The sequence below is a fragment of the Deltaproteobacteria bacterium genome (assembly GCA_020848905.1).
Lineage (GTDB): Bacteria > Myxococcota_A > Polyangia.
The window spans coordinates 1-56,821 of sequence record JADLHG010000032.1; the positions used below are offsets into that span (position 1 = coordinate 1).

Below are 56,821 nucleotides of genomic sequence, written 5' to 3' on the forward strand. Positions count from 1 at the left end.
CCACCCCGCGCTCCACCTCCGTCACCAGCTTCTGCCAGAACGCCTGCGACCGTCGTGTGCTCGTCATCCCGCGAGTCTGGTCTGCCGCCTTGTCCTCGTCGAGAGGTCCGAATCCGGACGGTTACGTCCTTGGGCGCCTCGCTCGGCTTCGTCTCGTTCATGGGGTCACATCGATCGCCCGCGCCCCCTCCGCGGCGCTCGGCGCGACGTCCGTTAGGAAGGCGCGGACGTCGCCGTTCGGCTCGTCGACCTCCACGCGCGCGACCACGGCGCGCACCAGGCGGCCTCGGTTCTCGTTGCTGAGTCGGTCCCAGATCTGATCGAAGTCGGCGAGGCACCGCTCCACCCACTGGGTCTCGAGCTCGGTGTCCTCGAGCAGTGCGAGCCGGCGCTGCACGTCGACGAGCCGGGACTCGAGCCGGCCGAGCTTGTCCCCGGTATCCTGGAGCTTGGCGTCGAGCAGGCGGCGCGCGGTCCCGGTGACGTTGCTCGCCGTCTCGACCAGGCGCTTGCCCTCGGTCGAGACGGCCGCGATCTTGAGCGGCAGCTCCGCCCGCTCGTCCTCGAGAGGCTTGCGCTCGCTCTCCAGCCTGGCCTTAGCGGCATCGGCCACCGCGTTGAGAAGCTTTCCGTCGGCGAGCGCCTCGCGGACGCGCTGGACCACGAAGCCCTCGATGGCGGCCGCGGGGAGCGGGGCCGAGGCGCACGCCTCCTTGCCCTTCTTGTCGCGCGTCGAGCAGCGGTAGTAGCGGTAGATCTTCTCGCCCCGGCGGTTCGAGGCCGGGGTGAAGGCCTTGCCGCACCGGGCGCAGCGCAGGAGGCCGGTCAGGATGTACTCGGGGTTGCGGCCGTGGTGGACGGTCCGCATGCCACCCTTCTCGGCGAGCAGGAACTGCACGCGCTCGTAGACGTCCCGCCCGATGATGGCCTGGTGCTCGCCCTCGAAGACCTCGCGGCCGACGGACATCAGCCCCGCCGCGATCGGGCTCGCCAGCACGATCAGCACGGCGTTCTTGTCCCACTCGCGCGCGCCGTGGCTGTTGCCGTTCTTGGCGACGTGGTGCTTGGTCGTCCGGTGCTCGGCGTTCAGGGCCTTGGCCACGGCCACCGCCGATCGCCTGTCGAGGTAGAGCTCGTAAATCCGCCGGACCAGCGCGGCCTCGACCTCGTTCACGACCAGCTTGCGGTCGACGACGTCGTAGCCGAGCGGCGCGATGCCGCCAGTCCACTTCCCCTTTCGGCGCGAGGCGGCGATCTTGTCCCGCGTCCGTTCGGCGATCATCTCTCGCTCGAACTCGGCGAAACTCATCAGCATATTCAAGGTGAGGCGGCCCATCGCGTCGGCGGTCGAGAAGTTCTGGGTGACGCTGACGAAGGCCGCGCCGGACCGGCTGAAGCGGTCCATCACCTTGGCGAAATCCAGGAGGGAGCGCGAGAGGCGATCGACCTTGTAGACCACCACCACGTCGATCTTCCCCGCCTCCACGTCCTGCATCAGGCGCGCGAAGGCTGGTCGCTCGAGGTTCGCGCCAGTGAAGCCGCCGTCGTCGTAGTGCTGGGGCAGGAGCTGCCAGCCGATGCAGGCCTGGTTGCGGACGTACTGCTCGCAGGCCTCGCGCTGCGCGTCGAGCGAGTTGAACTCCTGATCGAGACCCGCCGACGTGGACTTGCGCGTGTAGATCGCGCAGCGTTTGACCTCGGGCGCCGGCGCGCTCGCCCTGCTTCCATTCCGCCGAGCGCTCATCCGACGTCTCCGGCCAGCTCAGGCTCGGTCGCTCGCGGGCGGCGCTTGAGACCGAAGAACAGATACCCGTTCCAGGGGGTGCCGGCGATCACCCGCGCCAGGTGGGAGAGCGTCTGATAGCGCTCGCCCTGGTACTCGAAGCCGTCGGCGAGGACCGTCACGCGGTGCTCGACGCCTTTGTGGACCCGGACCAGCACCGAGCCGGCAGGCGGCAGACGGGGATCGCGGGTGACGTCCTGCCCCGGCGCCGCCACGATGGCGACCGCGGGCCCCGGCCCCGGCTGCGTCGAGCGCCACCGCACCGGCGCCAGCGGCGCCAGCTCCTCGATCTTCGCGAGCGCGCGCGGCGGCAGGCCGCCCTCGGCGAGCTCCTGGATGCGCCAGCCGACCTTCTTTCGCAGGTAGCTCTTGTTCCGGGTGCGGGTCGGCACGCCGAAGACCTCGCGGTACTTCTCCACGAGCTCGCCCACGGACAGCTTGTCGAGCGCGGCCAGCTGCTCGGCGACCGTGGCCGCCGCGGCCCGGTCCTTCCTGATCTGTTCCCTCTTGCCCATGCCGGCGTCTCCTTCGCGACGAGGGTCGTCGCCAAGGGACATGACGGCGTTGGTTCTCCGGGATGGCAAGGCAAGAACCTCTTTCCATTTAACAGGTTGAGGCATCGCGAGCTTCTCGGTCGCGGGCTCGCGCCTCGAGCAGGAGGTCGACCACCGCGATGGCCAGGACGTCCACGACCACCTGCCGCCGGGCTTCCCGCGCCAGCGGCTTGGTGCCATCGCCGGGCTTCGTCATCGGCTTCTTGGTTGCTGGCTCGTCTCCGGACACCGCGCCTCTCCTCTGAAGAAGAAACGCGGATCGAAACGGCGATTTGGGACAGGTGGCGGAGGTGGTCGGCTACTTTCTTGAATATCGAGCCGCCACCCGGGCCGTCTCGGCGCCGATCTCCTCGCGCAGGCTCTCGGGCTCGAGCACCTCGGCCTTGTCGCCGAAGCCGAGCACCCAGCTCAAGAGCTCGACCGTGCCGGCGACCTCCATGTTGAGCTCGACGCCGCCCTCGACCTTCTTGAGCTCCTGCGTCGGGTGCCACTGACGCCGGCGCACGTAGCGCGCGACTTTCTCGTCGAAGAAGATGCGCACGCGGGTGCGCGGCCCACCGATGAGGCCGAACGCGCCCTCGGAGAGCTGGGAGGGCTGGTAGTCGGCCGGGTACTCGAACTTCTCGCCCTTCAGCCACTCGACCTCCTTGAAGCCGTCGAGCGAGAAGGTCCGCAGGCCCTGATGGTGATGGCTGTGCCCGGCGAGGTAGAGCCCCTTCTTGTAGATGAGGAGCGTGTAGGGATCGAGGAGGAATGGCTTCTGGTACTTGGCGACGCTGCCGTGGGTGACCCGCAGGCGCTCCTCGCGCAGGAGCGCGGTGATCATGTCGTTCACGTGCTCGATGCGATCCTGGTAGAGGTGCGGCGCCTCGTTGACGTCGTGGATCTTGCGGTCGAGGTTTCGCGCTGCGACGAAGTCCTTGCGCTTGAGCAGGGCCTCGAGTCGCGCGAAGACGTCGTCGAGGTCTTCCTTGAAACCGGTGCCCGCGAGGAAGTCGAAGACGCGCCGCGAGAGGTAGAGCGAGATCATCTGGCTCGTGCTGAGCGTGATCGTCTGGTGGCGGGCGCTCGGCATCAGCCGCCAGACCGTCTTCCGGTCCTCGCGATCTTGGTAGAGCGGCTCCTCGCTCGCTTGCAGGGCGCGCACGTAGCGGATCGCCGTGCGGACGCTCACGCGAAGCCGCTCGGCGATCTCGTAGACGGTGACCCCGCCGGTGGAGTTGATCAGGTCCTTGAGCTCGTTGAGGCGGCGGGCGGGCGCGTAGCGTTCGGGGCTTTTCTTCTTCCTCTTCTTCACGGTGGCCTCGTCGAGCCGTGCCTGGTCTGACAGAACTTGTCAGAGTAGAGCACGCGTTAACCTGCCGCGTCCAATCGCTTTTCTCGTCTCGCTGCCTCCTCCGCTGTCCTGATCGCCGGATCAGTCCTCGATCCCGCAGGTTGCGAGCTCTGACCGCTTTTGTCAGAGGTACCCCGTAACCTACTCAAAGAGATCAAGAAAAGGAGATCAGCGATGGAGACCAGGACCGAGAAGAACGAGAAGAGCCAGGCCGTGACGGCAGCGGTGGCCGCGATCGAGAAGCAGTACGGCAAGGGCGCGATCATGCGCCTCGGGGAGAAGGGCGCCGCCCCCGAGGTGGAGGTCATCTCCACCGGGTCGCTGGGGCTGGACCTGGCGCTCGGGGTCGGCGGGCTACCTCGCGGCCGGGTGGTCGAGATATACGGTCCGGAGTCGACGGGCAAGACCACCCTCGCCCTGCACGCGGTGGCCGAGGCCCAGCGGGCCGGCGGGGTCTGCGCCTTCATCGACGCCGAGCACGCGCTCGACGTGGGCTACGCCAGGAAGCTCGGCGTGCGGGTGGACGACCTTCTGCTCTCGCAGCCGGACTGCGGCGAGCAGGCGCTCGAGATCACCGACATGCTGGTGAAGACGAACGCGGTCGACGTCGTGGTGGTCGACTCGGTGGCGGCCCTCGTCCCGAAGGCCGAGCTCGAGGGCGACATGGGGGACTCGCACGTGGGGCTGCAGGCCCGGCTCATGAGCCAGGCCCTGCGCAAGCTCACCGGGTCGTGTGCGCGGAGCAAGACGCTGGTCATCTTCATCAACCAGCTCCGCATGAAGATCGGTGTCATGTTCGGCAGCCCGGAGACGACGACGGGGGGCAACGCGCTCAAGTTCTACGCCTCGGTGCGGCTCGACATCCGCCGCGTCGGCGTCCTCAAGGAGGGCGAGAGCGTCGTCGGCAGCCGCGCGAAGGTGAAGGTGGCCAAGAACAAGATGGCCTCGCCCTTCCGGGAGGCGGAGTTCGACCTGCGCTACGGCGAGGGCATTTCGCTGGCCGGCGAGGTCATCGACCTCGGGGTGGAGGCCGGCCTGATCGAAAAGAGCGGCAGCTGGTACTCCCACAACGCGACCCGCATCGGCCAGGGCCGGGAGGCCGCGCGGCAGTACTTGTTGGAGCACGTCGACGCGCTCCAGGAGGTGCGGCGCCAGCTCCTCGAGAAGCACGGCATCGGGAAGCCGACCGCGTTCGAGGCCGAGAGCGCCGACAAGAAACCGGTGGCGCCGGTGGCTGCCACGCCGGTGGCCGCGACGACGGCCCCGACGGCGACCCCGGCGGCGGCCAAGCCATCACCGCCGACGGCGGCCAAGCCCGTGGCCCACGCTCCCGCGGGCGCGGAGAAGCCGGCGCCGAGGAAGCCCACGGCCGCGGCAGCCTGAGGGCTCGGCCCTGACGAGCGCCGCGTGAGGTCTTGTGCATCCTAAGGGGGGGCGATAGCTTCTCGTCGCGCTCAGGGGGAGCCCACCCAACAGGTCAGAATGCCGGCGCTTCTTCGAGGGACGGACGATGCCTGAACGGTGGGTTTCCGTGGGCGACGTCGCGAGCCACCCTGGCGTGGCGAAAGACAAGGAGGTCGCTGCATGACCCGAGGGCCGCGAGACTCGGTGCCCATCCCGAGCGACTTCCTCCTCTACGCCGCCCCCGATGGCGCGGTGAAGGTGCGCGTCCTCTTCAAGGATGACACCGCGTGGCTGACGCAGAAGGCGCTTGCCGAGCTGTTCGGCGTCGGCGTGCCGGCCATCAACAAGCACCTGAAGAGCATCTTCGAGTCCGAGGAGCTCAGCAGGGCTGCAACTGTTTCCAAAATGGAAATAGTTGGTCGGGAGGGCGAGCGGGAGGTCACGCGGGGGGTCGAGTTCTACAACCTCGACGCGATCATCGCCGTCGGGTACCGCGTGAACAGCTGCCAGGCCACGCAGTTTCGCATCTGGGCGACCAAGACCCTGCGCGAGTTCATCATCAAGGGCTTCGTACTCGACGACGCGAAGGTGCCACTCACGCAGGAGTTCTTCGCGGGCGTGCAGAACAAGCTCCACTGGGCCATCACCGGCCAGAGGGCGGCCGAGCTGATCTACACGTCAGCGGATGCGACCAAGCTCTTCATGGGCCTGTCGACGTGGAAACGCCGCACCCGCGCATCAGAGGGGAGCCCACCATGAAATTCCTCCACGCCGCCGACCTGCACCTCGATAGCCCCTTGCGGGGGCTGGCCCGGCACGAGGGAGCACCGGTCGACGCGCTCCGCGGCGCGACGCGCGAGGCGTTCAATAATCTGGTGGAGCTGGCCATCGAGGAGAGGGTGGCCTTCGTGCTGCTCGCGGGCGACCTCTACGACGGCACCTGGCAGGACTTCAGCACGGCGATCTTCCTGGCGAGAAAGCTCGGCGAGCTGGACCGGGCGGGCATCCGGGTCTTCGGCGTGCTCGGCAACCACGACGCCGAGAGCAAGCTCACCAAGGCGCTGGAGAAGCCGAAGAACCTGACGCTGTTTCCAGCGAACAAACCCCGAACAGAGGTCCTTGCGGAGATCGAGGTCGCCATCCACGGCCAGAGCTTCGGCCAGCAGCACGTCGAGGAGAACCTGGCTGCCGGCTTCCCCGCGGCGAGGCCGGGGATGTTCAACATCGGCCTTTTGCACACGAGCCTGGACGGTCGCGAGGGCCATGCCGACTACGCTCCGTGCAAGCTCGACGACCTGCGGGCCAGGGACTACCAGTACTGGGCTCTCGGCCACGTGCACGCGCGCGAGGAGGCTTCGACGGACCCGTGGGTGGTCTTTCCCGGCTGCCTGCAGGGTCGGCACGCCCGCGAGACCGGCCCCAAGGGGTGCTGCCTGGTCACCGTCGAGGACGGCCGGGTCGAGAGCGTCGAGCACCGGGTGCTGGACGTGGTCCGCTGGGCGAGCTGCGAGGTGGACCTCGGCAAGGTCACCAGCCTGCAGAGCGTGCTGGACAGCGCCAGCAAGGCCCTGCGCGAGGCCGTCGACGACGCCGAGGACCGCATCGTCGCCACGCGGATGCGCTTCGTCGGTGCGAGCCCAGTCCACGCGGAGCTCCGGGGCAAGACCCAATGGCTGCGGCAGAAGCTCCTCGAGCTGGCCGCCGAGCTCGGGGGAGAGGACCTGTGGATCGAGAAGGTGGAGCTGGCCACCACCGGCAAGCTGGACCGGGGAGCGGTGCTCGCGGGAGACGGAGCCCTGGGCGGCCTGGCCAGAAGCATCCTGGAGGTCCGTGAGGAGCCGAGCGCCGTACGAGGGCTCGAGGCAGCCCTGGCAACCTTCCGGGAGAAGCTCCCTCCGGAGGTGTTCGTCGGAGCGGATGGGCTGAGACTCGAGGACCCGGAGGTCGTGGCCCGGCTCATCGAAGAGGCCAAGGAGTTGCTCCTCGGCAGGCTCCTCCAGACCGGGGGTGCGTCGTGAAGATCAAGCGACTCGACCTGCTCGCCTTCGGTCCGTTCACCAAGGAGACCCTCGATCTGAGCGACGGCAAGCCCGGGCTGCACGTGGTGCAGGGCCCCAACGAGGCGGGCAAGAGCTCGACGCTGCGGGCGCTCAAGGCCTGGCTGTTCGGCATCGAGGCGCGCTGCACGGACAACTTTGTCCACGACCACAAGCAGCTTCGCGTGGGCGGCGTCCTCGAGACCTCGGGCGGCGAGGAGCTGGCCTGCGTGCGACGCAAGGGCAACAAGGACACGCTGCTCGACGCCGGAACGGAGGCGCCCATCGGCGACGACACCCTGAGCAAGCTGCTGCCAGGGCTCGACGAGAAGCTCTTCTCCCAGCTTCACGGCCTCGACCACGCCGGGCTCGTCCAGGGTGGCCAGGCCATCCTCGAGCAGAGCGGTGACCTCGGAAAGTCCCTCTTCGGTGCGGCGCTCGGGACCATGGGGAAGACCAACCTCCTCGGCGAGCTGGCTGCGGAGGCGGACGGCCTGTTCAAGTCCAGGGGGCAGAACCAGCTCATCAACGCCGCCGCCGCGAAGCTCAAGGAAGCCCGGCGCGAGGAGAAGCAGGCGTTGGTCTCGGTGAGAGAATGGAAGGACCTCCAGAAGGAGCTGAAGGAGGCAGAGGAGGCCGTCGCCCGGATCGATGCGGCGATCGCCGAGGCGAGACGTGGCAAGAGCAAGCTCGAGCGCTTCAGACGGGTCGCTGGGCCCCTGGCCGAGCGCCGCGAGCTGCTCGAACGCCAGGCCGGCCTGGAAGACGACGTGCTGCTCTCCGAGGACTTCGGTGCGCGTCGGCAAGCCGCCCTCGACAAGCTGTCCCTGGCCGGGGAGCGGCTGCAGAAGGCGAGCGCCAAGCTCGACCGGGTGCAAAAGGAGGCTGGCGGGATCGACGTCCCGCAGGGTCTGCTCGAGAATCGGGAGGCCATCGAGGAGCTGCAGCTTCAGCTGGGCGCCTTTCAGAAGTCGGTGAGAGACAAGCCCGCGCAGGATGCCAAGCGCCGCGATCACCGCAACGCGGCGCAGGACCTGCTCACCGGCATTCGCCCGGACCTCGACCTCGAATCGGTCGAGACCCTGAAGCCGCTCCTCAACAAGAAGCGGCTGATCGCCACCCTGGCGCAGGACTCGAGCCTGCTCAAACAGAAGACGGGGCAGCTCGAGGCCAAGCACCGCGAGCTGTCCGACGAGAAGGCCAGCCTCGAGCAGCAGCTGGAGGCCCTGTCCGGGCCCGGCCAGGACGTGGCCTCGCTGCAGGCCGCGACCCGGGCCGCCCGCAACGAAGGCGACCTGGCGAAGGCGCTCCACAAGGCCCGCAGTGCGGCGAGTCAGCACGAAGAGGCCTGCTCCCGCGAGCTGTCCCGCCTGGGCAGGTTCGACGAGAACCTCGAGGAGCTGACCCGACAGGCGATGCCCGAGAAGGCCGTGCTGGACAGCTTCGAGAGGAAGTTCGACGCGCTGGACGAGCAGGCTCGCGAGACGGTTCGTCGTCAGGCCGAGGCGAAGCAGGCGCTAGGGCACCACGAGGAGAGCCTGAAGGCCTTGCTCCGCTCGAGCCAGGTCCCCTCGCTCGACGAGCTCCAGGCGGCCCGCGACCACCGCGAGCAGGGCTGGCAGCTCATCCGCGGCACCTTCATCGACGGGACGGACCCTGGAGCTGCGGCCACGCAGTACGCCGGTCGCAGGGATCTCCCCGGCGCCTACGAGCAGGCCGTGCTGACGGCTGACGACATGGCCGACAGGCTTCGCGTGGATGCGCAGCGCGTTCAGGAGCGGGCGTCGCTGGAGAGCCAGATCGAGGCCAAGCAGGAGCTTCTTTCCAGGCTCGACGGCACGCTGAGCGAGCAGGCAGCCTCCCGGGGCCAGCTCGAAATCGCCTGGCAGGCTGCCTGGAACGGGATCACCGACCAGGTCGGTACGCCCAAGGAGATGAAGGAGTGGCTGCAGCGCGTGGAGCAGCTCTTGCAGAAGGCCGGGCAGCTCGACGGCGCGAAGGCGGAGGTCCGTGTGCTGGAGGCCACGCAGGCCTCACACCTCGAGGCCCTCACGGCCGAGCTGAGGAAACTTGGCCAGCAGCCAGAGCCCGAGACGGAGGGGCTCGAGGCGCTTCTTGCCCGCTGCGAGCAGCTCGCCAGCCAGCAGGAGAGCGCGACCCGGCGAAAGAGGGAGCTCGAGGCTGCGCTGCAGAAGCTCGAGCTCCAGCTCAAGAACGCAACGGAGGCGCGGCGCCAGGCCGAGGAGGAGCTCGAGCGCTGGGGCCTCGACTGGGCCGAGGCCGTGGAGGGCCTGGGCCTCGGGACCAACCCGCACCCCGACCTCGCCCTCGCGACGATGGAGAAGCTCGAGGCGCTCTTCGGGCAGCTGAAGGAGGCCGACACCGCCCACAAGCGCATCTACGGCATGGACAAAGACGAGGAGCGCTTCACCGCGGCGGTGACCCAGCTCGCGCAGCGAATTGCCCTCGACATGGGCGAGCAAACCCCGGCCGAGGTCACCCAGAGCCTGGTCCGGCGACTCGGCAAGGCCCAGGCGGACGCCGCCAGTCTGCAGAAGCTGCGGGCCCAGCTCCGCGAGCTGGAGGAGGAGGTCGCAGAGGCTCGCCAGGAGATCCAGCTCGCCGAGCAGAGTCTAGCCGCGCTGCGGGTCGAGGCAGGCGTTGCGACCGACGAGGAAGTGGCTCCGGTCGCGGAGCGCTCGCAGCATAAGCGCCAGCTGGCCTCCCGGCTCGAGACCCTGCAGCAGCAGCTCCATCAGTCCGGCGAGGGTCACCGCATCGACGAGCTAGAAGAGGAAGCCCGAGAACTGGACGCGGACCAGGCGGGTAACGAGCTGACCCAGCTCGACGCCAAACTCCCCGTCCTGGAGCGCGAGCGAGATGCAGGGCGGGACCACCGGCAGGCCCTGCTCGTGAAGCTCCAGACCCTGGATGGCTCGTCGAAGGCTGCCGAGGCCGCGGAGCGTGCCGAGCAGCTCGTGGCCGGCATCATCCCCGACGCGGAGCAGTACCTGCGGCTCACGATCGCCCGCCTCATCCTCGAGGAGCAGATGGAGCGCTACCGCCAGGAGAACCAGACGCCGGTGCTCAGGCGCGCGGGCGAGCTCTTCGCCAGGCTCAGCCTGGGCTCCTTCTCGGGTCTTCGCGACGAGCTCGATGACGACGGCCAGCCCGTGCTTCTCGGCGTCCGCCCCGACAAGACCGAGGTGAGTGTGGATGGTATGAGCGACGGCACCCGGGATCAGCTCTTTCTGGCCTTGCGACTCGCGACCATCGAGCTGCAGCGGGACCAGCAGGATCCCCTGCCCTTCGTGGTCGACGACATCCTGGTCGGATTCGACGACGCGCGCAGCAAGGCCTGCCTCGAGGTCCTCGCCGAGTTCGCGCAGAAGACCCAGGTCCTCGTCTTCACCCATCACTCGATGGTCGCGCAGGCGGCCAAGGAGCTCGGGAAGGAGAAGGGGGTCTTCGTGCACGAGCTGACACGATGCACGCCATCGTCCCAGCCGTGAAGGCGGCCAGCGGCAGAGGCCTAGCGTCGCTGGGCTCGGAGCCCGGGAACCCGCCCTTACTCGAGCTCCGTCCCGACGCGTAGGAGGTCGAGGTATTTCGTGTAGCTGAAGGTCCGGTCGCGCCGGCGACCTGTCGTCTCGGCAAGAACCCCAACCTCCTCGAGGAGCGAGACTGCCTTCGCAGCAGTCGGCTTCGTCGTCTGGAGGAGCCTGACCATCCCGGAGATCGTCACGACCGGATGGCGTGGCAGCTCCTCGAAGAGCCGTGACGCGACGACCGACGCCTTGCTCGCAGCCAGGACACGCGCACGGTCATCGCCGACCAGGGCAAAGAGGGCCCGCGCGCTCTGCACCGCCTCCTCCGCGGTGATCGCTACTCCCTCGAGGAAGAATGCGGTCCACCCCTCCCAGTCGCCGTCCGTTCGTACCCGGCTGAGGACGCGGTAGTAGTCCTCCCGCCGGCGCTTGAAGAACAGGCTCAGGTAGAGAAGCGGCTGCGAGAGCAGCTTCCACTCCTGGAGGAGCAGGATGACGAGCAGCCGACCAAGGCGCCCGTTTCCGTCGAGATAGGGGTGGATGGTCTCGAACTGCACGTGCGCGAGCCCGGCGCGAATCAGCGCCGGCGCCGAGTCCTCGGCGTGGAGGTATTTCTCGAGATCACCCAGGAGGCGGGGGACCTCCTGCGGTGGAGGGGGCACGAACGCCGCGTTTCCCGGTCGGGTGCCGCCGATCCAATTCTGGCTGCGTCGCACCTCACCGGGCTGCTTCTCTGCGCCGCGAACGCCCTTCATCAGGCGACGGTGGGTCTCGTTGAGCAACCGGACCGAGAGTGGCAGGCCGTCCTCGCGGGCAAGCTCATCTCGGGCGAAGGTCAGCGCCTCGAGGTAGCTGCAAACCTCCTGCACCTCTACCTCGCTCGCGGGCTCAGGCCGGGCGCCCGCCTCGTAGGAGAGGAGGTCCACGAGCGTCGCTTGCGTGCCCTCGATCTGTGACGAGAGCACCGCCTCCTTGCGGACGAAGGCGTAGACGAACCACTCGATCGACGGCACCATCTCGCCGGCGAGCTCGAGCCGCGAGAGTGCGTGCTCGGCCGCCCGGAGTAGCTCGCGGGCGCGCAGGTCGAGCGCGAGGGGCGGATCGGCCGGCGGGAGCGCGTGGGGGATGAAGGCCGCGACCTCCTCGTCGCCGGCGGTCTTGCGATGGTATCTCCCCGTGATCCTTACCATGGCCGCTAGTAAAGAAGTCTTGCCCAGAGCAGAGACAAAGTAAAGCAGCCTTTACCAACGCGACGGAGCGGGGCCGGCCTCGGTGGCGCCGTCATTCCGACCTGCCGGCGGCTCACTCCCCTGGCGCGACGTTGAAGACCAGCGTCGCGGGGTCGAAGACGAAGTCGGCGTAGGCGAGCTCGGCCTCGCCCGGCGGATGCCAGACCGCCTGGCCCGCGGTCGGCAGTCGGCGGCCGCCCACCTCCTGCCAGCCGGCCACGGGGGTGGTCCAGCGGCAGCGCTTCACCTGGGCAGGGTCCTTGGGGTCCGCATAGAAGCGGTCGGTGGTCTCGAAGTCGAGCGGCGCGCCCTCGTCATCGACGAGCACCCGCGCGCTGACGGTGCGGCCGTGGTCGACGATAGACAGCCCGAAGGAGCGGTCGTCCACCTCGCGCCACGTCACCTCGGGCACGAGGAGCAGGGTCGGGGCGATCAGCACGCCGTCGTTGAGGTAGGTGACCAGCTCCCCCGTGTCGTAGGCCTCCCCGGTTCCGTCACCGACGGTGACGAGGTCGAGCAGGCGGATGAGCATGCGCCCGCGACCGTCGGCGTAGGTGTCGCGTCCGAGGACCGGCACGACGCCGCAGAAGCGAAGCTGCAGGTAGAAGATCCGCGCCAGGGCAAGCCGCGTGTTGTACTGCCAGGCCTCGCACCGCATCCACGCCTCGTCGCGCGAGCGGCGGAAGCGCCCCGTGAAACCGAGGCGGAACGACCAGTCGCGCGGTCGGCCGAGGACCCGCATGAAGCGGAGGTAGCGGCGCGCGGTCTCGGGGAGCGGCGCGAGGTCCGCCTCGGTGATCGGCGCCACGTTGACCTCGGGGCCGGGCCGCACAGGCAAGCCGAGCCTCGCGAGCTCTCGCAGGAACTTCTTTCGCATCGCAGGCCTCCCTCCAGGGTGGCGCGAAGTATAGGCCGATACGTCGCGCGTGAAGGTACCCGCGGCGATAGATCGGGGTAGACTTCCGGCCCATGCCAGCCAGAGCGAAACCAAAGGTCAAGCCCAGCGCGGAAGCGAAGCGCGGGACGGGCGAGGCGGCCTCTCGCCGCATCGACGAGCGGCTCCGGTCCCTGGGTGGCTGGCGCGCCGCGATGCTGGCGGAGGTTCGCCGCCTGATCCACGAGGCGGACCCTGAGATCGCCGAGGAGTGCAAGTGGGTCAAGCCCAGCAACCCGCTGGGCACGCCGGTGTGGTCGCACGCGGGGATCGTTTGCACGGGAGAGGCCTACAAGCAGGTGGTCAAGCTGACCTTCGCCCGGGGCGCCTCGCTCAAGGATCCTCGGGGGCTCTTCAACGCCAGCCTGGAGGGCAACACGCGTCGCGCCATCGACCTCCGCGAGGGAGAAGCGCTGGACGCCGAGGCGTTCAAGGCCCTGATCCGGGCCGCGGTGGCGGAGAACCTGCGGTCCAGCGCGGCGTCGTCGCGATGAGCGACGCTCGGACGGTCTATGACGTTCATCCGGGGGAGTACGACGCGCTCGTCCGGCGCGAGGATCGCGAGGGCAACCTGCTCAAGGGCATCCGGGCGATCACCCCCCTCGAGGGTGCCGAGGTGGTCGAGCTCGGGGCGGGCACCGGGCGGGTGACGGCGCTGCTCGCTCCCCACGTGCGGTCCATCGTGGCCTTCGACCTCGCGGCCCCGATGGTGCGGGTGGCCCGGGGCAACCTGGCCCGCCTCGGCGCCGGTCGGTGCGCCTTCGGCGTGGCCGACAACGCGTGTTTGCCGGTGGCGAACGACGCGGCCGACCTCGCGGTCGCCGGCTGGAGCTACGGCCATCAGACGGTCTGGAACGAGCACGGCTGGAGGGCCCCGATCGAGAGCGCTCTCGGCGAGCTGCTGCGCGTGCTCAGGCCCGGTGGCACGGCCCTGGTCATCGAGACGCTGGGCACCGGCCACACGGTTCCGTTCGATCCGCCGACCCAGCTCGGGCGGTACTACGCCCTGCTCGAGGAGGAGCTCCACTTCGAAAGGAGCTGGATTCGAACGGACTACGAGTTCTCGTCGCTGGCCGAGGGCGAGCGCCTGGTCGGATTCTTCTTCGGTGACGAAGCGGCCAGACGCTTCGCCTCGCGCGGCAGCCGGGTGCTGCCCGAGTGCACGGGGCTGTGGTGGTGCAGGAAGTAACGGAGCGCTGCAGGAGCGAGGAAAGATGACGACGCCCCGCGAGACCGAGCCAAGCCGATCTGACGGACGCATGCCGGTCATCTTCGCCGCGCACGGCGCGCCGATCCTCCTCGACGACGCGGGGTGGATGGGCGAGCTCGCCGCGTGGGCGAAGGCGCTGCCGCGGCCGTCGAGCGTACTGATGGTCTCGGCGCACTGGGAGGAGCGGCCGACCACGCTGGGGGCCACGGCGACCGTACCGCTGGTCTACGACTTCTACGGCTTCCCCGAGCGGTACTACCAGACCCGGTACCCCGCCCCCGGCGCGCCCTCGCTCGCCGCGCGCGTGCGGGACCTCCTGCGGCAGCAGGGGATCCCGTTCACCGACGACCCGGCTCGCGGGCTCGACCACGGGGCCTACGTGCCGCTCGTGCCGATGTATCCCGCGGCGGACGTCCCCGTGCTCCAGGTGTCGATGCCCGGCCTCGACGCGCCGGAGCTCTTCGAGCTCGGCCGGGCCCTCGCGCCGCTGCGCGACGAAGGCGTGCTGATCTTCGGCAGCGGGTTTCTCACGCACAACATGCAGTTCGCCTTCCGCCCGGGCACGCCGCAGTGGGCCCGCGACTTCGATAGCTGGGCCCACGACGCGCTCGCGCGTCTCGACGTCGACGCCCTCCTCGACTTCCAGGCTCGCGCGCCGGCCGCCAGGGTGGCCCTGCCGACCTGGGAGCACTACGCGCCGGTGCTCGTCGCCGCGGGCGCGGTGGCCGACGAGAGACCTCGCACCACGTTTCCCATCACCGGCTGGTGGATGGATGGGGCGTTCACGAAGCGCTCGGTGCAGTTCGGCTGACGTACGCGCCGCCTCTCACTGCTCCCGGGGTGGGCGCCTCGCCGCGCCCGGGGCTGGGTCTGACCGCCAGATCGGGTAGAATGCCTGCCACGCGCGAAGGGGCGCGCGGTGGCAGCGACGGAGATGGCGACTTCCATCCTCGTGGTCGATGACGAGCAGGACTTCCTCGACAGCGTGGCGCGGGGGCTGCGGCTCGAGGGCTACGCCGACGTGACGGGCGTCGTCCGGTCGACGGAAGTGGCGGCGCTGCTCGACGAGAAGACCTTCGACTGCGCGTTTCTGGACATTTCGATGCCGGGGCCCGACGGGATCGAGCTGCTGCAGCTCATCAAGGAGCGCAACCCGCAGACCGAGTGCATCATGGTCACGGCCCACCAGAGCATCCCCCTGGTGATCCGGGCGATGAAGCTCGGGGCCTACGACTACCTCGTCAAGCCGACCACGCCGGAGGAGCTCTGTCACGCGCTGGACCGCGCGCTCGAGCGGCGGCGGATGCTCGAGGCCTTGCGGCTGCGGTCGGACGAGGCCCACGACCAGGCGCTCGCGCAGCCCGCCGCGTTTTCGGACTTCGTCACCGCCGACCCGCACACCCTCCGCCTGCTGCGCGAGGCCGAGCTGCACGCGGTCTCGCAGATCCCGATCCTGATCACGGGCGAGACGGGCGTGGGCAAGGAGGTGCTGGCCCGCGCCATCCACCAGGCGAGCCGGCGCAGGGCGGGCCCCTTCGTCCCGGTCAACCTGCTCGCGGTGACGCCCTCGCTCTTCGAGTCCGAGTTCTTCGGGCACGTGAGGGGCGCCTTCACCGGGGCCGACCGCGACCGGCCCGGTTACCTGGCCCGCGCCCGGGGCGGCACACTCTTTCTCGACGAGATCGGCGACCTGTCGCTCGAGACCCAGGGCAAGCTGCTCCGCCTCCTGCAGGAGGGCGAGTACGTGCCGGTCGGCTCGACGCGCACCGAACGGGCCGACGTGCGCATCGTCGCGGCGACCAACCAGGACCTGGCGCAGCGGGTCGCCGCGCGCGCCTTTCGCAAGGACCTCCTCTATCGGCTGCAGTTCGCCCATCTGCACCTGCCGCCGCTGCGCCGGCGCAAGGAGGACCTCCCGCTCCTCGCCGAACGGCTGCTCGGCGCGTCCACGTCGCATCCGCAGGCTCGCCTCTCCGAGCCGGCCGAGCTGGCCCTCCTCGGGCACGACTGGCCGGGGAACGTGCGCGAGCTCAAGGGCGTGCTCGAGGCGGCGGCGAACCTGGCCCAGGGCGGCGTGATCGAACCCCAGCACCTGCGCCTCGGCGCGGCCGGCAGGTCGGCTCCGGTCAAGGCCCTCGGCCAGGCGGTCGAGGTCGGGCAGCTCGAGCCGCTGGCCGACGTCGAGCGGCGGCACATCCTGGCGGTCTACGCGGCGGTGGGGCGGAACAAGAGCCAGGCCGCCCGCGTGCTCGAGATCGGCCTGCAGACGCTGCATCGCAAGCTCAAGGCCTATGGCGTGGGCTAGAGCCGTGACGCGCGCGCGGCTCGTCGCGACGTTCGCACCGCTCGTGGCTCTTTGCTCGCTGCTCCCGAGCTCCGCCCGGGCCGAGGAAGAGGCCCTCGTCCTCCGTGGCCCCGGCCAGAGCGGCCCCGAGTGGATCCGCGCGCCCTTCCGGGCCCGCGCCGGCGACGATCCGGCGTGGGCGGCCCCGGGGCTGGACGACAGCGGCTGGCAGGCGGTGGGCTCGGCCCTCTGGCACGGAGCGACGGTGAAGGGCTGGTCGGGGATCGGCTGGTTCCGGCTGAAAGTAGACGTCCCGCCGGAGCTGGCCGGCCGGCCGGTGCCGCTTCACGGCCGCTACGCGGGCGCGGCCGAGCTGTTCGTCGACGGCGTGCGGCAGTTCGCCGTCGGGGACCCGGGCGCCGTGGCCTCGACGGGAACGACCCCGGTGGACTTTCGGGCCGACCCACCGCGCTGGGTCATCTTCCCCCGGGCAGGGCGTCACGTGATCGCGGTGCGCTTCGCCTCGCGGCACCTCGCGGCCCTCGGGCGCATCGACTTCCCGGCCGGCTTCGAGCTGGCGCTGGGGCACCCCCCGGGCGCCCGCGCGTCCACGACCGCCTCCGCCCTGCGCCTCGCCCCGCCCTTCATCGGCGCGACAGTGGCGCTGGCCCTGCTCCACCTCCTGCTCTTTCTTTTCCATCGCGACCGACGCGAGAACCTGCACTACGCCCTCGCGGCGCTCGGTGTCGCCGCCATCACCGCCAGCCAGGAGGCGCTGGGCCGGGCCACCACCGCCACCCAGGTGCTCCTCTTCGTGGGAGCCTTCGGAGCGGCGGTCTCCCTCTCCAGCGTGTTGCTTCTGCGCTTCTACTACGCGGTCTTCGCGCCCCGGCTGCCCCGCAGGTACTGGGCGCTCCTCGTCGTTGGGGGCTGCGTCGCGCTCGCCGCCTGGGCCACGCCGCGCACGGTCTACTACGGCTTCGCGGGGCTCGTATCCCTCGAGCAGTTCCGCGTGCTGATCGTGGCGGTGGCCAGGCGCGTCAGCGGGGCCTGGATCATCGGCCTCGGCGGCGCGCTCTGGGTCGCGGGGGCCGCGCTTCAGATGCTCGGGGACACCGGGCTCATCCCGCTCCTGTCCCACGCCTACCTCTATGGATTCCTCGTGCTCCTCGCCTCGATCTCGGTCTACCTCGCGCGCGACATCGCCCGCGACAAGGACGCGCTGGCCCGCAAGCTGGTCGAGATCGAGGAGCTCTCGGCGAAGGAGCGCCGGGCGAAAGAGCGCTACCGGGCGATCTTCGAGACGACCGGCACGGGCACGATCCTCTTCGACGACGACGCCGTGATCTCGCTGGCCAACGACGAGTGGGCGAAGCTGACGGGCTACGCGCGCCCCGAGATCGAGGGGAAGCTGACCTGGATGGCCTTCTTCAGCGAGCAGTCGCTAGAGAAGATGAAGGGCTATCACGCCGTGCGGAGCCGGGACCCCGGCGCGGCCCCCCGCACCTACGAGGCCCAGCTGCGGGATCGACGCGGCAGGCTCCACGACGGGGTGGTGACGATCAGCCTCGTCCCGGGGACCACCGAGCGCGTCGGGTCGTTTCTGGACCTAACCGAGCTGAAGCGCGCCCAGCAGCAGATGATCCGCGCCGACAAGATGGCCGCGCTGGGGCAGATCATCGCGGGGGTGGCCCACGAGATTAACAACCCAAACAACTTCATCCATTTCAACCTGCCCATCCTGCGCCGGTACGTGGAGGCGATGCGTCCGCTGCTCGAGCTCGAGCTCGAGAAGAACCCCGACCTGGAGGTGTTAAACCTGCGCTACGAGGCCTTCCTCGAGGACCTGTTCAAGCTGATCGAGAACATGGAGCACGGCTCCCAGCGCATCACCGCGATCGTCGCGGACCTGAAGAACTACATCCGCGGCGGCGAGGACCTCGAGCTGAAGCCCGAGTCGGTGGCGAAGGTGATCGACCAGGTCATGGCCCTGGTCGGCAAGCAGGTGGGCAAGATGGTCACGCGGTTCGACGTCGAGGTGGCCGAAGGGCTCCCGCCGGTGCGGATGAACGCCGGCAAGATCGAGCAGGTGCTGATCAACCTGGTGATCAACGCCGGTCAGGCAGCCGACAAGGCGTCGTCCTGGGTCAAGCTCACCGCCCGCGCGACCGCCGCGGGGGACGGAGTCGAGGTGCTGGTCGAGGACAACGGCGCGGGCATCCCCGTCGAGAGCCTGGAGCAGATCTTCGAGCCCTTCTTCACCAGCAAAGGGCGCGACGCGGGCACGGGGCTCGGGCTGTCCATCTCGCAGCAGATCGTCGAGGAGCACGGGGGTCGAATCGAGGTCACGAGCGAGCTCGGTCGGGGGAGTTGCTTCACCGTGCGCCTCCCCGCGGCGCGATCCGACGGAGGCGCCGCGCGAGCCTCGATCATTTCGAACTAGCTCACTTTGGTATAGCTCCGCAGGTCTTGCCGTGGTCCCGCACCGTTAGTCCCGCCGGCGTACCGTTTTGGCCTGCTCGAGGGCCGCCTCGCGCGCGGCCCCTCCGCGCCCAAACTGCCGCCAGCTCACCCATCGCCGCGTCGTGCCCCGCTGGCACGTCGATTGCCCTATTCAGGCGCGTGATGCAGGCGAGAAGACAGGTATTGCTCGTCGAGGACCAGGCCGATCAGCGGGAAACCCTCCGTCGCGGGCTCTTCCTGCTGGGGCTCGACTGCGTGACCGCTGGCTGCGCGGCCGAAGCGCTGGCGCACCTGCAGGGACCGGCCGGCGATCGCGTCGAGCTCCTGCTGACGGACCTCACCCTGCCGGGCACCTCGGGAGCACAGCTCATCGAGCGGGCGCGCGCGACGCGGCCTGGCCTGCCGGTGCTGGTGATCACCGGGCTCGCCCTCTCGTCGGAGGTGACGGCGCTCCGGGCCCGGGGGATCCCGATCCTGCGCAAGCCGTTCACTCCCGACCAGCTAGGGAACGCGATCGCCGCGGCCGTCGCCGCCGATCGAGGCACGAACGAAGGAGACCTCCCATGACCACGCGATCAAAGACCACCACGCACACGCTCGGATCGCTCGGGCTCGCCGCGCTCGTCGTGTCGGCCCTCGCTTCCCGCCCCGCCGCGGCGGCAGAGCCGACCGAACGCGCACCTGCCGCGACCCGCGCGAAGAGCTACCGCCACGCGCCGGTGACCCTGTGGCTGGCGCCCCATGTGGGCACGGGCGGCATGGCCACCGGCACGCTGAAGACCAACCTGGCGGTGTCGCTCGGCGCGAGCGCCTACGCCCGCCTGGAAGGCGTGGACGTCGGGGTGGGGGCAAGCTGGGTCACCGAGGCGATGCGCGGCGTCCAGACGACGGCCGGCTTCAACTTCGTCGGCGCCGACGTGAGGGGCGCGCAGATCTCCGTCGGGGCCAACGTGGCGCTCGACCGGGTAAGCGGCGCACAGGTGAGCTCGGGCGTGAACGTCGGGCCCGCCATCGGGGGCGCGCAGATCGGTCTCGTCAACATCGGGGGCCAGGTGAGCGGAGCGCAGGTGGGGCTCGTCAACATCGGCCGCCGCGTGAAGGGAACCCAGATCGGCCTGGTGAACGTGGCCGAGGATTCCAGCGCGCCGCTGGGCCTGTTCAATCTGATCAAGAACGGGCAGCAGCACCTGGCGCTCTGGGCCAGCGACAGCGCGCCGCTGAACCTCGGCCTCAAGCTCGGCGGCCGGTACGTCTACGCCGTGCTCGCCGCCGGCCTCGAGACCTCGGACGGCAAGAAGCGCTGGTTGGCGGGGTTCGGAATGGGTGGCCACATTCCGCTCAGCGAGCGGTTCTACCTCGAGACCGACCTGCTCCACTGGCACGTCAACGAGGACGAGGCCTGGACCGACGGCCAGAACGCGCTGACCACCCTGCGCCTCGTCGGCGGCTACCGCCTGCACCGGCGCTTCTCGCTCTTCGCCGGCCCGACGCTGAACCTGCTCGTGACCAGCGTCGGCGGCGGCGAAGGCTTCGGCCTGATCCGCGGCGCGCGCCTCACCGCGGACGGCAGTGCCACCACCGTCCGACTCTGGCCGGGCTTCTCCGCCGGGTTTCAGATCTGAAGCCGCTGCGCCCGCAGCCGGCCCTCCGCGCGTCTCACCCGAGTGTCGTCAGGTACGCATCGAGGCGGTCGTACATGCCACCGACGCCCTGGCCCATGCTCGGATGGCCCGCGAGGAAGGTCTGTCGCTCCTCGAGCGGGGCGTGGAGGGGAAGGGAGCGGGCGAAGAGCAGCGTCCGGCCGTCGAGCTCCGTGAGGGTGAGGACCGACAGCACCTCGAGCGGCCAGCCCGGGCTCAGAGGGTGGCGGACGGGGGCGCCTGCCTCGTCGGTGAAGGAGACCACGTAGGCCAGGCGCGCGGGCGCAGTGACCTCGCGGTAGACGAACCGCCCGAAAAGGTCCGCGGGTCCACCGGTCATGGCGTAGCGAAACTGGCCGCCTGGGCGCAGCTCGGAGGACACGACGCGCAGCCCCATCCCGGCGGGCCCGAACCATCGGCCGAGGTGCGCGGCCTCAGTCATCGCGCGGAAGAGGAGCTCCCGCGGAGCGGCAAAGACCCGCGTGAACACAAAGTCGGGCTCGCCAGCTCGCGGCTCTGCTCCCTCGAGCACGCCCGCAGCCAGTGCCTCGCGCATCGTGCCCAGGTAGCCATCGAGGCGCGTGAGCGTCTGCCGGCCTCCCTCGACGGCGTAGGTTCGCACCTCCGCGGTCCGCGCCTCCGTCGGGTGGGTTTGCCGCAGGGTGACGCGCGTCCCCCGGTCCTCGTCGGCGAAGGTGATCGTCACCTCGAACGCGGGGTAGTCGGCCGCGCACGAGCTGTGGTGATAGGCAAGCCGCTGCTCCGCCTCCACCTCCCGGAAGAGGATCTCGTTCGGATAGTCGGTCCCGTCGGGCCCGTGCATGGTGAAGCGCCAGCGCCCGCCGGGCCGCACGGAGAGCTCGTGAATCGTATTCCGGAAGCCGAACGGGCCCCACCAGTGGATCACGTGCCCGGGCTCGGTGAAGGCGCGGAAGACGCGCGCGCGGGGGGCGTCCACGCGGCAGGTGAGGACGAGGTCTCGTGCGCCGCTCTCGACGAGGGTTGCGGTCATGTGCTGCTCCCTTCGGTGGTCTGCGGCGAGGGGTGCCCCTCGTGTCCCTGGCACGGAGGCCGGGCCCCTCTCGCCCGCGGTGCCGAAGTATGCGGCGGTTATCGGCGCGTGACGAACGCCTCCAGCGCAGCGATGAAGGCCGCCGGCTCCTCGACCTGGGGAAAGTGACCGGCGCCGGGGATGAGGTGGAGCTCTGCACCGGGGATGCGAGCCTGCAGCTTTCTTGCCGCGTCGGCGTTCGTGCCGATCAAGCGGTCGGCCTCGCCCCAGAGCAGCAGCGTGGGCGCGCTCGGTGCCGGACCACCGTCCCCCTCGATGATGCACGCGGTGAGCGCGGCGAGCTGCGGCGGCTCGCGCTGGTGGAGCAGCGAAACCACCTCGGGCGGCGCCTTCGCCGCGTCGGGAAAGGCCCGGCCGAGCGCCGCGGGGGTGTACGCGACCCGTCGGGCGATGGCACGCATCAGGGCCCGACCGAACCCCGTGCGCCCGATCCACAGCATGGGCCTCGGCGTCCGGCCCACGGGCAGGCCGTTCACGAGGACGAGCCCGCGGCAGCGCGCGGGGAAGTCGCCGCCGAAGCGCCACACGACGGACCCGCCGAACGAGTTGCCGACGAGCTGCGCGCTCTCGACGCCGAGCGCGTCGAGCAGACCCGCCAGCCAGCGGGCATAGCGCGCGTAGGTGCCGAGCGACGGCTGCTCGGTCCAGCCGAGGCCCGGGAGGTCCGGCGCGATGACCCGGAAGCGCTCCGCCAGCCGCTCCCACACGGGGCGCCAGTGGACCCGAGCGTCCCCCCAACCGCCGTGCACCAGCACGAGCGGCGCCCCCTCTCCTCCGACGAAGACGCGCGCCGGACTCCCTTCGACGGTCACCTGCCGTTGTTCGATTCCCATGGTCCCCTCCCAGGTCTTGAACCAAACCGCGCTTCGCGCGAGCGCTTCACTCGCCGGCGTCTTTGCCCACCCTCGCACGTAGCCAGCCGAGCAGTGGGGGCGCCTTGTCAGCGCAGTGCTGCTCGAGAAAGGCACAGAGCTGCTTCATCTGGCCAGGGCTTAGGTCGCCAAAATCAAACGGCGGTCCGTCGGTGTGCCAGTGCAAGTGCCCGTTCTCGAGGAAGTCGTCCCAGTGATCGGCGTCCTGGTAGAGCGCGAGCGGAAGGCCGATGCGCTCGAGGTGGAACCGGTTCTCACCGATCCACGTCTTCCACGCCTTGGTCCGCGCGGGGTCGCCCTGTCTCCGGTAGGTCATTCGCGTCTCTCCCACGCATTTGTCCCTGCGAGACCGGGGGCCTGCGCCGCGCGGGGCGGGTCACTTCCCGAGATAATCGTCGACCGTCACCTCGGCCACGCGCGACGAGCTGGGGCCGCCCTCGAGCCGGAGCACGATGCGCCCCTGACCGCGCTTCAGCCGCGGCGTGCCGACATAGATGATCTTGGTCCAGGTGACCGACCGTCCCTCGCGGTCCGCCATGGGAGGCGTCTTCTTCGCCCGCCCAAAGCGCGCCTCGAAGGCGCCGACCGCGGGCAGCCTACCGCGGGCGAAGACCACGGTGACGCGCTGGGTACGCGCCCCGCCCTCGTGTCTCTGGTCGAGCAGGAGCACGGACGCGAAGGAGGGGGACCGTGGCGTGACCTCGGTGTAGCTGCCGTTCTTGCGGGGGGCGGTCCCGAAACGCGCGACGAGCAGCTGGAAGTCCTGGTTGCGCTCCATCTGCTCCAGCGTCTCCTCGACCCAGCGCAGCTCCTCGTCCTTCGCGGGCGCGACCTCCGCCGGCGCGTCCGCAGACCGCGCGGTGGAGAGCCGCCGCACGATGCCCTTGATCTTCTCCAGCTCGGCGAGCTCGAAGGAGGCGATCGCCCGGTGGGCCTTCAAGCCCGCGACGAATTCGATCGTGATGATCACCTTCGCACCGACGGTGCGCGTCCTGGCCCTCGGGGGGACGGTCTCGCTCACGCTGATGCAGCCCGGCGCGCTCTTGTGCTCCCCGATCGACTGCTGGACCTCTTTCACCCACGGGGGGAGCTGTCCGCGCACGCTCTGCTCGGGTCGCAGCACGAGCTCCGTGAGGTGATCGCACTTCGAGTCCTTCTCCGTGACCTTCACGACCCGCGCGATGGCCACGACCTGGGCCGACGCGAGAACTTCCTCGGCGGACCGGACCGCGATCTGCCGCGCGGACGCCGAGCTCCCGGCGCCGAGCGCGAGCAGCGAGAACAGCACGAGACGTCTCGGACGCATCAGTTCCCCGCCAGGAACGCGGCGGTCTTGCCGGCGATGAGCCGCGGGTCGTCGAGCCAGGGCAGGTGGCCCGCGCGCGGGATCAGCTCGAAGCTCGCGTGAGGCATGGCGGACACGACCTGGTGGGCGACCTCCGCGCCGCCGAAGCCGTCGTCGGCACCCCACAGGAAGTGGGTTGGCGCCGTGACCGCCCGAAGCACCGGCCGCGTGAGAGTCAAGGCCGGGTCAAAGCCAGAGGCGGAGAGCGCGTCGCCGATCATGGCCAGATCGTTCTTCAGGGTGTGGGTGTGTCGCTGAAGCTCGAGGTACCAGTCCGAGAACAGCCTGGGAATTCGACCGTCGTCGATGCTCGCGCCGTGGCCGATCTGCCGCATCACCTCGCGGGTTGCCCTCTCGGCCGGAGGCAGCCTGGGGACGAGCCACCGGACGAAGCGGAAGCGCGCCATGCGCATGAACGTCGGCGTCCTCATGCCCGGGGCCATGGCCGGGCAGGCCATCTGCACCATGCGACCGAACCGCTCCGGTCGGGCGGCGGCCGAGCGGAGAGCGAGAAATCCTCCGAAGGAAGAGGCCACCACGTGGACGCGATCGAGCCCCAGTCCGTCGAGGAGGTCCGGAACGAACCGATCGGCGACCTCCAGCACGTTGCCGCGTATCGCGTAGTCCTCACTGAGACCCGTCCCCGGCCGGTCGACCAGGATGCAGCGGTAGCCCCGGAAGTGTTCCAGCATCGGCGCCCAGGTCGTTCCGGCGTTCGGCGCTCCGTGCAGAAAGACCACCGGGTCCCCCGCGCCGACGAGCTGCACTCGTATCTGCGTGCCCGTGCAGGCCAGCCGGATGCGCTCCTCGCTCGGTGACAGGCCCACGGTCTGCCAAACCTTCCGCTCGGCCTCGCGGTACTTGGCTTCGTTCATGGATTCCCCTCGGTGAGGTCGTAGATTGTCCGCCGCAGCGACGGTGTCCGGGCTCAGAGCCCCACCGCGCGCAGGTCCAGCCGCTCCCCTCGGAGGGGCGGGCACCAGTAGTACCCGCCGGAGACGGGGCGCGTGAAGCGCATGAGCGCGTCGGGAATACCGTCGTCGAGACCGGCCATGCGACGCAGCACGCGCTCGAAGGGATCGAGGCTCGCGCCGAAGGCCACGAAGTAGAGCCCGTGTTCTAGTACATCCCCCCACGGCATCGAGCGCCGAAGCATGAAGGCCTCGGGGTCGTAGCTCTCCTGGGCCGCGCGCTTGACGTGCGCGCTCTCCGGGGCGTCGGCGAGCTCCTCGTTCGAGGTGCGCTCGCGGCCGATGACGCGGTCGCGCTCGGTCGGCGCCAGGCGCTCGAAGGCGTCCAGGTCGTGCACCCAGCGCTGCACGGCGACGAAGCTGCTGCCGTCGAGCTCCGCGCCGGCGTGGCGCAGGATCGCCACCTCCGCAGCGCGCTCGCCCTTCGGGTTCTCCGTGCCGTCTTCGTAGCCGCTGAGGTCGCGTCCCCCCGCGTAGACGAAGGAAGGAACGTCCTCGTCGCAGCGAAAGGCGCTGCCGAGGGCCTGGGTCAGGTGGCGCGCACGGTGCACGAGCTCCCCCTGGTCGTCGCCACCGAGCGATAGCCAGAGCGCGCCTTGCGTGGAGGGAAATGCACCGCCGGGGCCGGAGAGGGCCGGAAAGGGGCGCAGGCCGGGAACGGCGCACCCCGCGGCGCGAAGGAGCGGGTCGCCGACGCCAACGATGGTCACTTCCGTCACGGTCAACCGCGAGAGCTGCCGCAGGGCCTCGACCGCTTCTGCCCCGGGAGCCAGGCCGAGCGTCAGGAAGCGTCCAGCCTTGGGCACGGGAGCCAGGATCTCGGGCTGGGAGGTGTGCATGGGACGGTCACCTCGCCGCCGCGGGGCGCGCCTCGCCCTCGCGTCGGGGCTTCAGGATCAGGCCCTGACAGCCGTAGCGCGGCACGAGCACGATGCGGGCGTCGATCGGCTGCTCGCGCATGAGCTGCGCCGCGGCCGCCTCCCAGCGGGCGCGGGCCTGGGTCCACGACGGACGGCCGTCCACCGACGGATCCAGGTTGCCGTGCAGCATCGCCACCGCACCCGGACGATCGGAGCGCAGGGTCGCCGCCACACGCGTGAGGAAGCCGACCATCGAGGCCTGATCGTAGAGGATGCCGCCGCACGAGGCCGGCGTCTCGCGGGGCGCCCGTCCCCCTCGCGGCTCGAGCGTGCGGTGCTCGCACGGACAGAGGCCGCGCCGCATGAGCACCAGGTCGTAGCCGCGCTCGTCGAGCCCGACGAAGTCCTGGCGGTTGTCGAGCACGCCCTGGGTCAGGTTGGGCAGGATCAGCCGCGCATCGGGCGGCGGCTGCACGTCGAGGTCGGTGCGATGGATCTGTAGGTTCGGCAGGAGACGACCGACCTCGAAGGCCCGCCCGAGGTAGTCCGGGCCGTCGGCGAGCATCAGCACCCGCCCCTCTCCCGCGGGGAACCGCCGCTCGTGCGCAGCGCGTACCTCGGCCGCGCGGTCTCCATAGAGCCAGGCCATCATCTCCTGCGCGTCGGCCGCGTCGGCCGGGGCCAGGATCCCGGCGGCCCGCGCCGGAAGGGCCGCAAGGAGCAGCCAGGGGACGAGCAGGACGCTTCGAGGGGGCAACCGCAGGGATGGGCGCATGAGCTTCTCCGGGGCCCTGGTGAATTGCACCCCCCGTGCCGGGCGCAACGAACCGGGGCGCCTCGCCGGGTTCGGCGCGGCTTGCGGCAACTGCCCGTGAGTCCACGGTTCGACGGGCTCCTCATCGAACTCCGTGAGCCCCGGCGCGCCCGAAGCCGCAGGGCCGGCTCGCCGTTTTCGGTGCCGTCTCCGGCTATCGAAGGAGCTCGCGCGCGGTACGGTGCCCGCCCCCAGGCTTGATGTTAGCCAGGGCATGACGGTCAAATAATAACGGATATCAACTGCAATTCTCGATATTTATGCTCGCGCCCGCGCACGATTGGCGGCCCCAAAGCGCCGCACCACTGTTACCGTCCCGCCTCTCAACAACCCGCAACCAGGAGCGTGACGGTGAACGAGTCCCACGAGATCCCCGTGCCGATGCAGGTGCTGCAGATGGCCACGAGCAAGATGCTGTCGCAGCCGCTCTACGTGGCCGCCAAGCTCGGCATCGCCGACCTGCTGGTCGATGGCCCGCTCAGCGTCGAGTCTCTGGCCCAGAAGACGAAGACGCACGCCGATTCCCTCTATCGCGTGCTGCGCGCGCTCGCGAGCGTGGGCGTCTTCGAAGAGAACGAGGGGCGCACCTTCCGGCTCACGCCGAAGGCCGAGACGCTCTGCGACCGGCCGGGCTCCACGCGCGGCATGGTGCTCTGGTTCGGCGATCCCGCCCATCATCGCGCCTGGGAGAACCTGCTCTACAGCGTGTATACGGGCAAGCCGGGCTTCGACAAGGCGCACGGCAAGCCGGTCTTCCAGTACTTCATGGAGAACCGCGAGCTGTCGGAGATCTTCAACCAGGCCATGACGGGCAACGCGCGCAACATCCACGCCGCCGTGCTCGAGGCCTACGACTTCGCGCCGATCAAGGTGCTCTACGACATCGGCGGCGGGCACGGGCACCTGATGGCGCAGGTGCTGGCCAAGACCCCGGGCCTGAAGGGCGGCGTCTTCGATCTACCCCACGTCGTCGAGGGAGCCCGCAAGGACCTGGCGAGCGCTGGCCTCGACGCGCGCTGCGAGTGCTTCGGCGGCGACTTCTTCGCCGGCGTCCCGGGCGGCGCCGACGCGCACATCATGTCCTTCATCCTGCACGACTGGAGCGACGACGAGTGCGTGAAGCTCCTCGGCCACTGCGCCAAGGCGCTGCCGGTCGGGGGACGGTTGCTGGTGATGGAGAACGTGGTGGCGCCGGGCAACGCGCCCTCTTTCGGCAAGCTCATCGACCTGGAGATGCTGGTCATGACGACCGGCCGCGAGCGCTCTCAGGCCGAGTTCGCGCAGCTCTTCGCGCGGGCGGGCTTTGCGCTGGAGCGCGTGGTGCCGACCAAGTCGCCGGTCTCGCTCCTCGAAGCGCGGCGCGTCTAGTCGGGTCCGCCCCCTCCAGACAGCTCGCCGGCCGTGCGGGCCGACTTCACCACCGGCCGCGAGAAGGAGACGAGCGCGTCCCGCAGGGAGAGCGTCCCGAGCCCCGAGAAGCGCGTGCCCGTGAAGGGGAAGGAGTCCGGGCTGCGCTGGCTCGTGTGATTCTGGTTCACGCGGGCCACGCTCACCTCGAGCCGCTCGGCGACGCGCGCCACGTCCTTCTCCGGCCCGAAGACGCTGACCTGCTGCCCAAAGGGCGTGTTGCGGTGCCAGCGGTAGACCTCCCTGAGGTCGTCGTAGATCACGACCGGCACCACCGGACCGAACTGCTCCTCCTTGGCGATCGTCATCTGGTCCGTGACGCCCCAGAGGAGCGCGGGACGCATGACCGACTGGTACGAGCTCCCGCCGGAGAGGAGCTCCGCCCCCTTGCCGAGCGCGTCGTCCACGTAGGCCTGCATCGCGCCCGCCTTCCCGGGCTCGACGAGCGGCGTGATCTTGGCGCCCTTCCGCCAGGGCATCGCCGGTTCGTAGGCGGCCATGCGCTCCTTGAGCAGCGGCTTGAGCTCGGCCGCGAGAGACCGCGGCACGAAGAGGATCTTCTCCGCGGTGCAGCGCTGCCCGTTGAAACCGAGCGCGCCCTCGAGGAGCTGGTCGACGATGGCCGCGGGCTTGGCCCCGCGCAGCACCACCCCGGCGTTCTTCGCCCCGAGGCCCAGGATCTTCTGGAGCCAGAGCTCCGGCTCGGGGTGCGACTTGACCACCGCGCGAGCGCCCCTCTCTCCGCCGATGAACGAGAGCACGTCGATCGCCGGTCGGCCCTGCCGCGTCTTGGCTTTCATGATCTCGGGCAGCAGCACACGCCCGTCACCCGGAAGCACGCTCACCACGCCCTTCGGGAAGGCCGCCGCAAAGCCCTCCAGGAGCGCCTGGTTGGCGAGGACGCCGAAGCGCGGCGTCTTGGCGATCACCACGTTCCCCATGAGCAGGGCCGGGATGATCGCCGTGAGGCCCTCGTTGATCGGGTAGTTGAAGGGCGCGACGGCGAGCACCGTACCCACCGGCTTCAGGGCCGTGCGCCCGAAGCGCTGCCCCCCGCCCTGCCCGTCCGAGTAGACCCGCCGGCCCTCCTCCTCCAGCGCGCGGGCCTCCACCAGCGTGCGCCGGACGTACTCGACGGTGCGCTTCACCTCCGTTCGCGCGGCTTCATACGGCTTGCCGATCTCGAGCATCAGCAGAGTGGCGATGCGGTCCGTGTTCACCTCGAGGTAGGTCGCAAACCTCTCCACCGCGGTGATGCGCTCCTCCATGCTGGCCCGCGGCCAGGCGCCCCGGCCACCCCGCCAGGCCTGCTGGGCCGCGCGAACCGCCGCCTTGGCGTCCTTCGGCCCGAGCGTCGGCTCGTAGCCGAGGAGCAGGGGCTCGAACTTCCCGCCGGCCTTGCGGACGCCGATGGGCGAGAAGACCGGGCGCTGCTTCTCCGGCGAGACCGTCAGAACCTGGCCGCCGATCAGATAGCGGGCGGCGTTGTCCTCCGGCCGCACGCGATACGCCTTCGGGAGACTCCGCGACGTCGGGAAGAGCTTCCGCAAGGCGGGGTCTTCCCACTTCGACGGACCCCGCTCGGGGGCCTTCGCCCGGAGGGCGGGCGCAAAGAGGGCGACCAGCACGAGGACGGTGAACCGCACGAGATGAACGCGCATCACTTTCTCCTAGCCCAACGGCAGCGCAGAGGACGACGGTCAAGTTGCAAGGCCCGGGCCATGGCACGCGTCCCCGCGCGGCAAGAAACCCCTGCGATCACGCGCCGTGCCGCTAGCACCGGCCCCCACGCGGGCAGCTAGCCGTGCAGCCGGATGACCAGACCGCTAGCCCCGCGCCCCCCGCTCGAGGAAGATGGAGCCGTGCGGCACCGACGAGCACAGCCACCGAGGCCCGAGCCCTCCGCGCGCGGGCGCGTCCTCTGGGCGGTCGTGCTGCTCCTGGGAGCTCCCCTTGGCGGGGGGTGCGACCGGATCCTGGGCTACCGGGCCGGGGCCGCGACCCGCGACGCAGCGGGGACCGGCGACGCCCATGCGGACAGCGCGGCCTTCGAGACCGGTCCTCGGGATGCGGTCTGGACCGGGCCCGATCAGGGAGATCAGCGTCCGCCGTCGGACGGCCTCGGACTCTCCGACGCCCCTAAGCCGACGGACGGGCTCGACCGGCGCGACGGGGTCCGCCCGCGCGATGGCGCCCATCCGCGCGACGCGACCATCGCCCGCGATACCGCCGCGCGGCGAGACGGCGCCTTCGTGACTCTCGACGGCATTACCGCCCTCGACAATGGAACGGCATGCACCGCGGGCCCCTGCACCTTCGACACCGCCTGCGCCTCGATCATTTCTCCCGCCCTCACCGCGAACTGGGCCCTGCAGGCCGGAACCTGGTCCCAGCAGAAGACGCCCGGCGCGTTCGTCATCCGGCTGCCCTGCGCCAGCGGCGCCTACACGGCGAAGCTGTCGGTGCGCGTCTCGGGGTCGAACTGCATCTTCTCGCTCTATCCGCGGAGCGCGGCGGGCACCCGCCTGTCCGAAGGGGTCCAGCTCATCGCGAGCGCGAACGGGGCGCTGGACCTCTATGTCTTCACCACCGTCGACGCCAACACCTTGCCCCGCATGATGGTAGGTCCCACGCCGCTCGCCCTGACGATTCGCCGCCAGCTCGCCGGGATCACCGTGACGCTCGACAGCGCGCTGCTCGGACCGGTGAGGCTCCCGGCCGGACCCATCTCCACGGTCCGGGAGCTCGAGGTCACGACGGAGAACTCCGCGAGCTGTTCGGCGGTGGTGATCGACGACCTGTCCGTCGGGCCCTGACCCGAGAGCTACTTGCCGTAGGTGCAGCCGCGCAGGGGATCGATCTTGCAGGTCGCGCAGCTCACGAAGTTGTTCGTGGCCCACTTGAACCCCGTGAGCGCGGTCGCGTCCTTGCGGCAGATCTGGTCGGCCTCGCGGGCGTTCGGACCAAAGGGGCCGCAGCGCCAGGTCCCCCACTCCTCGAGCCGACAGAAGGGGGTCATGTCCGTCCCCGCCGGGACGGGGTAGCGGTCGCAGACCTGCGAGCTCGGCTTGTCGTTCACCTCGGAGTAGCGGATGAGCACCGCCACCATGCCCGTGCGATAGGTGCTCTTCACCGCGGCGTCCCCGCTCTGGATCACGTTATAGAGCGGATCCGCTATTTCCCCGCGGTAGCGCAGCCGCACCTGGTCCTGCGGCGCGACGAAGAAGGTGCGGGCCAGGGTCGTGATGTGCGTGTAGAGCGAGCCCGAGGAGTCGATGGCCGCCAGCACCTTGAAGGGCTTGCTCACGAAGAGGCGCCCGTCGCCGTGCTTCTGCCGGTCCGCCGGAGTGGCGGCGTAGACCGCGCGGTCGGTCACGAAGCGCACCTCCATCACGCGGAAGAAGTCGTGCTGCTTCTGCACCTGCTCGGCGGGCACGCCGGAGAGGGTCACGATGCCGTCGGCGCAGTCGGGGCAGCGTGCGAGGGCGAGCTTGGTCCAGTCGTTGCTCGACCAGTTCACGAAGCGGTTGGCGAAGCCATCGTAGCCGTAGCGCGTGAGGGATCCCGGGATGAAATCACGCGAGTTGAACTTCGCCCAGGCGTCGGACGAATCGGTGAGCCCGAGGGTCTTGAAGAGGTCGTAGTTGGTCTGGCTCGTCTGGTTGTGGTGCTCGGGGACGAAATCGCACGCGGTGCGGAGCTTCTCGATGTCGCCCGTCACCGAGGCCGGCGGATTGCCGAAGCGCACCGTATTGATGAGGTCCAGCATCTTCGGGTCGTGGGTCCAGCCCATGTCCTGGTCGGTCTTGGGACGACCGTGCGCCGTGAAGTAGTTGTCGTACTTCTGCCGCTCGGTGCTGCCGGTGAGGACCACGTCCTTGCACTTCACGTAGCTCGCGCCGAAGTCGCGGCGTCCGCTCGTCGAATCGGCCCGCGGCAGGCTGCTGTCGGCCGCCGGCTTGCCGCCATCGGTAGCGGGCTTGACCCCGCTGTCCCGCCGTGGCGGTGGGGGCGTGCCGTCCCCGGCCCAGGCGTCGGCGCTCGGCGGTCCGCCATCCCCGACGGGCGTCGCATCCCCAGTGCGTCCGTCGGTCGCCGGGGCGCCGTCGAGAGCTCCCGTGCCTGGCCCCTGGTCCTCTCCCGAGGCGAGCTTGGCCGCGCAACCGGCCTGAAGGGCGCCGAGGGCCACGACGGCCGCACCGATGAAGAGACGAGGGCGGACGAATGACGGCACGGCGAGCTCCTTGGATTGCGGCTGTGGGGCCCATCTAAGCAAGCGGGCGGGAGGAATACAACGGAAGACGCGCACCGCGGCGTGCAAGGCGGGGGCCCAGTCTCCACGCATGGTGTACGCTCCCCGCCGCGATGAGCCAGCCGCCCCGCAACGTGAAGCTGGTCCTGGGGTCTCGCGCCGCCCGCGCGGTGCGCGCCGGGCACCCGTGGGTCTGGAAAGACGGCCTCGACCGGCCGCCCGCGGAGCTCTCCCCCGCGGGAACGGTGGTCGAGCTCGTGGATCGGCACGGTGCCTTCGTCGCCCGCGGGCTCTACGACCCGGGCTCGCCCATCGCGGTGCGCGTCTACAGCCGGACCGCGGCCGAGGCGCTCGACGAGGCGTGGATCGCGGCGCGGGTCGTGGACGCCGCGAGGCGCCGCGAGACGATGTTCGACGCCGCTGCCACCGAGGCCTATCGCCTGGTGCACGGCGAGGCCGACGGCCTTCCGGGGGTAGTCTGCGACCGCTACGGCGCGGTGGTGGTAGTGCGGTTCGACGGGGCAGCTGCCGCCACGCTGGCCGCACCGGTCGAGCGGGCCCTCCTCGGCCTCCCCGGGATCCAGCGCGTCTTCGAGCGACGTGATCGCCGCGGGGAACGCGAGGAGCCGGGGCCCCGCGACGCGACGACGGCGGGCGAGCCCGAGGCCACGCGGGTGCGCGTTTCCGAGCAAGGCCTCTATTACGAGGCCGACCTCGAGCGGGGGCACAAGACCGGCCTCTACCTGGACCAGCGGGAGAACCGCGCGCGCGTGCGCGAGCTCGCCCGGGGCAAGCGGGTGCTCAACCTCTACGCCTACACGGGCGGCTTCTCCGTCGCCGCGGCCGCCGGAGGGGCGCGGGCCACGCTCTCGGTGGACCTCTCGACGCCGGCCATCGCCGCGGCCGAACGCAACCTGGCACTGAACGGCTTCGGGCCTCCCGCGCACCGCGTGCTCGTCGCGGACGTGCGCAAGCTCCTGCGCGCCGGGCTCCCCGAGGGGGGAGCGTGGGACCTCGTGGTGCTCGACCCGCCGAGCTTCGCCCCGAGGCAGGCGCTCGTGCCGCGGGCCCTCGAGGCCTACCGCATGCTCAACCGCGCGGTGCTCGCCCGACTCGAGCCGGGGGCACTGCTCCTGACCTGCTCGTGCTCGAGCCACGTGAACCGCGCCACCTTCGTCACGACGGTCGGCGAGGCCGCACGCGCCGCGGGAGTGGCCGTGCGCCGGCTCTGGGTCCACGGAGCGGGGGCCGACCACCCGGTCCTCCCCGCGTTTCCCGAGGGGGACTACCTGAAGGCCGTGCTGCTCGAGGTCGCGGGGCCCCGCGCGTCGGCTTCTCGCCCGCGTGCCCGAGGGCGATCCGGGGCTCGCGGCGCGCCGCACGACGGTAGCCGCGCACCGCCACGGGGGCGAAGGTCCTCCGCCGCCAAGTCGCGCTCTACTTGATGACCGCGCCGCACGGGAAGGTGCCGCGGACCTCGTGCCCCACGCCGGCCTTCACCTTGTCGCACGCGTCGCCGAGCAGCTCGAGCGTGGTCGAGTCAACGAGCTTCCATTGCGTCTCGAAGGCGATGGGCTGGTTGTCGAGCCAGACCTTGCCCTTCGAGGCGAAGGCGGGGTGCACGCCCTTCCCCTCGAGCTTGAAGCTGCAACCGACGACGCCCCCCACGATGGTATCGAACGCGCGAACCAGGCTGTCCGGCACGAGGGCCTGATAGTAGGTCGCCTTCTGCGGGCTCGTCGGCGCGAGTCCGATGCCGGCGTTGGCCACTTCCTGCAGATGCGAGGCGCCGACCTGATCTCCGACGCTGATCACGAAGACGCGAATGCCCGCCGCGAACGAGGCCTGCGCCGCCGTCACCACGCGCTGTCGCCCCGCCGGGTTGATGCCGCTCCCGCCGAAACCGCCGCTGCAGCCGTTCGGCTCCCCATCGGTGGCGAGGATGATGATCTTCGGCCCCTGCGCCGCGAGGCCTTGAACCCTCTTCTGCACGGCGTCCAGCGCCTCGCCGGTGGGCGTGCTGCTCCCGGGGGTTTCCTTGCCGTAGACGGCGTCGATCGCGCCGAAGTTGTTGAGCGCCGCCGGGACGTCGACCAGCCTGGGACAGGTGCCGCCGCTTCCACCCGGCGTGGTGTAGAGGGTCAGGCCGAACACCACGCGCCCCTCGAGGCGCTTGACGACCCCGGTCGTGGGATTCATCAGCGTGTTGTAGAGCGCGGTCCACCGGGACGTGGTGCCGAAGGGGTCGTTCATGCTCTTCGACTGGTCGACCAGGAGCTGAACGGTCGGGACCGCCCCAGTGGTCTTCACGTTGGTCTCGGCGCAGATCGCGGTTTCACCGCTGAAGCCGTCGAAGAGCGGGACGCCGCTCTCGCTGAACGAACCGCCGTCGCTGCCGCTCACTCCGACGCTCCCGCCGTTGCAGGCGCACAGCGCGAGCATCGAACAGGCGCAGCCCCAGAACCCCATGGATCGCCCTGGTGAGTATTGCATCCAAATATCGTAACACAGGAAACTATTAATTCATGCAGAGATATCAGGCCGCCCCGGTTACCGCTCCCCTTCCAGGCCCGCCGGAGCTAGCGTGCCCAGGACACCTTGGAGGACCCGATCGGAGGAGGGGTAGACATGCCCACACAGCAGACGGTTCTTCTCGTTGGCGGCACCGGACGCACAGGCCGGCGCGCGTTGCAGCAGTTCCTGGACCGTGGCGTCAGCGTTCGCGCCATCGTCCGATCGCGGGAAAAGCTCCCACCCGGCGCCGCGGATAACCCCAACCTGACGGTGATCGAGGCCAGCCTGCTCTCGCTCGCCGACGACGAGCTGCGACATCACCTCCGCGGCTGCGCTGCCGTCGTCTCGTGCCTCGGCCACCTGATCAACTTCAAGGGCATCTTCGGCCCACCGCGCGACCTCGTGACCCGAGCCACGACGCGGCTCTGCCGCGGGATCGAAGCGCTCGCGCCCACGTCGCCGGTCAAGTTCGTCCTCATGAGCAGCGTCTCCGTCCACCGCCCGAGGAGCCTCGACCCGCGCCGGGGCTCTTTCGAGAGGGCGTTTCTCTGGCTGCTCCGCGGCGCGCTTCCTCCGGCCAGGGACAACCAGCGAGCCGCAAACTTCCTTCTCGGGACGATCGGGACGCACAACGCTCACCTGGAGTGGGCCGTCGTCCGACCGGACTCGCTCCTCGAGGGCGAGGTCTCGGAGTACGCGGTGCACGAGGGCCTCGTGAACACCATCTTCGCGCCGGGAAGCACGAACATGGCCAACGTCGCGCACTTCATGTGCGAGCTGGTGACCGACCCGAAGACCTGGGCCGACTGGAGGTTCAAGCTGCCTGTGATCGTGAACGCGGCGTCGAAGCCCGCCTGATGCGCCACGAAAGACACCCGAGGGGCGGCGGATTCACCCGCGGGCTTGCCTTCAGCCTGGCGGCCTCGGTGCTGAGCGGCGGCTGCCGCGCGGGCGAGCCGAGCTTTCCGCTCTCCGCCGAGGAGCTCGCGCTGTCGAGCCTCAAGCTCACCGTCTCGGGGGAGAAGCTTCTCGACGCGCGTGGGCGCGAGGTGCTCCTGCGCGGGGTGAACGCCGGCGGACGCTCGAAGCTCGCCCCCTTCTTCCCCTTCGCCTTCCGCGAGTCGGGGCTCGCCTCGCAGGCCAAGGCGCCCCCCTTCGACGAGGCCGCGCGGGCCTATCTCGACCGCGTCAAGGCCTGGGGCGTGAACGTCCTGCGCGTGCCCTTCTCCTGGGAGGCGGTGGAGCCCGAGCGGGGGCGGTACGACGAGCTCTTCCTCGCGCGCTTCCGCCGGCTCTGCGAGCTCTGCGGCGAGCGCGGGCTGCGCGTGATCGTGGACTTCCATCAGGACGCCTTCGCGCGCCCCTACTGCGGGGACGGTTTTCCGCTGTGGGCCTGCACGCAGCCGGTGCCCGAGACCCCCGCCGACTGCAGCGAATGGTTTTCCGCCTATCTCGATCAGAGCTCCCCGGCCAGCCGAGCCTTCGACCGCTTCTGGGCCGACGAAGACGGGCTGCACGAAGCCTTCCGCCAGATGTGGCGGCGCGTGGCGCGGGCGCTCTGGCCGGTCGCCTCGGTCGTGGGCTTCGAGGTGATGAACGAGCCGCACGCGGGCTCGGCCACGCGCCCCGGCTGGGACGAGCAGGTCCTGCGCCCCTTCTACGAGGCCACGGCCCGTGCGATCCGCGAGGAGGCGCCCGGGGCCCCCGTCTTCTTCGACCCACCGGGGCTCGACGGCGCGACGGTGAGCACCCAGCTTCGTCCCCCCGCCGGGGCGGGCTTCGTCTTCGCGCCGCACTATTACTCGGTAGGCGCCTTCATCCCCGGCCTCACCACGAGCCCGGCCAAGATCCTCGCCGACCTCGGACGCTGGGCGGCCCAGGGAGCGACCTGGAAGCTACCGGTCTTCGTCGGCGAGTTCGGGATCGCGCCGACGGCGGACAAGGCCGCGAGCTACATGCGCGCGCACTACGACGCCTTCGACGCGCACGCGCTGCACGGAGCGCAGTGGGAGTACTCGACGACCGAGGACCGTTGGAACGCCGAGGCGATGAGCGTGACCGGTCCGGGTGGCGTGGAGACCGCCCTCGTGGCCGAGCTGGCCCGTCCCTTTCCGCGCGCCGTAGCCGGAACGCTCGTGCGCTTCACCTACGACGCGACCGCACGTCGCGCGGAGCTCGTCTACGACGCCCGTGCGGAGGGGATCACCGAGCTCGCCCTGCCCGCGCGAACCTACCCGACGGGGGCCGACCTCACCCTGAGCGGCGTGGACGGCGCGGCCTTCCGGATCGACGGTGGGGCCGTATTCGTCTACGCCCCGACGGCGGGGCGGCTGACCGTGAGCCTGCGTCCCGCGGCACGCTGACCGGCGAGCGACGCGCGCCCGACGCAGCCACGCTCCCACGCCACCTTCGTCAGGAGGATTGGCGAGGCGGCCCGCGCCGCCGGGGTGGCCGTGCGCCGGCTCGGGGTCCACGGGACGGAGGCCGACCACCCGCTCCTTCCCGCGTCTCCCGAGGGGGACCATCCGAAGGCCGGGATTGTCGGGGTTGCAGGCCCGTGCGCGCGAGCTTCTCATCCGCGTGCCCGAGGAGCATCAGGTGCTCGCGCCGCGACGCCCCACGGTACGCGCGCTCCGTCTCGGGATCGAAGGTCGTTCGCCGCTGCGACGCGGTGGCCCGAAGCGTGAGGCCCGCCGGCTCCGCCCAGCTCGCGAGCGAGCGGTCGAAAGGAATCGGCCCCTGAGAGGACGCGCCGTCCCCGCCGAGGACCACCACGCGGCCGCCGGGTTTGAGCACCCGCGCCACGGCCTTGAGCCACGCCCGCCCGTCGGTGTGCCAGCGCGCGAGGCCCGCGTCGGGGTCGGTGAACGAGCGCCGGGAGCCCACCTCTCCGCGCCGGAACGCGCCGTCGTCGAGCCCGAGCCAGTCGGTGCGCAGCTCGTGGTGCTCGACGTAGTCGTAGACGCTCGCGTAGGGGGGCGAGGTGATGACCACGTCCACGCTCGCGTCGCCGACGGTGCGAAGCTGCCGCGCGTCGTCCACCGCCAGGTCGAGCGCTCGGGCCGTCTCCGGCTCGCGCGGAAGGTCTGCCGCGAGCGCCTTCAAGAGGCGCCCGAGCTCCTCGGCGCGCTCGGTGAAGGCCGGCCCCACGGGGAAGGGGGCACGCACCTGCCGCGCGACCCGCGGGTCCGTGTCGCTCGTGCGCCGCGAGGCCTTCACGAGCAGCGAGGAGAGGACGAGTCCCAGCGCCTCGCGCGCGAAGGGGTCCTCGAGGGAGCTCACCTCGAAGGCGAGCCACGCGAGCTCGCGCAGGGTGGCCGGGTCGTAGAGCCGCGCCGTCGGGCCCTCCCACGGGGAGCGCACCCGAGCGTCCGCAGAAGCACTCCCCTCCGGGGCGAGCACCGGGCGCGCCAGAGGCGGTGGGGCATGGCCGTCGCGCGCCCGCTTCGAGGCCACGCCGCCGATGCGGTGCCCGAGCTCGCGCAGCGCGCGTCTCTCGGTCTGCGACGTACGGCGACAGCGCAGGCGGGCCAGGCGCACCGCGAGCGGGCTCAGGTCGCGCCCGATGGCGCGCCGCTCGGCGAGCAGCGCCTCGAGCAAGACGGTCCCCGAGCCGCAGAAGGGGTCCAGGATGAGCTCGCCGGGCGCCGCCACGAGGCGTACGAGCCGCCCCGCCGTGTGCGGGTGCATGCGCGCCGGGTAGGTGTGAAAGCCGTGCGTGTAGCGATCGAGCCCCGTGCCGGGTCGCACCTTCAGGCAGTGCGCGATCGCCTCGGCCAGCTCGCGGTCCCCCTCGAGCCGTACCGCCCCACCCACCTGCGAGAGGGCGCGTTTCTGCCTCGGCCCCTCGCGGGGGCCCTTTCTCGGCCTACGCGGCGGCATTCGGGGTCCTCTTCGGCCGCACCTTGCGGGGGCGTCGCCAGGTGAGCGCGGACCAGGCCAGCCCGCCGCCGAAGCCGACTCCCGCCAGGCTCTCGGCCATGCGGTGCGCCTGATCGAGACGCGCCCCGTCCGCGCCCACTCCGCGCCGCGCCCCGGCCCGGTGCAGGCTCGCGATGGTGGGGGTGACGGTGAGCGCGAGCGTCAGGGCCGAGCCGAGGACCGCCGCCGCCGCCGCACCGCGCAGCCAGCCAAAGAGGCCGCGTGGCCGCGCCGCGAGCCAGATCACCACCTCGCAGAGCACGAAGACGATCACCAGCCCGAGACCGATGGCGTGGAAGCGCTCGAAGATGCGCGTCATGAGCGGCGCGGCGGTCTCCCGGGGCAGCTCGCGAAAGAGCAGCGGCGCGACAACCGCCCCCGCCACGAGCAGGCCCCCGAGCCAGAGGTGCAGCGCGAGCGCACCCGCGCCTTCCACCAGCCGCACGAAGCGAGGCGGAGCGGGGGGCGTCGCCTCGCTCGAAGGGGAAGAATCGGCAGCCGCTGACATGGCGGAAGCATGCAGGCTCGCGACGCGCGGCGCAATGGACTTCCGTCGAGGAAGTCCCCTCCCCTGCCAGCGTGCGCGCGGTATGATCGGCGCATGGGGTTGGTCCTGACGCTGCGGCTGGTGACGTCCCTCGCGCTGGTCCTGGCCACCGTGTTCCTCGTGGTGATGGCCCGCCGAGAGCGCGCGTCCGTCGCGGCGGCCGTCCTCGTGCCGCTCTTCGCCCTCCTCGCGCTCTGGATCCCGCCGGGCTGGCGCCGCTGGGTCCTCGGCGCCGTGGTCCTCACGCTCTGGCTCTTCGCCCTCGCGGGCATCTGGTCCTCCGAGGGGAGCAGGGCTTCGAAGGTCGGCATCGTGGCGGCGGTGGCGCTCGTCCTCGGCGGATCCACCTATCTCGTGGAGCGCTACCTCCCCGGCGGAGCTCTGGCCGTGAGTCTGGGCATCGTCTCGCTCGTGGGCCTGGTGAGGACCGTCGGGGCGACGCGCGCGCTGCGGACCCTCGAGGGCGCCGCGCCCCTCGAGGCGAGCTCGGAGCTCGGGAGCGCGGTCTTCGAGCTCGAGGGGCGACTCCAGCTCCGACACGCCCTGCTCCGCCCCGCGCTCGAACCCGAGCCGAGCGGTCGCGACGCCGAGCCGGTGGCGCCGCCGCGGGTCGCCTTCTGGGAGCTGCTCGACGGCAGCGGGGACCGCGTCTGCTACCAGGGCGCCCCGTTCCTGATCGTCGGAGCCGACGTGCAAGCGGTCGTCGATCCCCGGGCCGTGAGACTCGACCTGACGAAGCGCGCCGCGCTGCCCGTGGAGCAGGCGCGGGCCGCGCTCGCCGCCCCCGCCCCCGAGGGCGTGGAGCGAGAGGTGAGAAACCCCGCGGCCTCGGAGGAATACGACGACCGGACCCCCGCGCAGCCGAGGCCACCCGCACCGCCGGACGAGCCCCCCACTCCCGAGGAGGGCTGGACGCTGCAGTGGCTCGAGGAAACGGCGACAGCCTACGTGCGGGGCAGGCCCGTCTGGCAGGGCGACCCGGCCGGCCTCGCCGGAGACTACCGCGGCTCCCCGCGGCTCCCCGCCTTCGCCGGGGCCGAGACCCTCCTCGCCGACCGACCGGAGCACGCGCTGGCGCGCGAGGCGACGTACCGCCTGTGGCTCTGGGGGGTCCTCACGCCGCTGCTCGTGCTCACCACGGCCCTCGTCGCGGCGAGCTGAGTCAGCGCGGCCCTGCAAAGCGAACGACGGCTCGTAATCCGCGCGGCGGAAGCCGGCTAGCCCGCCGAGACCGCGGCCCAGGCGCGTAGCCGCCGCCAGTGCCGGTCGATCCCCGCGCGCACGGCGGCGAGCTCCACGCCCACCTTGCGAAACCGGCCCTGCCCCGCGAAGTAGCGCTCGAGGGCCTCGGCCGAGAAGTCCGGCTCCACGTTGATCGCGATCCGCTCCCCGTCGAAGATCTCGTAGATCGGGTAGAGCCCCGACTGCACCGCGAGGCGCGGGAGTTCGATGCTGGCCGAGGGCTCGGACTTCCACCCCGTGGGACAAGGAGAGAGCACGTGCAGGAAACGAAACCCCTCCGTGTCGAGGGCGCGGACGAGCTTGCGCACGGCGTCCTCGGGGTGGGCGAGCGAGAGCGTCGCGACGTAGGGGACCCCGTGCGCGGCCATGATCCCGAGGATGTCCTTCTTCGGGTGCTCCTTGCCGCGCGGCGTGGTGGAGGTCACCGCCCCGAGGGGCGTGGCCGAGGAGCGCTGCCCCCCGGTGTTCCCGTAGATCTCGTTGTCGTAGCAGAAGTAGAGGATGTCCTCGTTGCGCTCGGCCGTAGCCGAGAGGGTGGCCATCCCGATGTCGTAGGTCCCGCCGTCTCCCGCGAGCACGATCACCCGCGTCTTCTCGCCGTTCAGCCGCGCGGCGTGCGCGAGCCCGGTGGCCACCGCCGCGGCGGAGGCGAAGGTCGTGGCCACGACGGGCGCGCCGTAGCCCGAGGTGGGAAAGGGCCCCGCCGCCACGATGCCGCAGCAGGCGGGGATCGCCATCTGCACCGGACGGTCCCCGATGGCCCGGCTCAAGAACTGGAGCGCCACGGACATCCCACACCCACCGCAGTTCGTGTTTCCGGGGCGCAGGACCGGCTCGGCGCGGTCGGCCGCGCTCTGCGGCAGGCCTCCGAGAAGCGGCTCGGTGTCCATCAGCCCACCTCCTTGAGCAGCGGCGCCTCGGCGTGCTCGCGCGCCAGGAGGTCGTCGAAGAGCGCCTCGAGGTGGCGGGGCCGGATGTCGCCGCCACCGAGGCCCACCAGGTAGTCCTGCACCAGCGCCTCGCGCGGAGCCAGCGCGCGGAGCTCCCCCCAGAGGACGCCGCCGAGCCCCGGCGAAACGTTGCGGTCGACAACCGCGATGCGCCGCGCCCCGCGCAGCACGCGCCGGAGCGCCTCCTCGGGGAACGGGCGAAAGAGCCGGACGCGCAGCCCCCCCGCGCGGATGCCGCGAGCGCGCGCGGAATCCACCGCGGCCCGCACCGTCGCCGCGGTCGTGCCCATCGAGACCATCACCACCTCCGCGTCCTCCAGGCGGTAGCCCACGAGCGGCTCGGGCGGCCGGCGACCGAAGACCTCCTCGAAGCTCGCCTGCACCTCGCGGTAGACCTCGGGGACGCGCGCCATGGCGTCGATGAGCTGCTTGCGATGCACCTCGGTCTCGTGGGGAAAGTCGAGCGCACCGACGGTACGCGGCCGGTTCGCCACGCGGTGCGGCAGATCGAGCGGCGGCAGGAAGCGGTCCACCAGCGCCTGCTCCGGCACCTCGGTGGCCGTGATGGTGTGCGAGAGGACGAAGGCGTCCTGGCAGACCAGGACCGGCAGAAGCACCCGGCGATCCTCGGCCAGGCGGAAGGCGAGCAGCAGGGTGTCGAAGACCTCCTGGTTGTCTTCGCAGTAGAAGTGGATCCACCCGGCGTCGCGCAGCATCAGCGTGTCGCCGTGGTCCACCCAGATGTTCCACGGCGGCCCGAGGGTGCGGTTCACGGCCATCATGACCACCGGCAACCGCGCGAAGGCCGCGGCGTAGACGTTCTCGGTCATGTAGGCCAGCCCGTTCGACGAGGAGGCCGTGAAGGTGCGCAGTCCGGCCGCGGCGTAGCCCATGCAGACGGCCATCGCGCTGTGCTCGCTCTCGACGCGCACCACGTGGCCCTTCTCGATCTCCTGCTGGCAGAGGAGCTCGATGCACTCGGTCTGCGGCGTGATGGGGTAGACGCCGCTGCCGAAGCCGCGCCCCACGCGGTTGGCGCGCGCGGCCAGCGTCGCGGCCATGGCCGAGGCGTGATTGGCGGTGAGAAGCTCGGTGCTCATTGGGCCACCATTTCCATCGCGCCGCGGGGGCACTCGGTCACGCAGACCCCGCAGCCCTTGCAGTAGTCGTAGTCGATACGGTAGCGGTCGGTCGGGCCGCGCTGTCCGGTGCGAAAGATGATCCCATCCGGGCAGTAGACGAGGCAGGTGTCGCACCCCGTGCAGTCCCCGCAGGAGAGGCAGCGCGAGGACTCCGCTCCGTCGGCCAGGCCGCGGTTCACCTCGTCGAGAGAACGTGCGCGTTCGCCGGCGGGCGCGTAGCTATGCGAGGCCGGCGGGCGCGAGCGGAAGGCGCCGAAGCGGACGTCCGCCACTCCGACGGTCTTCTCGGCCGCGACGAGGCGCGGGATCCCCTCGACAGACTCGCCGAGCGCCTCGAGGACCGCGCGCGCCGCGCGCAGGCCGTCCCCGATGGCGTGGGCCACCGTACCGTCCCCGGTCGAGACGTCCCCCGCGGCGAAGGCGTGGAGCGCCCGCTCGCCGTCCCAGAGCCGCCCCCGCTCGAGCCGCCACCCCTCGGGGAGCAGCGACAGGTCGACCGACTGCCCGAGGGCGAGGAGCACGCGCGCGCAGGGGAGCCGATGCGTCCGGTCGGTGACCACGGGTCGGCGGCGACCGCTGGCGTCCGCCGGGCCGAGCTCGACCTCCGCGAGCACGACCCCCTCGAGCGCCGCACCCCCGTAAAACCCGACGGGCGCCCGCTGGAGCAGGAGCTCCACCCCCTCCTCCACGGCCTCGTCGATCTCCTCGCGGATGGCCGGCATCTCCTCGCGGCTGCGTCGGTAGGCGATGGTCACCTTCTCCGCCCCGGCGCGCAGGGCGCTGCGCGCGCAGTCGAGCGCGGTGTTGCCGCCGCCGAGCACCACGACGTGCCCCGAGAGCCGCTCGCCCCCCGGCTGCAGGTTGAAGCGGTGCAGAAATCGGATCCCTTGTTCGACGCCGGCGGGAGCCTCCGCGTCGAGGCGGGTCAGCTTCTGCAGCCCCGTGGCGACGATCAGCGCGTCGTGGCTCTTCGAGAGCGCGCGGAGCTCCGCCGCGTCCACGCGCGCGCCGAGGCGCGTCTCCACGCCGAGCGCCAGGACTCCCGCCACCTCGCGGTCGAGCGCCTCGCGTGGTAGACGGTAGGTCGGGATGCCGGTGCGAAGCACGCCACCGAGAGCCTGTTCGGCCTCGACCAGCGTGACGGCGTGACCACTCCGGGCGAGGTGATACGCGGCCGACAGCCCGGCGGGGCCGCTCCCCACGACCGCCACGCGGCGCGGCTTCGCCACGGCGAGTCGCTCCGTCTGCGCCACGGGCACGGCGTCGGCGATGTGACGTTCGAGCCCACGCGTGTCCACCGCGCCGTCGTAGAACTGCCGGTTGCAGCCGCCCATGCAGAAGCCGGGGCAGACCCTGCCGCACACGGCCGCGAGAGGCGTGGTGCGCCCGAGCACGCGCGCCGCCGCCGCCGCGCTCTCGCGGTCGAGGGCCTGCACGTAGCCCACCACGTCGTTGCCGGCGGGACAGGCGGCGCTGCACGGTGCGGCGGCCTTCACGTAGCGCGGCATCTGCGAGCGCCAGGCCCCCGTCTTGAGCGCGGGGTACGGGCCTTCGGTGTGGTCCGTGAGGTCCAGGACGGGGCCCGCGAGCGTCGCGCCCCAGGCCGAGGCGCCTCCATCGGCCGCCTTCGTCGCCGCCCCCTCGGACGGTGCGCCGTCGAGCAGCCGAACCGCGGCGTAGGCCTCCTTGGCCGCGTCGAGGTTTCCGCCGAGCCCCATCTTCCCGTAGACCTCGGCGAGGAGCGCGACCGGCAGCCCCAGCGCGCGGGCGAAGGCTCCCACGATGGTGGTATTCACGATCACCACCGACCGCGTGCCGATGCCGTGGCGCCGGGCGATCGCCGTGGCGTCCACCGTCGCCAGGCGGTGCCCCGCGAAGCGCCCGGCGAAGGCCTCCGGCCCGTCGGGGGTGTTCAGGAGCAACGTCCCCCCGGGGGCCAGGCCCGCCACGAGCTGCTCGCTGAGCAGCGTCGGGTCCAGCACCAGCAGGTGGTCCGGGTCGTAGACCTTGTTGCGGTTCTCGATCACCCGGTCGGCCACGCGCGCGTAGGCCCTGACCGGCGCTCCCGAGCGCTCGCCCGCGTAGTCGCCGAAGGCCTGCACGCTCTTGCCGAGGCGGGCGTAGATCGCGGCCAGGATCTTGGCGCAGGTGACGCCGCCCTGGCCGCCGCGGCCATGCACGCGGATCTCCATCGCGGACTGTTCTTCGGGCATCGTAGGGGGAGAGGGCGGGGCTGACACAGGTGGACCTCCGTTAGGCCACCATAGCGAAGCGCGACAGGCCTCCCCTTGACCTCCGTCATGCCTCGGTGTCGCTCCGTCAGCGATGGCCTCGGCGCCCCGACCCGTGGCGCGGTGGTCGCGACCCCGAAGCACCCGGAGCCCGACGCTGGCGCTGCTCCATGGCCTGGGCCTGCGCGGCCTGCTCGGCGGTCAGGCGCACGAACGCCTCCACGCGCCCGAGCGGGACCTCCCCCGCCGCCACCGCCGCTCGCACCGCGCAGTCGGGCTCGGTACCGTGTCGGCAATCCGCGAAGCGGCAGGTCTCGGCCAATCGCACCACGTCGTCGAAGGCGTGCGTGAGTCCGGCTTCGCTTCCCGCGAGCCCCACCTGCCGCAGGCCGGGCGTGTCGATGAGCGCCGCCCCCCCGGGCAGGCACAGGAGCTGCCGCGACCGCGTGGTGTGCCGCCCCTTCCCGTCGGCGCCGACGGCCCCCGTGCGCTGCGGCGCGCCGCCGAACCAGAGGTTCACGAGCGTGCTCTTCCCCGCCCCCGAGGTGCCGAGCAGGGCCACGGTTCGCCCGCTCCCGAGGTACGCCGCGAGCGGCGCGAGGCCCGTTCCGTCCACCGCGCTCACCACGTGGAGCTCGGCCCCCGGTGCGGCCAGGCGAGCGCGCGCCACGTGCGGCTCGGGGTCGGCGCAGGTGTCGGCCTTGGTCAGCACGAGCACCGGCACCGCGCCGCCGGCCCACACGATGGTGGCCAGCCGCTCGATGCGCCGGGGGTTCACGTCCCGCCCGAGCGCACAGACGAGGAACACCACGTCCACGTTCGCCGCCACGACCTGCTCGCGCACCCGCCGCCCCGCCTCCTTGCGCGCGATGCGCGTGCGCCGCGGCAGCACCTCCTCGATCGGACGCCGCTCCGCCTCGTCCACGTCGGTGCGCAGGAGCACGAAGTCCCCGACCGCCGGGCGCTCCGCGCTGCCGGACCGGATGGCCTGGCGCAGATTTCCCGAGAGCTCGGCGGGCTCTTCTCCCCGAAGCGAGCGGACCCAGTAGCAGCCGCGAAGCTCCCCCACGACGCGCGCCACCTGCTCGGCGCGCGCCCCGCGCTCACGCAGGAGGGCCCGCCACCCCGCATCCAAGCCGGGGAGCGCCGAAAGCCCGTCGGGGTCTTGCGCTTCGCTCATCGCAGGCCACCTAAGCACGGGGGCGCGACGAGCAGCAAGGGCGGAGCCTCGCGCCCCGAGCGCGCCCGCCAAAGGAGGACCGACCCACGCCCTGCCGCCACTTCGGGATTGACCCTGCGACGCGAACCGGGCTACCCCCTCGCGCACCGCAACCCTGGCTTAGAGGAGACAAAGCCATGAAGACCGCTCGTGCATCGATGCTCACCGGGACCTGCCTGCTCGCGCTCGGCCTCGCCGCGTGCGGCAAGGCCAGCACCACCGCCGACCAGGGGACGCCCAAGTCCGACGCGGGGGCGACCGTCGATGCGAAGGGCGCGACCAGCGACGGCGCCGTCGCCGGCGGAGACGCGAGCGTGCCGACCGGTGCGTGCGCGCCGGACAAGCTCGCCGCCGAGGCGCTGCTCACCGGCAAGAAGATCCTGAACGGCGTGGCCGGCAGCACGGCGAGCACCCCGCTCGCCGACCTCATCAAGGACCCGACCGCCTTCAACGGCAAGTTCGTCCGCATCGAGGGGAAGATCGTCGAGATCTGCGACGAGCAGGGCTGCTACGTGACGCTCGGGGACGCCAAGGGAAACAAGGTGAACCTGAAGACGGTGGACGGCACGGTGGACTTCCGCACCATCACCAAGGTGGGGCGCTACGCCGTGGGCGAGGGGACCTACGGCGGCGGGAGCCACGGCTCGCAGGTGGACATCATGAAGCACGGGGCGATGCTCGGGAACGTGGATTGCCCGTAGCACCGCGGCGGTCGGACGCGAGCTACCGACGGATACTCTCCGCCGTGGGGTCGAGGACGCGACCGAGGAAGAGGATCGCGCCGGTCTGCTTGTCCCGGACGAGGAAGAGGAACGGACGGTTGAAGAAGACGCGCACGGGGTCCACCTGCGCCGAGCCGGCCATCACGACCGCCGTGGCCGCGGCAGCCTCGGTCCCCGCCTCGTCCACCGCCACGAAGGCCTTGTGCAGCACGTCCGAGATGTAGAGCTCCTTGCGGCCCAGGATCCCGGAGAAGTCCGCGGCCCCGGAGAAGGCCTGCTGCATCCCGAGCGCCTGGAGCTGCTTCTTCAGGCCGAGCGCCCCCTCGATGCGGAACTTGGGCAGGTGCAGCTCCACCATCGTGGGCTGCACGCGACGCAGCAGCGCGGAGAGCGCCTTGTCGTCGAAACGCGCCTCGAAGTCCGAGAAGCTGCCCGTCTCGGGGCGGACGAGCAGCATGGAGAGCTCCTGGCCGTCGTAGGCCAGCTCCACCGCCTCGGCCCCGCCGTCCTTGCCGTGCCCGTAGTGGTAGGTCTTGCTCATCATGGGCGCCATGACGGTCTTGCCGTCTGCGGTGACGAACTCGTCGCGGCGGGTCTGCGCCGGGTCGAACTTGTCCTCCCACGCCGCGTTGAAATAGATCGCGTTCGTCAGCACGAGACGCGTGAGGTCCGTGACCGCCCCCTCGGGGAGCAGGTCCTTGATCTTGTCGTTGGTCTTCCCCGCCACCCAGTCGTTGATCGTCACGCGGGAGGGCTCGGGCTGGTCGCGGAAGTTCACGAGCCGGACCCCGGCCCCGTAGTTCTCGGCGAGCGTGTCGAGGTAGCTCGCGTCGAAGTCGTAGCCCTTCTGCCCCCAGGCCGCGTTGGCCACGTTGAGCCGGAAGGGGCGCCCGCTCTTGCCCTTCGCCGCTTCCCCGCGACGGGCGAGCTCCAGGTCGAGGGCGTTCATTGCGGCGTGCAGCGCGCCCTGCGGCAGCGTGAAGTGGAGCGCCTTGGCCAGCTCCTGCTCCGTCCCGCCGCGGGCCCCGGCGTGGGCCATGGCGAGCGCCAGGGAGATGCTGTGCGGCGAGAAGAAGAGGTTTCCCGACTCCGCGCGGAGCGACCGGTAGAGGTCGAACGCGAAGGTGGCGTTGCCCGAGACGACGTCCGCCAGGTCGGTCCCACCGAGCCGCGGGGAGAGCACGCGCTGTTTGCTGGAGGCCGCCACCTCGCCCGTCGGTCCGGGGGGGACGGGGGTCGAATCCGAGGCGCAGCCGAGCAGACCAGCCAGCGCGAAGAGAGCAGAGGCCTTGGCCGTGCGAAACATGGGACGCTCCTTTCGAGGGCAGAAGTGGGCGACGATGCCCGTCGAGAGGCGGCGATTGCGAGGGGCGTGCCAGCTCGGCCGCAGAATGGTTCTGGGGGCTTCAGCGGCGCTGTGCCGTGCCTGTGCCAGGCGCTCGCGGCGCAGTGCCTTGGAAATGTGAGGGGGCGAAGCGAGCGGACGTAGGGAGGAGCTCAGTTCCCGGCCGCGTCCCTCGCGGTGAGATCGGCCGGTGCGCCGTCGGTCGTCGCGAAGTCGGCCGCGTTGAGGTCCGCCGCGTTGAAGTCGGCCGCGTTGAAGTCCGCCACGCCGAAGTCCGCCAGGCCGAAGTCCGGCATACCGAAGTCCGGCATACCGAAGTCCGCCACACCGAAGTCGGCCAGGCCGAAGTCCGGCAGGCCGAAGTCCGGCATACCGAAGTCCGGCGCTCCGAGGTCGGCGGCCGCCGCGTCCGGAAGGCCCAGGTCTGCCGCGCCGACGTCGGGAGTGGCCGCGTCGGGCACGGCCGCGTCGGGGGCACCCGCATCCCCTGTGCCGAAGTCCACCGGCAGTGCCGCATCGGGCGGTCGCGTCGCATCCGGCTTTCCAGCTTCCCGCGCCACGGCATCCTGGCTCCCCCGATCCACGCGGGCACCGTCCAGCCGCGCCCGCTCTGCGGAACCCGCGTCCGTCGCGGCGGCGTCTCGGCGCGCGCCGTCAGTCGCCGCGTCCGCGGGGCCGCCTCCCTCCGCCGGGTGGGCGTCGTTCTGAAACGCGGGGTTCGTCGCCGTGCACCCGACGAGTACCGCGACCAGCAGTACCGCCGGGCCGAGGCGCACGCCCCGGCTGTCGTCCCGCGTCTGCCTCCGCATGCCGACCTCCCCGGTTCGGACCCTGTCGGGCGGGTCGCTCCATCGCTGCTCCATGCTGCTCCCTTGGGGCCCGCGCTTCAAGAGGCCGGCGAGCGCCCGTGCGGCGGGCGCGGTCGGGCTCGTCCTGGTCGCGTCGAGTCCGCGGCTTCTCCGTGCGCGCGGCCGGGGCGTCGAAGCGCTCGAGCTCGGCTTCGAACCCCCCCATGTCGACGGTGAAGCGCCCGGCGAGGCGCAGCCCCGCGGCGCGTGCGGCCGGCGCGGTCGCCGACGGGTCGGGCGAGACGAGCACGATCCGTCCCCCCGGCGCGAGACGAGGCGCGACCCGCGTGATGACCTCCGCGAGGAGCATCCCCGCCTCTCGACGGTCGAGCAGCCTTCGCCCCAGAGGCGGGTTGGTGATCACGAGCGTGAGAGGCCCTTCGGGCATCACCAGCCGGGCGTCTCCCTGGGCCAGAGACCACCGCTCGAGGCCCGCGGCCACCAGGTTCTCCCCGGCCGCCGCCACTGCCGCGGGGTCGCGATCCGTGCCGAAGAGCTTCACGTACGGCCCGAGGCGCGCGCGCTCGACCAGCTCGCTGCCCGTGCCCACGAACGGGTCCCACGCCACGTCCTCGCGCCCCAGCCCCGCCACGCGAGCCAGGGCCGCCGCGATCGTCGGATGCGACGCGGCCGGCAGCAGGCGCTTGCGGTAGGTGAAGCGCGGATCCTCGAGGCCGCAGGGCCAGAGCTCCACGCTCACGCGCGTCCCCTCGTCGAGGCTGCGGAGGCTGACCACGACCTCCCAGAGCGCCTCGCGCGGATCGTTCACGAGCTGGGGCCTCTCGCGCGACACCGCCTGCGCCACGCGATAGGTCAGCGCGCGCCGATGGCCCGCCCCCGCCCACTCCAGCCGGTAGCGCACGAGCCCCCGGGTGAAGGTGTGAAAGACCTGGCTGGCGGAGTAGCTCGTCAGCGCGCGAACCACCGCCTCGGCAAGCGCGTCCGGCCCCGGCTCCCCCGCGCCGTCGATCAGCTCCGGCGGCAGCGGGAAGCCGAAGTGAAGAAAGAGCCGCGACTGGAAGAGGCGCGCGAGCGGCACGCCGAGCTTGACCCGCACCCGTCCACGCCCGACCTCCCGCGCCTCGAAAGAGGGCGGAAGTTCGTCGACCAGCAGTGCCTCGAGGCCGGCCCGCACGTGCAAGAGGACGGGAACGGGCTCCTTCGGGGCGGCGGCCGGGTCGATCGAACCGGGGGCCTGCCGGAGCGCGGTGCGCTCCAGCTTCATGCGCGCCTCGGTGACGATGCGCGCGAGCTCCGGGTCGTCGCTGCGCGTGCTCCGCAGCAGGGTCAACGCGGCCTCGCCCCCCACCTTCCCGAGCGCGGCCGCGAGCACGCGCTGCTCGGGGAGCTCCTGCGTTCGGGTCCACGCGGCCAGCAGCGCCGGCTCGGCCGAGCTCAGCCCCACCTTGCCGAGCGCCACCGCCGCCCGACGACGGGTGACCGCATCCGCGTCCTCGAGGCGCAGCACGAGCCAGTCGGAGAGCGACGAACCTTCCGCCCCCCGGGCGAGCCGACCAACGAGCTCGCAGAGGCGCGCCCGGAGCGGCGGAGTAGCCTCGGAGAATCGGGCGAGCGCGAGATCCTCGACCTCGGCGCCGAGCCGCGCGAGCACGCGGGCGATCTTCTCCGCCGACCGTTCGTCTCCGCTCCCGAGGAGCTCGAGGAGCGCCGGCACCTCCGCCCGCGCCGGGGTGTACCCGGGCGAGGCCAGGACCTCGAGCAGCTCCGCTTCCGTACGCATGCGCCTCGACTCCAAGGGGTAGAAGGGGCCGGGACCATACACGGCCTGGCCATCGCGGTCGAGCGGGACAAAGGGCGCGGCGCGGAATAGGCTGATCGTGTTGCCATGATCGAGGCACGGAGGCCTTCATGACGACCAGCCAGGGTCCGCTCGTGCTCGTCACGGGCTCCACCGACGGGATCGGCCGGGAGACGGCGCGCGAGCTCTGCCGACGCGGGGCGCGCGTCATCCTGCACGGGCGCAGCGCCGAGCGCCTCGAGCGGACGCGCGCGGAGCTGACGGTCCACGCGAGCACTGCCCTCCCCGCGCCCTTGACCGGGGACCTCTCGTCGCTGGCAGGGGTCCGCGCGCTGGCCGAGGCCCTCCTGGCCCGGGGGGAACCCCTCGACGTGCTCGTCAACAACGCCGGCGTCTACCTGACCGACCGCCGCCTCACCGTGGACGGCTTCGAGCTCACGATGGCCGTGAACCACTTCGCCCCCTTTCTGCTCACGCACCTCCTGCTCCCCGCGCTCGAGGGCTCCGGGCACGGCCGCGTGGTGCACGTCAGCTCGGTGGCGCACACCCGGGGAGAGCTCGACCTCGCCGACCTCACCTTCGCCCGGCGCTTCTCCGGCTACGCCGCCTACGCCGCGTCGAAGCTGGCCAACGTCCTCTTCTCGGTCGAGCTGGCGCGCCGCCTGGCCTCGCGGCCGGTCACCACGAACGCGCTGCACCCGGGGGTCGTCTCGACCAAGCTCCTCAAGGCGGGCTTCGGCATGGAGGGCCCCGACTCGCTGGCCGAGGGGGCGGCGACGTCGGTCTACCTCGCGCTCTCGCCCGAGGTCGCGGAGGTCACCGGGAGGTACTTCGTGAAGCGTCGCCAGGCGCCCGCCGCGCCGGCCGCCTCCGACGTGGCGCTCTGCCGCGCCTTTTACGAGGAGAGCGCGCGCCTGACCGGTGCCTCGCCGCTCTGAAAGGTGGCGGCCCTCAGCCGCGCGCCGCGACCAGCGCGTGGAAGGCCTGGATCAGCGCCGCGGCGGCCCGCTCGACCTCCTCGGGGCTGGTGAGCCGCCCCAGGCTCAGCCGCACCGAACCGAGCGCCACCTCGGGAGCGAGGCCCATGGCCGTGAGGACCGCCGACGGCGTCTCGGAGCCGTCGTGGCACGCGGAGCCCGTCGACGCCGCGAGTCGGGAGGCGCAGGCCGCGAGCAGCGCGCTCCCCTTCACGCCGGGGAAGCGCACGTTGAGCGTGTTGGGGAGCCGGTCGACGGGGTGACCGTTCAGCGCGACGCCCGGGATCGCCGCCGAGAGGCGGGCGAAGAGCGCCTCCCGCAGGCTCCGCACGCGCGCGCCCTCGACCTCGAGGTCCCGCTGGGCGATGGCGCAGGCCTGGCCGAGCGCCACGATCGACGCCACGTTCTCGGTACCTGGACGCAGGCCGCGCTCGTGCCCCGCCCCGAGGACAAGCGGCTCGAGAGGCGTGCCGCGCCGCACGTAGAGCGCCCCCACTCCCTTGGGCGCGTAGAGCTTGTGCCCGGCCACGGACAGGAGGTCCACTCCGAGCTCGTCCACGCGCGTCGGCACCTTCCCCACGGACTGCGCGGCATCGGTGTGCACGAGCACGCCATGCTCGCGCGCGCGACGCGCCACCTCCGCCACCGGCTCGAGCGTCCCGACCTCGTTGTTCGCGTGCATCAGGGTCACGAGCGCGGGCTCCCCCGCCAGGAGCTCCGCCAGCCCGTCGAGCTCCACGCGACCGGTGGCATCCACCGGGAGCCGCGCGACCGACCACCCCTGCCGCTCGAGGAGCGCGCAGGGCTTCGCCGTGGCGGGGTGCTCCACGGGCGAGGTCACCACCGCCCGCCGCCTCGCCGTCGCCTCCGCCACGCCGCGAATCGCCAGGTTGTTGGCCTCCGTCCCGCCGCCGGTGAAGACGACCTCCTCGGGGAGACAGCCGAGGAGCTCCGCCACCTGCGCCCTCGCCCGCTCGAGGCCGGCGCGCGCGCCCACCCCGAAGACGTGCCCGCTCGACGGGTTTCCGAAGTGCTGGCGGAGGTACGGGAGCATCGCCTCGAGCACCTCGGGAAGCACGGGGGTCGTGGCGTTGTAGTCCAGGTAGACGGGCGTCTCGCTGCCCTCCCAGGACGCTCCGGCGGCGCTCGACATGCTCATCCTCGATCCCTTCCTCGCGGTGTCACGACCGTGTGCTCAAGTGTTCACTTGAATCCTCGCGTATAGCGGCGCGCAGATCAACCGGCGGGCGCACGCGAGGCCCTTGTCTTTTCGCCTCCGGCCCTCCAGGCTCTGCGAAACCCGCGCCTCGGAAAGCGCCGCCATGCACGTCGTCCTCCTCTCCGCCCACGCCCCGACCATCGAGCTCCTGCGCAAGGAGCTCTCGCACCGCGGCCACACGCTCGAGGTACCGGACCCCGACGCGCCGCGACTGGCACGCGACCTTTTCCGACGCGACCTCCTCGTGCTCGACGCCGCGCTCCCCGACGCGCAGCCGCTTCTCGCCGCGCTGCGCGAGCTCGGCAGCCGCCGCGCCCCCCAGGTCGTGCTCCTCACCGACCGGCCCTGCCCTCCCCTCACCCGGGAGGAGCTCTCCAGCCTCGACGACCTCTGGGTCAGGCCGCTCGACCCCGTGGAGCTCGGCCACCGCGTGGCGCTCCTCTGCCGGCGACGCCCCGCAGAGCCCTCGGCGCTCGACCGGGTCGAGCCCGTCTTCCGCGCCCTGGCCCATCTCATCCCGCACGGCGCGGCCTTCCTCTTCGACCGCGAGCTACGCTTCCGCTGCGTGGACGGACCTGCGCTCGCCGACTTCGGCTTCTGGCCGGAGTCCATGGAGGGCAAGCGGCTGGAGGAGGTGATGCACCAGGAGGCCGCCGCGCTGCTGCGGCCGATCTACGAGGACGCGCTCGCCGGCCGCGAAGGGCTGCTCGACCTGCCGGCGGGCCCCACCACCTTCCTCGTCCTCTCGGCCCCCGTGCGAGACCCCGACGGCCAGGTCGCAGGCGGGATGGTCTTCACGCAGGAGGCCCGGAGCCCGGGGGGGGCCCTCGCCGCGCTGCGGAAAAGCGTCCTCGACCACCTGCCCGACGCGATCCTGTTCGTGAATTCCCGGGGGACGATCCTCGAGGCCAACGCGCGGGTAAGCGACCTCTTCGGCCAAGCCCCCGAGGAGCTCGTCGGCCGCAGCGTCGAGGCGCTCCTCCCGGCGCGCCTCCGCGAGCTCCACACCGCCTACCGCGCCCAGTACGAGGCCCACCCGCGAGACCGCGCCATGGGGAGCGGCCTCGACCTGACGGCCCTGACCAGGGACGGCCAGGAGGTCCCGGTCGACGTGGCCCTCTCCCGCACCACGCTCGCCGGCGCGACCGTCACGGTCGCGGCGATCCGCGACGCCACCGAACGGCGCTTCGTGGAGGACCTCCGCCGCCGGAGCGAGGCGGCCATGACCGCCCTCTTCGACGCGGTCCCCGAGTGCGTTCGCATCCTGGACCCCCTCGGGCGCGTCGCGCGGATCAACGCCGCCGGACTCGCGCTGCTCGGCGGAGCGGACGGCACCAAGATCGTCGGGCAGCCGGCGCTGCCGTTCGTGGCCCCCGACCACCGGGCCCGCTTCCTGCGCCACCTGCAGCGCGTCCTCGACGGTCAGCGCGAGACCTTCGAGTTCGAGGTGCTCACCGCACGTGGCGAGAGGCGTACCGTGGAATCGCACGCCACACCCTTTCGCGAGTACTTCGAGGACGGCCGCACGGCGTACCTCGCGGTCTCCCGCGACGTCACCGAGGCGAGGGCGCTCCGCGCGCGCGTGGTGCTGAGCGACCGCATGGCCTCGGTGGGCGTCGTGGCGGCCGGGGTGGCCCACGAGGTCAACACCCCGCTCGCGGTCGTGACCGGAAACGTCTCGCTGGCTCTCGAGGAGCTCGTGGAGACCCGGCGCTCCCTGCGGACAGGCGGCGAGGCGGAGGGGCCCGGGCCCGTAGACCTGACGCGCCTCCACGCGCACCTCGAGAACGCGACCCAGGCGCTGTGGGACGCGCGGCTCGGCGCCGACCGCGTGCGAAGCATCGTGCGGGACCTGAAGATGCTCTCCCGCGGCGACGAAGACCGTCGCGGCGCGGTGGACCTGAACGCCGCACTCGCGTCGTCGATCACGATGGCCTGGAACGAGATCCGACACCGCGCGCGCCTGGTGAAGGACCTCGGCCGCGTTCCGCCGGTCCTGGGCAGCGAGGCCCGCCTGGGGCAGGTGATCGTGAACCTGCTCGTCAACGCGGCGCACGCCATCCCTGAGGGGAACCCGGAAGGCAACGTGATCCGGGTCGCGACCCGCGCCCCCTCGCCGGAGGAGGTGGTCCTGGAGGTCACCGACACCGGCTCCGGCATCTCCGCGGAGAACCTCCCGCGCGTCTTCGACGCGTTCTTCACGACCAAGGAGCAGGGGGCGGGCACGGGCCTCGGCCTCTCCATCACGCACGGGATCGTAACGGGCCTCGGAGGCAGCATCTCCGTCGAGAGCGAGGTGGGCCGCGGAACCACGTTCCGGGTGCGGCTACCCGCGGCGCGCGAGGGAGACGAGGAAGTGGCTCGGCACCCTACCCCGGCGGAGGCGCCGGCGCAGCGGGCGCGCATCCTGGCCATCGACGACGACGAGATGATCGGCACGCTGATCCGGCGCTGCGTCGGGCGCCAGCACGACGTGCTGGTCCTGACCACCTGCCGGGAGGCGCTCGACCGCCTGCACGCGGGGGAGCGCTTCGACCTCATCTTGTGCGACCTGATGCTGCCCGAGATGAGCGGCATGCAGTTCTACGAGGAGCTCGGACGGCGCTTTCCCGGGACCCAGGAGCAGGTGATCTTCCTGACGGGCGGCGCCTTCACGCCGCGCGCGCGCGCCTTTCTCGACGCGACGCCGAACCAGCGGCTCGAGAAGCCCTTCGACCCGCAGCAGCTCGTCGCGCTCGTGCGGGAGCGGATGCGCCGGTCGTCGTCGTAGCTCGCGGCGTCGCGGCCCAGGCTCTCGCGCACTCAACCCGGCAGCAGCTCCACCGGCACGCCGAAGAGGACGCCCGCCCCGGAGAGCTCCTCGCGCACGGCATCGTCCGTCAGCTCGTTCGCGCTGACTCCCGGCCGCTGGTTGGCCACGCGCAGCGCCGTCCCCGGGCGCCCATGGCCGTAGCCGTGCGGCAGGCTGACCACCCCCGGCATCATCTCGTTGCTGACCTCGAGCGGCACCCGCACCTCCCCGACGCGGGAGCGCACCCGGACGAGCGCGCCATCGGTCAGTCCGCGCGCCGACGCGTCCGCGGGGTGCGCGAGCAGGGTGCAGGCCTCGCGCCCCTTCGTGAGCCGCGGGCTGTTGTGCATCCAGGAGTTGTTGCTGCGGAGGCTCCGCCGCCCGATGAGGAGGAGCTCCCCCGACGGACTCGCGGGCCCCACCGGGCCCTGCCCCGGCGAGAGGTCGAGCCGCGCGAGCGCGTCGGTCAGCACGGCCGGCAAGAGAGGGATCCTTCCGTCTCCCCCGAGGAGCTCGGGCAATCGCGACTCGAGCGGCCCAAGGTCGAGACCGTGCGGCGCCTTCCTTAGAGCCGCGAGCGAGAGCCTCGGCCCGCGCGAACGCCCGAGCCCGTACGGCCCGGTGCGCAGCGAGAGGTCGAGCAGCCCCTTGGCTCCGAGGCGCCCGCCCACGGCCCGGAGCGCGCGAGCCCCGAGCGAGCCGGCGAGACCCCGACGAGCGAGGAGCCGCGTCGAGAGCTCGAGCAGGATCTCCCATTCCTCGCGGCTTCCGTCGGCCGGACGCAGCACCGCCGGGCTGTAGTGCGCCACGGTTCGCACCGAGAGGGCCGAGAAGAGGAGCGAGTAGTGATCGTGCTCGAGACCGAAGGTCGGCGGCAGGATCAGGTGCGCGTGCCGCGTGGTCTCGTTGAGGTAGATGTCGATCGAAAGCAGGAACTCGACCCCGGCGAGCGCGCGCTCGAGGCGCGGACCGTTCGGCAACGAGAGCACCGGGTTTCCCGCGTGGGTCACGAGCGCGCGAATCTGGCCGGGCCCGGGCGTCTCGAGCTCCTCGGCCAGCGTGGCCGCCGGAAGCTCGCCGCCGATCTCGGGCAGGCCGCTCACGCGACTCCGGTAGCGGCCGTAGCTCCCGGCCTGGCCGAGACGCCGCGCCGTCGCCGGGAGGTCCACCGGCGCGCGCCCGAACATGGCCCCTCCCGGCCGATCCACGTTCCCCGTGACGAGGTTCAAGAGATCGATGAGCCAGGTGGCGAGGACCCCGTGGCGCTGGACGCAGGTGCCGAGTCGCCCGTAGCAGACGGCGCTCTCCGCCTCGGTGAAGGCCAGCGCGAGCGCGCGCGTCTCGGCGGCGGAGATCCCCGTCCGCAATGCGACCGCCTCG

General features: G+C 71.4%; 47 protein-coding genes and 1 pseudogene (1 of these 48 cut by a window edge). 20 read left to right on the plus strand and 28 right to left on the minus strand.

The genetic code is table 11. The annotated features are described in order from the left end of the window. Positions 1-157 precede the first annotated feature (157 nt). The 4 genes from IT371_14355 to IT371_14370 all read right to left on the minus strand — a co-directional run bounded on the left by IT371_14355 (position 158) and on the right by IT371_14370 (position 3,634). Complete coding sequence (locus IT371_14355; GenBank protein MCC6748837.1) at positions 158-1,744, minus strand: recombinase family protein; 1,587 nt, start codon at positions 1,742-1,744, stop codon at positions 158-160. Next, positions 1,741-2,298 (minus strand): DUF2924 domain-containing protein, encoded by a 558-nt coding sequence (locus IT371_14360; protein MCC6748838.1) that lies wholly within the window; start codon positions 2,296-2,298, stop codon positions 1,741-1,743. Before IT371_14360 ends, IT371_14355 begins: the two co-directional genes overlap by 4 nt. Before the next feature lie 88 nt (positions 2,299-2,386). Beyond that, positions 2,387-2,533, minus strand: a complete 147-nt coding sequence (locus tag IT371_14365; protein MCC6748839.1) for a hypothetical protein — start codon at positions 2,531-2,533, stop codon at positions 2,387-2,389. A gap of 102 nt (positions 2,534-2,635) precedes the next feature. After that, the gene (locus tag IT371_14370) at positions 2,636-3,634 is read right to left on the minus strand and encodes a transcriptional regulator (GenBank protein MCC6748840.1); all 999 of its coding nucleotides are present in this window, start codon (positions 3,632-3,634) and stop codon (positions 2,636-2,638) included. Between the two features lie 213 nt (positions 3,635-3,847). Here IT371_14370 and recA point away from each other — a divergent pair, with 213 nt between their 5' ends. The 4 genes from recA to IT371_14390 all read left to right on the plus strand — a co-directional run bounded on the left by recA (position 3,848) and on the right by IT371_14390 (position 10,625). Then, the gene (gene recA, locus IT371_14375; GenBank protein ID MCC6748841.1) at positions 3,848-5,056 is read left to right on the plus strand and encodes a recombinase RecA; all 1,209 of its coding nucleotides are present in this window, start codon (positions 3,848-3,850) and stop codon (positions 5,054-5,056) included. Positions 5,057-5,257: 201 nt separating this feature from the next. Further along, complete coding sequence (locus IT371_14380) at positions 5,258-5,836, plus strand: virulence RhuM family protein (protein ID MCC6748842.1); 579 nt, start codon at positions 5,258-5,260, stop codon at positions 5,834-5,836. After that, positions 5,833-7,095 (plus strand): DNA repair exonuclease, encoded by a 1,263-nt coding sequence (locus IT371_14385; GenBank protein ID MCC6748843.1) that lies wholly within the window; start codon positions 5,833-5,835, stop codon positions 7,093-7,095. Before IT371_14380 ends, IT371_14385 begins: the two co-directional genes overlap by 4 nt. Further along, positions 7,092-10,625: an AAA family ATPase gene (locus tag IT371_14390; protein MCC6748844.1), complete on the plus strand. Its 3,534-nt coding sequence runs from the start codon at positions 7,092-7,094 to the stop codon at positions 10,623-10,625. The genes IT371_14385 and IT371_14390 overlap by 4 nt, the downstream gene beginning before the upstream one ends. Positions 10,626-10,681: 56 nt before the next feature. On the opposite strand, the gene IT371_14395 is transcribed toward IT371_14390, so the two are convergent. After that, the gene (locus IT371_14395; GenBank protein MCC6748845.1) at positions 10,682-11,851 is read right to left on the minus strand and encodes a Fic family protein; all 1,170 of its coding nucleotides are present in this window, start codon (positions 11,849-11,851) and stop codon (positions 10,682-10,684) included. 112 nt (positions 11,852-11,963) lie between these two features. Then, entirely contained in the window at positions 11,964-12,767 is an 804-nt protein-coding gene (locus IT371_14400; protein ID MCC6748846.1) for a hypothetical protein, read from the minus strand. A 92-nt stretch (positions 12,768-12,859) separates the two neighbouring features. Here IT371_14400 and IT371_14405 point away from each other — a divergent pair, with 92 nt between their 5' ends. The 7 genes from IT371_14405 (at position 12,860) to IT371_14435 (ending at position 20,403) form a co-directional block, all read left to right on the plus strand. Continuing rightward, positions 12,860-13,318 carry a DUF1801 domain-containing protein gene (locus IT371_14405; protein MCC6748847.1) on the plus strand — a complete coding sequence of 153 codons (459 nt, stop codon included), beginning with the start codon at positions 12,860-12,862 and terminating at the stop codon, positions 13,316-13,318. Further along, positions 13,315-14,013 (plus strand): class I SAM-dependent methyltransferase, encoded by a 699-nt coding sequence (locus IT371_14410; protein MCC6748848.1) that lies wholly within the window; start codon positions 13,315-13,317, stop codon positions 14,011-14,013. Before IT371_14405 ends, IT371_14410 begins: the two co-directional genes overlap by 4 nt. 25 nt (positions 14,014-14,038) lie before the next feature. Then, the gene (locus IT371_14415) at positions 14,039-14,845 is read left to right on the plus strand and encodes a dioxygenase (GenBank protein MCC6748849.1); all 807 of its coding nucleotides are present in this window, start codon (positions 14,039-14,041) and stop codon (positions 14,843-14,845) included. A gap of 123 nt (positions 14,846-14,968) precedes the next feature. Then, positions 14,969-16,339, plus strand: a complete 1,371-nt coding sequence (locus IT371_14420; protein MCC6748850.1) for a sigma-54-dependent Fis family transcriptional regulator — start codon at positions 14,969-14,971, stop codon at positions 16,337-16,339. Then, positions 16,326-18,761, plus strand: coding sequence for a PAS domain S-box protein (locus IT371_14425; protein MCC6748851.1), 2,436 nt, complete (start codon positions 16,326-16,328; stop codon positions 18,759-18,761). Before IT371_14420 ends, IT371_14425 begins: the two co-directional genes overlap by 14 nt. 182 nt (positions 18,762-18,943) lie before the next feature. Continuing rightward, entirely contained in the window at positions 18,944-19,348 is a 405-nt protein-coding gene (locus IT371_14430; protein ID MCC6748852.1) for a response regulator, read from the plus strand. Further along, a complete protein-coding gene (locus IT371_14435) occupies positions 19,345-20,403 on the plus strand; it encodes a hypothetical protein (protein MCC6748853.1) in 1,059 nt (352 codons plus the stop codon). Before IT371_14430 ends, IT371_14435 begins: the two co-directional genes overlap by 4 nt. A gap of 34 nt (positions 20,404-20,437) precedes the next feature. On the opposite strand, the gene IT371_14440 is transcribed toward IT371_14435, so the two are convergent. The 8 genes and pseudogenes from IT371_14440 to IT371_14475 all read right to left on the minus strand — a co-directional run bounded on the left by IT371_14440 (position 20,438) and on the right by IT371_14475 (position 26,316). Then, on the minus strand, positions 20,438-20,977 hold the full coding sequence (locus IT371_14440; protein ID MCC6748854.1) for an SRPBCC domain-containing protein: 540 nt from the start codon (positions 20,975-20,977) through the stop codon (positions 20,438-20,440). A 6-nt stretch (positions 20,978-20,983) separates the two neighbouring features. Further along, positions 20,984-21,433, minus strand: a pseudogene (locus tag IT371_14445) (SRPBCC family protein). Positions 21,434-21,531: 98 nt separating this feature from the next. Beyond that, positions 21,532-22,326, minus strand: coding sequence for an alpha/beta hydrolase (locus IT371_14450; protein MCC6748855.1), 795 nt, complete (start codon positions 22,324-22,326; stop codon positions 21,532-21,534). Between the two features lie 46 nt (positions 22,327-22,372). Further along, positions 22,373-22,681: a hypothetical protein gene (locus IT371_14455; protein MCC6748856.1), complete on the minus strand. Its 309-nt coding sequence runs from the start codon at positions 22,679-22,681 to the stop codon at positions 22,373-22,375. 60 nt (positions 22,682-22,741) lie between these two features. Continuing rightward, complete coding sequence (locus tag IT371_14460; GenBank protein ID MCC6748857.1) at positions 22,742-23,671, minus strand: hypothetical protein; 930 nt, start codon at positions 23,669-23,671, stop codon at positions 22,742-22,744. Next, the gene (locus tag IT371_14465; protein MCC6748858.1) at positions 23,671-24,585 is read right to left on the minus strand and encodes an alpha/beta hydrolase; all 915 of its coding nucleotides are present in this window, start codon (positions 24,583-24,585) and stop codon (positions 23,671-23,673) included. The genes IT371_14460 and IT371_14465 overlap by 1 nt, the downstream gene beginning before the upstream one ends. Before the next feature lie 53 nt (positions 24,586-24,638). Further along, entirely contained in the window at positions 24,639-25,520 is an 882-nt protein-coding gene (locus IT371_14470) for a Dyp-type peroxidase (GenBank protein ID MCC6748859.1), read from the minus strand. 7 nt (positions 25,521-25,527) lie between these two features. Beyond that, the gene (locus IT371_14475) at positions 25,528-26,316 is read right to left on the minus strand and encodes a hypothetical protein (protein MCC6748860.1); all 789 of its coding nucleotides are present in this window, start codon (positions 26,314-26,316) and stop codon (positions 25,528-25,530) included. A gap of 420 nt (positions 26,317-26,736) precedes the next feature. On the opposite strand from IT371_14475, the gene IT371_14480 reads away from it, so the two are divergent. Continuing rightward, entirely contained in the window at positions 26,737-27,723 is a 987-nt protein-coding gene (locus IT371_14480; GenBank protein ID MCC6748861.1) for a methyltransferase, read from the plus strand. Here the strand turns inward: IT371_14480 and IT371_14485 are convergent. Beyond that, positions 27,720-29,423 (minus strand): aldehyde dehydrogenase family protein, encoded by a 1,704-nt coding sequence (locus IT371_14485; GenBank protein ID MCC6748862.1) that lies wholly within the window; start codon positions 29,421-29,423, stop codon positions 27,720-27,722. The genes IT371_14480 and IT371_14485 overlap by 4 nt on opposite strands. Positions 29,424-29,624: 201 nt before the next feature. Here IT371_14485 and IT371_14490 point away from each other — a divergent pair, with 201 nt between their 5' ends. Continuing rightward, a complete protein-coding gene (locus IT371_14490) occupies positions 29,625-30,578 on the plus strand; it encodes a hypothetical protein (protein ID MCC6748863.1) in 954 nt (317 codons plus the stop codon). A gap of 8 nt (positions 30,579-30,586) precedes the next feature. Here the strand turns inward: IT371_14490 and IT371_14495 are convergent, their stop codons facing one another. Continuing rightward, positions 30,587-31,996, minus strand: coding sequence for a hypothetical protein (locus tag IT371_14495; GenBank protein MCC6748864.1), 1,410 nt, complete (start codon positions 31,994-31,996; stop codon positions 30,587-30,589). A 131-nt stretch (positions 31,997-32,127) separates the two neighbouring features. On the opposite strand from IT371_14495, the gene IT371_14500 reads away from it, so the two are divergent. Further along, positions 32,128-33,459, plus strand: coding sequence for a class I SAM-dependent rRNA methyltransferase (locus IT371_14500; protein MCC6748865.1), 1,332 nt, complete (start codon positions 32,128-32,130; stop codon positions 33,457-33,459). On the opposite strand, the gene IT371_14505 is transcribed toward IT371_14500, so the two are convergent. Beyond that, entirely contained in the window at positions 33,452-34,507 is a 1,056-nt protein-coding gene (locus IT371_14505) for a VWA domain-containing protein (protein MCC6748866.1), read from the minus strand. The two genes, IT371_14500 and IT371_14505, sit on opposite strands and share 8 nt — an antisense overlap. 135 nt (positions 34,508-34,642) lie before the next feature. Between IT371_14505 and IT371_14510 the strand changes: the two genes are divergently transcribed. Both IT371_14510 and IT371_14515 read left to right on the plus strand, forming a co-directional pair. Beyond that, positions 34,643-35,386 carry an SDR family oxidoreductase gene (locus IT371_14510; protein ID MCC6748867.1) on the plus strand — a complete coding sequence of 248 codons (744 nt, stop codon included), beginning with the start codon at positions 34,643-34,645 and terminating at the stop codon, positions 35,384-35,386. Further along, positions 35,386-36,891, plus strand: coding sequence for a cellulase family glycosylhydrolase (locus tag IT371_14515; GenBank protein MCC6748868.1), 1,506 nt, complete (start codon positions 35,386-35,388; stop codon positions 36,889-36,891). The genes IT371_14510 and IT371_14515 overlap by 1 nt, the downstream gene beginning before the upstream one ends. A gap of 49 nt (positions 36,892-36,940) precedes the next feature. Here IT371_14515 and IT371_14520 read toward each other — a convergent pair whose 3' ends face one another. Beyond that, on the minus strand, positions 36,941-38,410 hold the full coding sequence (locus IT371_14520; GenBank protein ID MCC6748869.1) for a hypothetical protein: 1,470 nt from the start codon (positions 38,408-38,410) through the stop codon (positions 36,941-36,943). Next, on the minus strand, positions 38,397-38,957 hold the full coding sequence (locus IT371_14525; protein MCC6748870.1) for a DUF4149 domain-containing protein: 561 nt from the start codon (positions 38,955-38,957) through the stop codon (positions 38,397-38,399). Before IT371_14525 ends, IT371_14520 begins: the two co-directional genes overlap by 14 nt. A 93-nt stretch (positions 38,958-39,050) precedes the next feature. On the opposite strand from IT371_14525, the gene IT371_14530 reads away from it, so the two are divergent. Then, positions 39,051-40,157 carry a hypothetical protein gene (locus IT371_14530; GenBank protein MCC6748871.1) on the plus strand — a complete coding sequence of 369 codons (1,107 nt, stop codon included), beginning with the start codon at positions 39,051-39,053 and terminating at the stop codon, positions 40,155-40,157. A 56-nt stretch (positions 40,158-40,213) separates the two neighbouring features. Here the strand turns inward: IT371_14530 and IT371_14535 are convergent, their stop codons facing one another. From IT371_14535 to rsgA, 4 genes are all read right to left on the minus strand, one after another. After that, positions 40,214-41,128, minus strand: a complete 915-nt coding sequence (locus tag IT371_14535; GenBank protein MCC6748872.1) for a pyruvate synthase subunit beta — start codon at positions 41,126-41,128, stop codon at positions 40,214-40,216. Further along, entirely contained in the window at positions 41,128-42,288 is a 1,161-nt protein-coding gene (gene porA, locus IT371_14540) for a pyruvate ferredoxin oxidoreductase (GenBank protein ID MCC6748873.1), read from the minus strand. The genes IT371_14535 and porA overlap by 1 nt, the downstream gene beginning before the upstream one ends. Next, a complete protein-coding gene (locus IT371_14545) occupies positions 42,285-44,522 on the minus strand; it encodes an FAD-dependent oxidoreductase (protein ID MCC6748874.1) in 2,238 nt (745 codons plus the stop codon). The genes porA and IT371_14545 overlap by 4 nt, the downstream gene beginning before the upstream one ends. Before the next feature lie 127 nt (positions 44,523-44,649). Beyond that, positions 44,650-45,741 (minus strand): ribosome small subunit-dependent GTPase A, encoded by a 1,092-nt coding sequence (gene rsgA / locus IT371_14550; protein ID MCC6748875.1) that lies wholly within the window; start codon positions 45,739-45,741, stop codon positions 44,650-44,652. Between the two features lie 176 nt (positions 45,742-45,917). Here rsgA and IT371_14555 point away from each other — a divergent pair, with 176 nt between their 5' ends. After that, complete coding sequence (locus IT371_14555) at positions 45,918-46,481, plus strand: hypothetical protein (protein MCC6748876.1); 564 nt, start codon at positions 45,918-45,920, stop codon at positions 46,479-46,481. Between the two features lie 22 nt (positions 46,482-46,503). Here the strand turns inward: IT371_14555 and IT371_14560 are convergent, their stop codons facing one another. The 3 genes from IT371_14560 to IT371_14570 form a co-directional block, all read right to left on the minus strand. Continuing rightward, complete coding sequence (locus IT371_14560; protein ID MCC6748877.1) at positions 46,504-47,808, minus strand: serpin family protein; 1,305 nt, start codon at positions 47,806-47,808, stop codon at positions 46,504-46,506. 191 nt (positions 47,809-47,999) lie between these two features. Continuing rightward, complete coding sequence (locus tag IT371_14565) at positions 48,000-48,407, minus strand: hypothetical protein (protein MCC6748878.1); 408 nt, start codon at positions 48,405-48,407, stop codon at positions 48,000-48,002. A gap of 94 nt (positions 48,408-48,501) precedes the next feature. Next, positions 48,502-50,436, minus strand: coding sequence for a methyltransferase (locus IT371_14570; protein ID MCC6748879.1), 1,935 nt, complete (start codon positions 50,434-50,436; stop codon positions 48,502-48,504). A 128-nt stretch (positions 50,437-50,564) separates the two neighbouring features. Here IT371_14570 and IT371_14575 point away from each other — a divergent pair, with 128 nt between their 5' ends. Then, on the plus strand, positions 50,565-51,392 hold the full coding sequence (locus IT371_14575; protein ID MCC6748880.1) for an SDR family NAD(P)-dependent oxidoreductase: 828 nt from the start codon (positions 50,565-50,567) through the stop codon (positions 51,390-51,392). A 13-nt stretch (positions 51,393-51,405) separates the two neighbouring features. On the opposite strand, the gene IT371_14580 is transcribed toward IT371_14575, so the two are convergent. Next, entirely contained in the window at positions 51,406-52,584 is a 1,179-nt protein-coding gene (locus tag IT371_14580; protein MCC6748881.1) for a cysteine desulfurase, read from the minus strand. A gap of 169 nt (positions 52,585-52,753) precedes the next feature. On the opposite strand from IT371_14580, the gene IT371_14585 reads away from it, so the two are divergent. After that, positions 52,754-55,420 (plus strand): PAS domain-containing protein, encoded by a 2,667-nt coding sequence (locus tag IT371_14585; protein ID MCC6748882.1) that lies wholly within the window; start codon positions 52,754-52,756, stop codon positions 55,418-55,420. Positions 55,421-55,452: 32 nt separating this feature from the next. Here the strand turns inward: IT371_14585 and IT371_14590 are convergent, their stop codons facing one another. After that, positions 55,453-56,821, minus strand: the 3' portion of a protein-coding gene (locus IT371_14590; GenBank protein ID MCC6748883.1) for a molybdopterin-dependent oxidoreductase. It continues 794 nt past the right edge of the window; 1,369 of the gene's 2,163 nt are visible here — the last part of the coding sequence; its start codon lies off the right edge, out of view; its stop codon occupies positions 55,453-55,455.

Excerpts from the sequence above, each read along its gene's own strand:
- IT371_14355 (MCC6748837.1), bottom strand. The coding sequence starts at position 1,744 with ATGAGCGCTCGGCGGAATGGAAGCAGGGCGAGCGCGCCGGCGCCCGAG.
- IT371_14360 (MCC6748838.1), bottom strand. The coding sequence starts at position 2,298 with ATGGGCAAGAGGGAACAGATCAGGAAGGACCGGGCCGCGGCGGCCACG.
- IT371_14365 (MCC6748839.1), bottom strand. The coding sequence starts at position 2,533 with ATGACGAAGCCCGGCGATGGCACCAAGCCGCTGGCGCGGGAAGCCCGG.
- recA (MCC6748841.1), top strand. The coding sequence starts at position 3,848 with ATGGAGACCAGGACCGAGAAGAACGAGAAGAGCCAGGCCGTGACGGCA.
- IT371_14380 (MCC6748842.1), top strand. The coding sequence starts at position 5,258 with ATGACCCGAGGGCCGCGAGACTCGGTGCCCATCCCGAGCGACTTCCTC.
- IT371_14385 (MCC6748843.1), top strand. The coding sequence starts at position 5,833 with ATGAAATTCCTCCACGCCGCCGACCTGCACCTCGATAGCCCCTTGCGG.
- IT371_14395 (MCC6748845.1), bottom strand. The coding sequence starts at position 11,851 with ATGGTAAGGATCACGGGGAGATACCATCGCAAGACCGCCGGCGACGAG.
- IT371_14400 (MCC6748846.1), bottom strand. The coding sequence starts at position 12,767 with ATGCGAAAGAAGTTCCTGCGAGAGCTCGCGAGGCTCGGCTTGCCTGTG.
- IT371_14405 (MCC6748847.1), top strand. The coding sequence starts at position 12,860 with ATGCCAGCCAGAGCGAAACCAAAGGTCAAGCCCAGCGCGGAAGCGAAG.
- IT371_14410 (MCC6748848.1), top strand. The coding sequence starts at position 13,315 with ATGAGCGACGCTCGGACGGTCTATGACGTTCATCCGGGGGAGTACGAC.
- IT371_14415 (MCC6748849.1), top strand. The coding sequence starts at position 14,039 with ATGACGACGCCCCGCGAGACCGAGCCAAGCCGATCTGACGGACGCATG.
- IT371_14420 (MCC6748850.1), top strand. The coding sequence starts at position 14,969 with ATGGCGACTTCCATCCTCGTGGTCGATGACGAGCAGGACTTCCTCGAC.
- IT371_14425 (MCC6748851.1), top strand. The coding sequence starts at position 16,326 with ATGGCGTGGGCTAGAGCCGTGACGCGCGCGCGGCTCGTCGCGACGTTC.
- IT371_14430 (MCC6748852.1), top strand. The coding sequence starts at position 18,944 with ATGCAGGCGAGAAGACAGGTATTGCTCGTCGAGGACCAGGCCGATCAG.
- IT371_14435 (MCC6748853.1), top strand. The coding sequence starts at position 19,345 with ATGACCACGCGATCAAAGACCACCACGCACACGCTCGGATCGCTCGGG.
- IT371_14440 (MCC6748854.1), bottom strand. The coding sequence starts at position 20,977 with ATGCGCGAGGCACTGGCTGCGGGCGTGCTCGAGGGAGCAGAGCCGCGA.
- IT371_14450 (MCC6748855.1), bottom strand. The coding sequence starts at position 22,326 with ATGGGAATCGAACAACGGCAGGTGACCGTCGAAGGGAGTCCGGCGCGC.
- IT371_14455 (MCC6748856.1), bottom strand. The coding sequence starts at position 22,681 with ATGACCTACCGGAGACAGGGCGACCCCGCGCGGACCAAGGCGTGGAAG.
- IT371_14460 (MCC6748857.1), bottom strand. The coding sequence starts at position 23,671 with ATGCGTCCGAGACGTCTCGTGCTGTTCTCGCTGCTCGCGCTCGGCGCC.
- IT371_14465 (MCC6748858.1), bottom strand. The coding sequence starts at position 24,585 with ATGAACGAAGCCAAGTACCGCGAGGCCGAGCGGAAGGTTTGGCAGACC.
- IT371_14470 (MCC6748859.1), bottom strand. The coding sequence starts at position 25,520 with ATGCACACCTCCCAGCCCGAGATCCTGGCTCCCGTGCCCAAGGCTGGA.
- IT371_14475 (MCC6748860.1), bottom strand. The coding sequence starts at position 26,316 with ATGCGCCCATCCCTGCGGTTGCCCCCTCGAAGCGTCCTGCTCGTCCCC.
- IT371_14480 (MCC6748861.1), top strand. The coding sequence starts at position 26,737 with ATGCAGGTGCTGCAGATGGCCACGAGCAAGATGCTGTCGCAGCCGCTC.
- IT371_14485 (MCC6748862.1), bottom strand. The coding sequence starts at position 29,423 with ATGCGCGTTCATCTCGTGCGGTTCACCGTCCTCGTGCTGGTCGCCCTC.
- IT371_14500 (MCC6748865.1), top strand. The coding sequence starts at position 32,128 with ATGAGCCAGCCGCCCCGCAACGTGAAGCTGGTCCTGGGGTCTCGCGCC.
- IT371_14505 (MCC6748866.1), bottom strand. The coding sequence starts at position 34,507 with ATGCAATACTCACCAGGGCGATCCATGGGGTTCTGGGGCTGCGCCTGT.
- IT371_14510 (MCC6748867.1), top strand. The coding sequence starts at position 34,643 with ATGCCCACACAGCAGACGGTTCTTCTCGTTGGCGGCACCGGACGCACA.
- IT371_14515 (MCC6748868.1), top strand. The coding sequence starts at position 35,386 with ATGCGCCACGAAAGACACCCGAGGGGCGGCGGATTCACCCGCGGGCTT.
- IT371_14520 (MCC6748869.1), bottom strand. The coding sequence starts at position 38,410 with ATGCCGCCGCGTAGGCCGAGAAAGGGCCCCCGCGAGGGGCCGAGGCAG.
- IT371_14525 (MCC6748870.1), bottom strand. The coding sequence starts at position 38,957 with ATGTCAGCGGCTGCCGATTCTTCCCCTTCGAGCGAGGCGACGCCCCCC.
- IT371_14530 (MCC6748871.1), top strand. The coding sequence starts at position 39,051 with ATGGGGTTGGTCCTGACGCTGCGGCTGGTGACGTCCCTCGCGCTGGTC.
- IT371_14535 (MCC6748872.1), bottom strand. The coding sequence starts at position 41,128 with ATGGACACCGAGCCGCTTCTCGGAGGCCTGCCGCAGAGCGCGGCCGAC.
- porA (MCC6748873.1), bottom strand. The coding sequence starts at position 42,288 with ATGAGCACCGAGCTTCTCACCGCCAATCACGCCTCGGCCATGGCCGCG.
- IT371_14545 (MCC6748874.1), bottom strand. The coding sequence starts at position 44,522 with ATGGAGATCCGCGTGCATGGCCGCGGCGGCCAGGGCGGCGTCACCTGC.
- rsgA (MCC6748875.1), bottom strand. The coding sequence starts at position 45,741 with ATGAGCGAAGCGCAAGACCCCGACGGGCTTTCGGCGCTCCCCGGCTTG.
- IT371_14555 (MCC6748876.1), top strand. The coding sequence starts at position 45,918 with ATGAAGACCGCTCGTGCATCGATGCTCACCGGGACCTGCCTGCTCGCG.
- IT371_14560 (MCC6748877.1), bottom strand. The coding sequence starts at position 47,808 with ATGTTTCGCACGGCCAAGGCCTCTGCTCTCTTCGCGCTGGCTGGTCTG.
- IT371_14570 (MCC6748879.1), bottom strand. The coding sequence starts at position 50,436 with ATGCGTACGGAAGCGGAGCTGCTCGAGGTCCTGGCCTCGCCCGGGTAC.
- IT371_14575 (MCC6748880.1), top strand. The coding sequence starts at position 50,565 with ATGACGACCAGCCAGGGTCCGCTCGTGCTCGTCACGGGCTCCACCGAC.
- IT371_14580 (MCC6748881.1), bottom strand. The coding sequence starts at position 52,584 with ATGTCGAGCGCCGCCGGAGCGTCCTGGGAGGGCAGCGAGACGCCCGTC.
- IT371_14585 (MCC6748882.1), top strand. The coding sequence starts at position 52,754 with ATGCACGTCGTCCTCCTCTCCGCCCACGCCCCGACCATCGAGCTCCTG.